Annotated in this window: 48 protein-coding genes and 1 riboswitch; of the genes, 9 read left to right on the top strand and 39 right to left on the bottom strand. The window is 35.1% G+C overall.

Annotation, left to right across the window (positions count from 1 at the left end):
* Nucleotides 1-654: 654 nt before the first annotated feature.
* Complete coding sequence (locus tag BLS90_RS03760) at nt 655-1,890, bottom strand: ABC transporter permease (protein WP_091255440.1); 1,236 nt, start codon at nt 1,888-1,890, stop codon at nt 655-657.
* Nucleotides 1,891-1,895: 5 nt separating this feature from the next.
* Here BLS90_RS03760 and BLS90_RS03765 point away from each other — a divergent pair, with 5 nt between their 5' ends.
* On the top strand, nt 1,896-3,227 hold the full coding sequence (locus BLS90_RS03765) for an exo-beta-N-acetylmuramidase NamZ family protein (RefSeq protein WP_091255442.1): 1,332 nt from the start codon (nt 1,896-1,898) through the stop codon (nt 3,225-3,227).
* A gap of 61 nt (nt 3,228-3,288) precedes the next feature.
* Here the strand turns inward: BLS90_RS03765 and BLS90_RS03770 are convergent, their stop codons facing one another.
* The gene (locus BLS90_RS03770; RefSeq protein WP_091255444.1) at nt 3,289-3,783 is read right to left on the bottom strand and encodes a YkgJ family cysteine cluster protein; all 495 of its coding nucleotides are present in this window, start codon (nt 3,781-3,783) and stop codon (nt 3,289-3,291) included.
* An 84-nt stretch (nt 3,784-3,867) separates the two neighbouring features.
* Between BLS90_RS03770 and BLS90_RS03775 the strand changes: the two genes are divergently transcribed.
* Nucleotides 3,868-4,575, top strand: a complete 708-nt coding sequence (locus BLS90_RS03775; RefSeq protein WP_091256058.1) for a class I SAM-dependent methyltransferase — start codon at nt 3,868-3,870, stop codon at nt 4,573-4,575.
* A 146-nt stretch (nt 4,576-4,721) separates the two neighbouring features.
* Here the strand turns inward: BLS90_RS03775 and BLS90_RS03780 are convergent, their stop codons facing one another.
* The 7 genes from BLS90_RS03780 to BLS90_RS03815 form a co-directional block, all read right to left on the bottom strand.
* On the bottom strand, nt 4,722-5,354 hold the full coding sequence (locus BLS90_RS03780; protein WP_091255446.1) for a 7-carboxy-7-deazaguanine synthase QueE: 633 nt from the start codon (nt 5,352-5,354) through the stop codon (nt 4,722-4,724).
* 224 nt (nt 5,355-5,578) lie between these two features.
* The gene (locus BLS90_RS03785; protein ID WP_317039375.1) at nt 5,579-7,279 is read right to left on the bottom strand and encodes a tetratricopeptide repeat protein; all 1,701 of its coding nucleotides are present in this window, start codon (nt 7,277-7,279) and stop codon (nt 5,579-5,581) included.
* A complete protein-coding gene (locus BLS90_RS03790) occupies nt 7,269-8,195 on the bottom strand; it encodes a PstS family phosphate ABC transporter substrate-binding protein (protein ID WP_091255448.1) in 927 nt (308 codons plus the stop codon). Before BLS90_RS03790 ends, BLS90_RS03785 begins: the two co-directional genes overlap by 11 nt.
* Before the next feature lie 233 nt (nt 8,196-8,428).
* Nucleotides 8,429-9,226, bottom strand: a complete 798-nt coding sequence (locus tag BLS90_RS03800; RefSeq protein ID WP_091255452.1) for an energy transducer TonB — start codon at nt 9,224-9,226, stop codon at nt 8,429-8,431.
* Nucleotides 9,227-9,264: 38 nt separating this feature from the next.
* Nucleotides 9,265-9,813, bottom strand: coding sequence for an ExbD/TolR family protein (locus BLS90_RS03805; RefSeq protein WP_091255454.1), 549 nt, complete (start codon nt 9,811-9,813; stop codon nt 9,265-9,267).
* Nucleotides 9,814-9,832: 19 nt separating this feature from the next.
* Nucleotides 9,833-10,432, bottom strand: a complete 600-nt coding sequence (locus BLS90_RS03810; protein WP_245705041.1) for an ExbD/TolR family protein — start codon at nt 10,430-10,432, stop codon at nt 9,833-9,835.
* Nucleotides 10,433-10,521: 89 nt separating this feature from the next.
* Complete coding sequence (locus BLS90_RS03815; RefSeq protein ID WP_091255460.1) at nt 10,522-11,340, bottom strand: MotA/TolQ/ExbB proton channel family protein; 819 nt, start codon at nt 11,338-11,340, stop codon at nt 10,522-10,524.
* A 372-nt stretch (nt 11,341-11,712) separates the two neighbouring features.
* Here BLS90_RS03815 and BLS90_RS03820 point away from each other — a divergent pair, with 372 nt between their 5' ends.
* Genes BLS90_RS03820 through BLS90_RS03830 form a run of 3 tightly spaced genes read left to right on the top strand, consistent with a single transcriptional unit; the run spans nt 11,713 to nt 14,949 of the window.
* Entirely contained in the window at nt 11,713-13,233 is a 1,521-nt protein-coding gene (locus BLS90_RS03820; protein ID WP_091255463.1) for a helicase HerA-like domain-containing protein, read from the top strand.
* A gap of 49 nt (nt 13,234-13,282) precedes the next feature.
* Nucleotides 13,283-13,645, top strand: coding sequence for a cupin domain-containing protein (locus BLS90_RS03825; protein ID WP_091255465.1), 363 nt, complete (start codon nt 13,283-13,285; stop codon nt 13,643-13,645).
* Nucleotides 13,646-13,689: 44 nt separating this feature from the next.
* Nucleotides 13,690-14,949, top strand: coding sequence for an NAD(P)/FAD-dependent oxidoreductase (locus BLS90_RS03830; RefSeq protein ID WP_091255467.1), 1,260 nt, complete (start codon nt 13,690-13,692; stop codon nt 14,947-14,949).
* Between the two features lie 36 nt (nt 14,950-14,985).
* Here the strand turns inward: BLS90_RS03830 and BLS90_RS03835 are convergent, their stop codons facing one another.
* Together BLS90_RS03835 and BLS90_RS03840 are read right to left on the bottom strand one after the other, a co-directional pair.
* Entirely contained in the window at nt 14,986-16,323 is a 1,338-nt protein-coding gene (locus tag BLS90_RS03835) for an FAD-dependent oxidoreductase (RefSeq protein ID WP_091255469.1), read from the bottom strand.
* A 61-nt stretch (nt 16,324-16,384) separates the two neighbouring features.
* Complete coding sequence (locus tag BLS90_RS03840) at nt 16,385-18,775, bottom strand: penicillin acylase family protein (protein ID WP_091255472.1); 2,391 nt, start codon at nt 18,773-18,775, stop codon at nt 16,385-16,387.
* Between the two features lie 168 nt (nt 18,776-18,943).
* Here BLS90_RS03840 and BLS90_RS03845 point away from each other — a divergent pair, with 168 nt between their 5' ends.
* The gene (locus tag BLS90_RS03845; RefSeq protein WP_091255474.1) at nt 18,944-19,585 is read left to right on the top strand and encodes a flavin reductase family protein; all 642 of its coding nucleotides are present in this window, start codon (nt 18,944-18,946) and stop codon (nt 19,583-19,585) included.
* Between the two features lie 3 nt (nt 19,586-19,588).
* Nucleotides 19,589-21,121, top strand: a complete 1,533-nt coding sequence (locus tag BLS90_RS03850) for a cryptochrome/photolyase family protein (RefSeq protein WP_091255475.1) — start codon at nt 19,589-19,591, stop codon at nt 21,119-21,121.
* A gap of 80 nt (nt 21,122-21,201) precedes the next feature.
* On the opposite strand, the gene BLS90_RS03855 is transcribed toward BLS90_RS03850, so the two are convergent.
* Together BLS90_RS03855 and kynU are read right to left on the bottom strand one after the other, a co-directional pair.
* The gene (locus BLS90_RS03855) at nt 21,202-21,636 is read right to left on the bottom strand and encodes a YMGG-like glycine zipper-containing protein (RefSeq protein WP_091255476.1); all 435 of its coding nucleotides are present in this window, start codon (nt 21,634-21,636) and stop codon (nt 21,202-21,204) included.
* Nucleotides 21,637-21,730: 94 nt separating this feature from the next.
* On the bottom strand, nt 21,731-23,011 hold the full coding sequence (gene kynU, locus BLS90_RS03860; RefSeq protein WP_091255479.1) for a kynureninase: 1,281 nt from the start codon (nt 23,009-23,011) through the stop codon (nt 21,731-21,733).
* A gap of 188 nt (nt 23,012-23,199) precedes the next feature.
* On the opposite strand from kynU, the gene BLS90_RS03865 reads away from it, so the two are divergent.
* Nucleotides 23,200-23,934 (top strand): SIMPL domain-containing protein, encoded by a 735-nt coding sequence (locus BLS90_RS03865; protein WP_091255481.1) that lies wholly within the window; start codon nt 23,200-23,202, stop codon nt 23,932-23,934.
* 74 nt (nt 23,935-24,008) lie between these two features.
* On the opposite strand, the gene queA is transcribed toward BLS90_RS03865, so the two are convergent.
* The 14 genes from queA to BLS90_RS03935 form a co-directional block, all read right to left on the bottom strand.
* Nucleotides 24,009-25,058, bottom strand: coding sequence for a tRNA preQ1(34) S-adenosylmethionine ribosyltransferase-isomerase QueA (gene queA / locus BLS90_RS03870; RefSeq protein ID WP_073354216.1), 1,050 nt, complete (start codon nt 25,056-25,058; stop codon nt 24,009-24,011).
* A 149-nt stretch (nt 25,059-25,207) separates the two neighbouring features.
* Entirely contained in the window at nt 25,208-26,431 is a 1,224-nt protein-coding gene (aroA, locus tag BLS90_RS03875) for a 3-phosphoshikimate 1-carboxyvinyltransferase (protein ID WP_091255484.1), read from the bottom strand.
* A 100-nt stretch (nt 26,432-26,531) separates the two neighbouring features.
* Entirely contained in the window at nt 26,532-26,858 is a 327-nt protein-coding gene (locus tag BLS90_RS03880; RefSeq protein WP_091255486.1) for a nucleotide pyrophosphohydrolase, read from the bottom strand.
* A gap of 2 nt (nt 26,859-26,860) precedes the next feature.
* Nucleotides 26,861-28,873, bottom strand: coding sequence for a DUF3857 domain-containing protein (locus BLS90_RS03885; protein WP_245705042.1), 2,013 nt, complete (start codon nt 28,871-28,873; stop codon nt 26,861-26,863).
* Nucleotide 28,874: 1 nt separating this feature from the next.
* Complete coding sequence (locus tag BLS90_RS03890) at nt 28,875-30,890, bottom strand: DUF3857 domain-containing protein (protein ID WP_091255489.1); 2,016 nt, start codon at nt 30,888-30,890, stop codon at nt 28,875-28,877.
* Between the two features lie 4 nt (nt 30,891-30,894).
* Nucleotides 30,895-32,805 (bottom strand): DUF3857 domain-containing protein, encoded by a 1,911-nt coding sequence (locus BLS90_RS03895; protein ID WP_091255491.1) that lies wholly within the window; start codon nt 32,803-32,805, stop codon nt 30,895-30,897.
* Nucleotides 32,806-32,954: 149 nt separating this feature from the next.
* Nucleotides 32,955-33,407, bottom strand: a complete 453-nt coding sequence (dtd, locus tag BLS90_RS03900) for a D-aminoacyl-tRNA deacylase (protein WP_091255492.1) — start codon at nt 33,405-33,407, stop codon at nt 32,955-32,957.
* A 99-nt stretch (nt 33,408-33,506) separates the two neighbouring features.
* On the bottom strand, nt 33,507-34,484 hold the full coding sequence (gene rsgA / locus BLS90_RS03905; RefSeq protein WP_091255495.1) for a ribosome small subunit-dependent GTPase A: 978 nt from the start codon (nt 34,482-34,484) through the stop codon (nt 33,507-33,509).
* Nucleotides 34,485-34,683: 199 nt separating this feature from the next.
* Entirely contained in the window at nt 34,684-35,334 is a 651-nt protein-coding gene (locus tag BLS90_RS03910) for a hypothetical protein (protein ID WP_091255499.1), read from the bottom strand.
* An 89-nt stretch (nt 35,335-35,423) separates the two neighbouring features.
* The gene (locus BLS90_RS03915) at nt 35,424-36,506 is read right to left on the bottom strand and encodes a bifunctional 3-deoxy-7-phosphoheptulonate synthase/chorismate mutase type II (protein ID WP_091255505.1); all 1,083 of its coding nucleotides are present in this window, start codon (nt 36,504-36,506) and stop codon (nt 35,424-35,426) included.
* A 57-nt stretch (nt 36,507-36,563) separates the two neighbouring features.
* Nucleotides 36,564-37,421 (bottom strand): prephenate dehydrogenase, encoded by an 858-nt coding sequence (locus BLS90_RS03920; RefSeq protein WP_091255507.1) that lies wholly within the window; start codon nt 37,419-37,421, stop codon nt 36,564-36,566.
* Nucleotides 37,422-37,604: 183 nt separating this feature from the next.
* Entirely contained in the window at nt 37,605-38,750 is a 1,146-nt protein-coding gene (locus BLS90_RS03925; RefSeq protein ID WP_091255509.1) for a pyridoxal phosphate-dependent aminotransferase, read from the bottom strand.
* Nucleotides 38,751-38,808: 58 nt separating this feature from the next.
* Complete coding sequence (locus BLS90_RS03930; protein ID WP_091255511.1) at nt 38,809-39,636, bottom strand: prephenate dehydratase; 828 nt, start codon at nt 39,634-39,636, stop codon at nt 38,809-38,811.
* 492 nt (nt 39,637-40,128) lie between these two features.
* Nucleotides 40,129-41,376, bottom strand: coding sequence for a dicarboxylate/amino acid:cation symporter (locus BLS90_RS03935; RefSeq protein WP_091255513.1), 1,248 nt, complete (start codon nt 41,374-41,376; stop codon nt 40,129-40,131).
* A gap of 190 nt (nt 41,377-41,566) precedes the next feature.
* Between BLS90_RS03935 and gldA the strand changes: the two genes are divergently transcribed.
* Nucleotides 41,567-42,466 carry a gliding motility-associated ABC transporter ATP-binding subunit GldA gene (gene gldA, locus BLS90_RS03940; protein WP_091255515.1) on the top strand — a complete coding sequence of 300 codons (900 nt, stop codon included), beginning with the start codon at nt 41,567-41,569 and terminating at the stop codon, nt 42,464-42,466.
* Nucleotides 42,467-42,629: 163 nt separating this feature from the next.
* On the opposite strand, the gene metF is transcribed toward gldA, so the two are convergent.
* From metF to BLS90_RS04000, 12 genes are all read right to left on the bottom strand, one after another.
* Nucleotides 42,630-43,586, bottom strand: a complete 957-nt coding sequence (metF, locus tag BLS90_RS03945; protein WP_091255517.1) for a methylenetetrahydrofolate reductase [NAD(P)H] — start codon at nt 43,584-43,586, stop codon at nt 42,630-42,632.
* Nucleotides 43,587-43,651: 65 nt separating this feature from the next.
* Nucleotides 43,652-46,333, bottom strand: coding sequence for a methionine synthase (gene metH / locus BLS90_RS03950; RefSeq protein ID WP_091255518.1), 2,682 nt, complete (start codon nt 46,331-46,333; stop codon nt 43,652-43,654).
* A 667-nt stretch (nt 46,334-47,000) separates the two neighbouring features.
* Nucleotides 47,001-47,219 carry a hypothetical protein gene (locus tag BLS90_RS03955; RefSeq protein WP_091255520.1) on the bottom strand — a complete coding sequence of 73 codons (219 nt, stop codon included), beginning with the start codon at nt 47,217-47,219 and terminating at the stop codon, nt 47,001-47,003.
* 74 nt (nt 47,220-47,293) lie between these two features.
* Nucleotides 47,294-48,295: a homocysteine S-methyltransferase family protein gene (locus BLS90_RS03960; protein WP_091255522.1), complete on the bottom strand. Its 1,002-nt coding sequence runs from the start codon at nt 48,293-48,295 to the stop codon at nt 47,294-47,296.
* A gap of 317 nt (nt 48,296-48,612) precedes the next feature.
* Nucleotides 48,613-48,731, bottom strand: a riboswitch (SAM riboswitch).
* 167 nt (nt 48,732-48,898) lie between these two features.
* A complete protein-coding gene (locus BLS90_RS03965; protein ID WP_091255524.1) occupies nt 48,899-49,951 on the bottom strand; it encodes an NAD(P)/FAD-dependent oxidoreductase in 1,053 nt (350 codons plus the stop codon).
* Between the two features lie 109 nt (nt 49,952-50,060).
* The gene (locus BLS90_RS03970) at nt 50,061-50,651 is read right to left on the bottom strand and encodes a precorrin-2 dehydrogenase/sirohydrochlorin ferrochelatase family protein (protein ID WP_091255526.1); all 591 of its coding nucleotides are present in this window, start codon (nt 50,649-50,651) and stop codon (nt 50,061-50,063) included.
* Nucleotides 50,638-51,432 carry a uroporphyrinogen-III C-methyltransferase gene (gene cobA, locus BLS90_RS03975; protein ID WP_091255528.1) on the bottom strand — a complete coding sequence of 265 codons (795 nt, stop codon included), beginning with the start codon at nt 51,430-51,432 and terminating at the stop codon, nt 50,638-50,640. Before cobA ends, BLS90_RS03970 begins: the two co-directional genes overlap by 14 nt.
* Nucleotides 51,422-53,515 carry a HEPN domain-containing protein gene (locus tag BLS90_RS03980; RefSeq protein WP_091255529.1) on the bottom strand — a complete coding sequence of 698 codons (2,094 nt, stop codon included), beginning with the start codon at nt 53,513-53,515 and terminating at the stop codon, nt 51,422-51,424. The genes cobA and BLS90_RS03980 overlap by 11 nt, the downstream gene beginning before the upstream one ends.
* Nucleotides 53,516-53,647: 132 nt before the next feature.
* Nucleotides 53,648-54,892 carry a sulfate adenylyltransferase subunit 1 gene (locus BLS90_RS03985; RefSeq protein WP_091255531.1) on the bottom strand — a complete coding sequence of 415 codons (1,245 nt, stop codon included), beginning with the start codon at nt 54,890-54,892 and terminating at the stop codon, nt 53,648-53,650.
* A 96-nt stretch (nt 54,893-54,988) separates the two neighbouring features.
* Nucleotides 54,989-55,888: a sulfate adenylyltransferase subunit CysD gene (gene cysD / locus BLS90_RS03990; RefSeq protein WP_091255533.1), complete on the bottom strand. Its 900-nt coding sequence runs from the start codon at nt 55,886-55,888 to the stop codon at nt 54,989-54,991.
* 81 nt (nt 55,889-55,969) lie between these two features.
* Nucleotides 55,970-56,671 (bottom strand): phosphoadenylyl-sulfate reductase, encoded by a 702-nt coding sequence (locus tag BLS90_RS03995; protein ID WP_091255535.1) that lies wholly within the window; start codon nt 56,669-56,671, stop codon nt 55,970-55,972.
* The gene (locus BLS90_RS04000; protein WP_091255537.1) at nt 56,671-57,573 is read right to left on the bottom strand and encodes a sulfite exporter TauE/SafE family protein; all 903 of its coding nucleotides are present in this window, start codon (nt 57,571-57,573) and stop codon (nt 56,671-56,673) included. Before BLS90_RS04000 ends, BLS90_RS03995 begins: the two co-directional genes overlap by 1 nt.
* Between the last annotated feature and the right edge of the window lie 98 nt (nt 57,574-57,671).

Consider the following 57,671-nt stretch of genomic DNA (forward strand, 5'->3'; position numbering starts at 1 on the left):
ATTTCTACTCTAATTCGTTTTGCTTGCCAGTATTTAAATGAACGTTTGCACTTCTTGCGGGTGCAAAACTAACTCCTTTATACCGTTATTCAAGCTTTTTTAAACACTTTTTTTATCCTTTTCTTAACTTTTACTTTAACTTGCTGAAAATACGCTCCTTGAAAAAAAAGTTTTTTATGATTCACTCAACCTATCCAAAGATAAGCTTGCAAAATGGACCAAAATCTAGTTTTTTTATCATTATATCAATCTAGCATGTCTTGAATTAGCAATGCCTTTAAAACATTTATTGGTTCTCTGAGCCTCTTTATTGACATCACAGACAAGATTAATACTCATTTTAGGTCATTGACTGCAGTATCATCTATGAGAGTTAGGTTTTTTTGACGCCTGGACAGTTGTTCCAGGTTTGTTTCTTACGGTTCTCATTATATAAAGACATTCTATACCTACCTATATATAAGGTACACCGAATTCTAAGTCAATTATACAACTCTCCGCGTTAGGGATAGTAGCGCAAAGCCCGCAGCCAAGTGGAGTGCAACGCAACTTGACGAGGACTTGTAGCGAATAGCCCGGCCCTATATAAAAAAGAGGCTACTACCCATTTAGATAATAGCCTCTTTTTTATAGAGGGAAACGCCAAAATGAAGTTTAATCGAAACGGATGGCTTTTACTGGTGATATTTTAGTTATTATATAGGATGGAATTAGTAACACCAAGAAACAAACAGCAACTGTAAGAGCATTAAGCAAGGCTATATATCCCCAGTTCAAATAAACGGGTGCTTGATTGACATAATAATTTTCTGGATTAAGTTTGATGACACCAAAATGTTGCTGAATCAACAACAACGATATCCCTATGAGGTTTCCCCAAAACAGTCCTCTCACAATAAGGTAAAAGGCATTGTACAGAAATATTTTTCTAACTGACCAATTATTTGCCCCTAAAGCTTTAAGGATTCCTATCATTTGAGTGCGTTCAAGAATGAGCACTAAAAGCGCAACAACCATATTAATGGTGGCGACAAGTATCATAACCGCTAAAATTACAATAATATTAAAATCGAACAATTGGAGCCATTCGAATATATAACTGTATTTTTCGATTATGGTTTTCGTATCTAACGTAGAAGACGTTTGTGCATAAACCTGTTCACCTGTTTCCTGAATAGTATTAAAATCATCTACAAAAACCTCAAAAGCTCCCACTTGATCGGGACTCCATTTATTAATGCGCTGCAAGTGTCGAATGTCTCCTATTAAATAAGTGGCATCAAATTCCTGAAATCCAGAATTAAAAATACCTGTGATTTTAAATCTTCGGATGTTTGGTAGTTTGTTTTGACTTTCTTTAATGAAAAACGTATTAAAAGAATCACCTACTTTTAGATTCAACCTTTTAGCCAAGAATTGAGAAATTAACACCTCTTGATTAAGCTCTTTTGAGAAATCAGGCAATTTACCTGAAACCAGATATTCTTTAATACTATTCCACTGGTAATCCTTACCAACTCCTTTGAGAATTACTCCTTCGAAAGCAGTTTCGGTTCTTATTATTCCTGCTTTGGTTGCGATGGCTTGAATATGACTTATTCCAGAAACTGAAGCGAACTTTGGATAAAAATCTTGTTTTTTAGAAATAGGAATAAGTGTAACATCCGATTGATTATTATCATAATTCGAAATAATAATATGACCATTGAAAGCAGAAACCTTCTCTCTGATTTTTTTTTGCAATCCGATTCCTGTCGCTACCGAAATAATCATCATAATCATACCAATTGCAATTGCCGAGATTGCAATTTTTATAATCGGAGCAGAAATGCTACTTTTATAATCTTTAGCAGTAATGAGACGTTTGGCTATAAAATATTCTAAATTCAATTTATATGGTATCTAATTTTGTTATACTTCGTTTTTTTGCTTTTGCTAGTGTCAAAAATACGTTTTTATTATTGGTTTTGATTGTTTTTTCTACGGCTTGTTCCACATCTTTAAGCAAGAAAAAAGAATCAAATTGGCATTGGTCCCGCGACACCATTGCAACGGCAGTATATTCAAATCAAGAATTATTAAAAAACGAATCAAACTTTACATTGAGCAGCAAAACGGGTGCAGATAATTCTGAAGCCTATTTATCAATATTAAAAGATAAAAAAATTAGTATTGTAACCAATCAAACAGGAGTAGTTATAAATATTCAATATGGTGAAAATATATTTAATTATAAAAAGTCTCAAACGCATATAGTCGATTTTCTATTAGAAAAAAACATAGATATCCAAAAAATATTTGCTCCAGAACACGGTTTTCGGGGAACTGCTGATGCGGGGGAACATGTGGTTGATGGAAAAGACTCTAAAACAGAACTGCCAATTGTTTCCCTTTATGGTGACAATAAAAAACCAAAACCCGAACAACTCTCAGGAATCGACATCATGGTTTTTGATTTGCAAGACGTAGGCGCACGATTTTATACTTATATTTCTTCGTTACATTATATAATGGAAGCCTGTGCCGAAAATAACATTTCGCTTTTACTCCTTGACCGACCAAATCCGAATGGAAGTATTGTTGACGGTCCAATTCTTGAGCCAGCATTTACAAGTTTTGTGGGCATGCATCCAATTCCTTTGCTTCACGGAATGACAATTGGCGAATATGCAAAAATGATCAATGGGGAGAAATGGCTGAAAAATGGCATTCAATGCAAATTGACAGTAATTCCATGTATTTATTACAATCGAAAAATGAATTATAGCGTACCTGTAAAACCATCACCAAATCTTCCAAATGATCAAGCTGTGAATCTATATACCAGTTTATGCCTCTTTGAAGGTACAAATGTAAGTGTGGGGCGAGGAACTGAAAAGCAATTTCAAATTTATGGTTCTCCTTTTTTACCGAAAAGTGATTTTAGTTTTGTTCCAAAACCAAATTTTGGGGCACAAAATCCCGTTTACAATGGGACAACATGTTACGGAGAAGATTTATCTGCAGCTGCAAAGGTAAATCGACTTGAATTAAAATGGTTAATTAAAGCCTATGAAACTACTGCTGACCAATCAAAATTCTTTAATCCTTTTTTTACAAAGCTTGCAGGAACAAAAATTTTACAGCAACAAATTGAAAATGGAATTTCAGAAAAAGAAATCAGAGAAAGCTGGAAGGACGGCTTGCAAAAGTTTAAGAAAATGAGCGAAAAATATTTAATTTATTAAAAATCAATCCTTTACTCAACCGAAAGGATTGGAAATCATAATAGGGAGATATAATTGTAAATTATAATGGCAACTTCTTCTTCATTTCTTCTAATATATTAAAAGCAGCTGGGCAAATTGCGATGTTCTTTAACGTAATATCTGTAATTTGCTGAAACTTCTTCCTGTCCGTATGTGGGAATTCGCGACATGCTTTTGGCCGGACGTCATAAATCATACAAGCATTTTCATGATCTAAAAAAGTACACGGAACACTTTGCAAAACATAATCTTGATCTTCATCAACACGCAGATATTGTTCTATAAATTGCTGTGGCTTTTGCCTCAAATATTTCGACACACGCTCAATATCCGCAGAAGTAAATAATGGCCCTGTTGTCTTGCAACAATTAGCACATTTCAAACAATCCGTTTTTTTGAATTCAGCGTCATGTAAATACTGCATTACATAATCTAAATTTTTAGGGGTCTTTTTTTTCAGCTTATCGAAATACTTTTTGTTTTCGATATGCTTATCTTTGGCTTCTTTAGGAAGTTCGTTTAAAGTAGGTTTCAAATTGCAAGTTTAAATTTTTGCAAAAATAACACTTTTTGAACGAGGATTATAGCTTTATGAATGTTGAATTTAGAATTACAAACAATGAAAGACCTTTTTGGCCAAGCCATACTCGATTATCAAACTAATAATTCTCCAGAGGATTTAATTACTGAGACTACCATCTCTCAAGAAGATGAAATGTCCGTTGCTTATTTATTCCGTTCGCATGCCGAAATGCCCTTATTGGAACAAAAAGCACTAGAACTTGCTAGAGGAAAAGTGCTGGATGTAGGTTGTGGCGCAGGAAGTCACAGTTTGTATTTACAAAACAAAAGAAATTTACAGGTTACCTCAATTGACATTTCTACAAATGCCATTCAAGCCTGCACGCTTCGTGGACTTAAAAATGCAAAAGTTCAAGATGTAATGACGTTAGAAGATGAAAAATATGATACTATTTTATTATTAATGAACGGTGCTGGAATGTGCGGAAAGTTAAAATACATCCCTAATTTTCTTTTAAAATTAAAATCATTACTGAGTCCTGGTGGTCAAATTTTACTAGACAGTTCTGATATCATATATATGTTTGATGATGACGAAGATGGCGGGAAATGGATTCCCACCGCTAATCATTATTACGGTGAAATCGTTTTCAATATCTCGTACAAAGGAGAAAAAGAAAAACCATTTGATTGGATGTTTATAGATTATAATACCCTACAAAATGCTGCTTTGGACAATGACCTCCAGTGCCAATTAATTCTCGAAGGGAAACATTATGATTATTTAGCAAAACTTTCTTTTTAAAGTACTACCATAGAAGGAAACAAGATAAAAATAAATCCTTCAATACTAAAAAAGTGAACAAGCTGGCAATTCAAAAAATCGAAAGTTTCACACAAGGGCCATAACGAAAAACCCCAAAACAGGATAAATGTTTTGGGGTTTAATTTTTAAGGGATATTCAAATATTTATGTGTTTGTAATGATACACGCCATTTGGGATTTTTCATTACATAATCCACAATTAGCGGTGTCATTTCTTCTTTTTTGCTCCATTCTGGTTGAAGAAACAAAATAGCATTTGGATTTACTCTTTCAGCTTGTTCTTCAGCAAAAATAAAATCATGTTTATTGTAAATAATTACTTTCAACTCGTGCGCATTAACATAAACGGTTTCTGTCGGTAATTTGTTTTTCTTTGGCGAAAGACAAATCCAATCCCAAGCTCCGGAGAGCGGATAAGCACCTGAAGTTTCAATATGAACTTTTAATTTTTGTTCTTTTAGTTTTTGAGTAAGCAAAGTCATATCCCACATCAAAGGTTCTCCACCAGTAACTACAACGGTATCTGCATACTTATTTGCATTTTCGACTATCAAATCAATAACCGTTGGCGGGTGCAATGCTGCATTCCAACTTTCTTTTACATCACACCAATGGCAACCAACATCACAACCACCTATTCGAATAAAATATGCTGCTGTTCCTGTATGAAATCCTTCTCCCTGAATGGTATAAAATTCTTCCATCAAGGGTAACATCGCACCTTTGTTAACTTCTAATTGTATTTCTTTTGATAACATTATTAAATTTTATTTTAAAGTGCAAAGATAGTTAATTTGAAAAGGAGTTAATTTGAAATCAGTAGCTAATATTACAAACTTCGAAAATACGTTAGCCATCAGCATTGTAATCCAGAGTAAGAAATGAGAATTTTATCCTTAACTGTTATTCTCTTAAAATATTAAGCACAAAAAAAACCGATAATCAAATGACTATCGGTTTCTATTATCATTAAAAATTTCAACTATTTTAAAATCTTAATCGACTCAGTAGCATAAGTATTTGCTGGATCTAAAGCAAGAGTCTTTTTAAAATACTCAATAGCTTTAGGCTTGTCAGTGTTTGCAAAACTTGCTGCCATATTGTTGTAAGATTCAATAATCTTAGTCTTAACTGCTGGTTTGGCAAGTTCTTCTGCTCCTAGTTCTGTAGTTTTTGCTACATAATCTTCATAATTCTTAACCATAACATCATCTCTTTCAAGTAATCTGTTGGTTCTTGCTTTATAAAGATAAGCTTCTAAATACGTTGGCGAAGCTACTAACACTTTATCAAAAGCTGCCAGAGCCTTTTCCAATCCAACTACATCAACTTTCACCCCTTTTTCTTTGTTAATGTTTGCGTAGTAATTAGCTAAACCAAAATAAACATTGTCATCAAGGAAATTTGAAGAATCATTGGTATTTGCTCCATATTCAAATATTGCAGCAGCTTCGGAATACAGTTTTCCTGCAAATAATTTTTTACCTACTTCACTTAATTCTTGAACTGCTAAAGGTTCCATTTCAATCGCTTTTTTGATATCCACTATACCTGCTTGAAAAGCAATTGGATCAATTGACAATCCATCAGCGCTAGTTCCTTTTTTAATTTTAGTTAAACCCAAATACAAATAATCTAATGCTATAGCTTTATTTCCTGGAGAAGTAATAAAACTGTCCAATGATTTAATAGCTACATCAACATTACCGTTTTTGTATGCAGCATATCCTAAATAACGATAGATTCTAGGGTTAACTTTGTCCAATTCAATCATTTTATTAGCTTCTGCTTCTAGAGCAACATAATCCTCTATCAAAATAAGAAAATCAGCACGACGCATTCTTGAATTTATCGAATAATCCGTCAATGACATGTATTTATCATAGTGACCTAATGCAATTTTATAATTAGCTGCGGCTTGAGATGGCTTATTACGTGCTATTTTATAATACGTTTCAGCTAATTCTCTATATACTGGACCATAATTAGGATTGATAGCAATTACTTCATTGTACGCTTTTAAAGCTTCATCATACGATTTAGCCCCTTTCAACAAAACCCCTAATTGCATTTTTGCTCTAAGCAAACTGTTGTCTGCTTGGAAAGCATTTCTATATGCAACATAAGCTTCATTTTGCTTACCATCACCATAATAGGCGTCTCCTAGGGCCAGTTGCAATTGAGCATCTTGCGCATTATTAATTGCCGCTCTACTTAAAACTGCGATTGCATTTTTGTAATCTGGTTTCACCGCATTCATATAGGCTCTTCCGATATAAATAAATTCTTCGAAATCTTTTCTTCTCATGTCGCTTGTAGCTAAAGCAAATTTAGCTTGAGCACCAACAACATCATTTTTATCTAAATCCATTTGACCTAGACCAATATGATTCAATTTAGCTCCATCAGAAGCGCTTAATCCATTTTGAAAATAAATCTTAGCAGAATCTTGTACATTTTGATTCAGATAAACATTCCCTAAAGTAAAAAATGCAGCTCCATCAGATGGCTTTGCTTTAATGATTGATTTTAAAATTGTTTTTGCGCTTTCAAATTGCTCCGCATCAATCGCTTTTTTAGCTTGATTAATATCCTGTGCTTGCAGCGTAAAAGCTGACGCCAATAAGGCAACACTTAACGTTGTAAATTTATTCATGTTCATTGTAGTTAAATTATTTTTCATCATTTTGGCTTTTAGTTATTGTAAATTTCCTCGCAGGAATACGTATAGGTAATAACCCGGATTTTAAAATTATTCTTTGTCCTACATCTCCACCAACGAATGAAGCGAACCCCATTCCTAGGCCAGAATAACCTTGACAATTGATTATATACAAATCACGTGCCAAAGGGTATTTTTTTTCTGCTATATTATTTTGCGATGGCAAGTAGGATTCATTCCCTACTAGACCCGTTACTCTTAAAGCATTCACATTATCAACATACTTTTGCATCGCTGGCTGTGGCTGAGATAGCCAATTGACACCAACAACACCAATCATATCTGAATTTTCTGAAACATATTTTATCACTTCATCATTCGTTTTGAAGGAGAAAACCCCACTTTTAGGAATACTCTCAATCTCTGCCAGAGATTTCATATAGCGCACCGTGCTTGAATTCAAATTGTCAAAAACCAATCCTTTAATTGATGAAGTAGACTTTCCTTGCATAAAACTTACGACCTCTTTAAGAGAGATTATCGAGTCTTGCATATTCTTATTAGCAATAAACGCAATGGCATCTGTAGCAAATGGCGTTATTTTAGGGCTAATTTTTCTAGATTTAAAAATTTTCAATTCCTCCGTTGTCAAATTTCTAGACAAAATCGCTATCGCTCCTTTTTCATTAAATAAAGAGTTTAGGACTTCAGACTCCGATTTTGAAACAAGCTTTATCTTAGCCTCATAATTATTCTCAAATACAGCTACCTGATCCTCTATTATAGGAGACAACGTTTCATCAACAAAGATCGTTGCAGTACCTTTCAAAATAGTTTCCTCTTCCTTTGACGTATTGGATTGATTACAAGAGTAACCTAACACTAGTACTAGCATTAAGAAAAAAATAAAATATGGAAGTTTAGCAAATTTTTTCATAAACTAATTATTATTATCATTTATAATTCGGAAAAATCTAAATGAAGCATAAGCTATAAGTAAGATTCCGAATGCGATTCTATAAGCTGGAGACATATCTAAAGGAAAATTCTTCATGAAGATAATGAATAAACCTAATACCAGATATATCAGAAAAAACAAAATTCCTAAAACAAGAAGAAATCGCTCTTTAAGCGATTTCTTCCTAATATTACTAAGTATGTTATTCAACATTAATCTGCAGATTGAATAGTGATTGGAAGCGAATAAAGTACTCTTACCTTCTTACCATTTTGTTCACCCGGTGTCCATTTTGGACATTTCTTCAAAACACGAATAGCTTCTTTTCCTGTACCATAACCAATATCTCTAATTACTTTGATATCTGTTAGTGAACCATCTTTTTCAACTACGAAGGTAACGTAAACTTTACCTTTTAATCCATCTTCTTCCGGAGTTTGATAGTTATCACCAACGAATTTATAGAATTTATTGATTCCTCCTGGAAAGTCAGGTTTAACTTCAATACCAGCAGTATTATAAATTTGATTATCTACCTCTTCGACGACCGCAGCAGTTCCTGTGCCTACTGGCTCAACAGTTAAAACTGCATCAGGATCTCCTTTGATCGTAACTGCACCTAACTTTTTATCTTTTATTTCGACAGTTTTAGGTGGTTCCTCTGTAACTTCCTCTGCTTTAGCCACGACAGGTTTTACAAACTTCACTTGATCCACTTTTGGAGGTGGCGGTGGAGGTGGTGGGATATTCTTCTTTATCTCTTCCTTTTTAGGGGGCAATTTAATTGTAACAATTTTATTATCTAAAGTATCATCTGCTTCGGTAGAATCAGGTAGTAAATTTAAAATAAGCGGCATACTGACAGCTAACGCAAAAACAATTGCACCAAAAATAAGCGCTCTAACTGCAGTCTTGTTATTTGATTTTCTCAGTTCGTAAGCGCCATAGGCCTTATTACGTCCCTCGAATACAATATCAAGCCATTGGTTTGTGAATATATCTAATTTCATTTTTCTTAATTATTAGGTTATTGAGTAGTAAGAAAATCTTATTTATCTTCCAACAATTTTAATTCCTCTGGAGAGAAATCATTTACAATTGCATTTGAAGGTACTCCCACAATATTCATCTCATCTAGTATATCTACTAAATTACGGTAGCTTGACTTTTTACTTGGTTTAATAATTACGATTAACCCTTTGTCTTTGTTACCCGTGTATTCAACTACTGATAATTTTCTTTTCAATAATTCTTTACGAATACCCTCTTTACCATAAGATATTTCTTTAGGACCAGCAATTGGAGTTGCCAATAAACCCATATAGTAAACCATTTTGTCATTATCACCTAACATCACCGTCAAAGTACGGTTTTCGTCAACTTTAATAGGCTTTTCTTTGATTTTATCATCTTCCTTATCTGGCAAACCCAAGCTCATAGATTGAGGTTTAGACAGGGTCGTGGTAAGCATAAAGAACGTAATCAATAAGAATGCCAAATCCACCATAGCAGTTAAATCTACTTTAGAATTTGCTTTTTTACTTCTTACTTTTCCACCTTTTTTGCCTCCACCGTCGCCGGTATTTAATTCAGCCATTTTAGTGTATGTGTTTTAATTATTTTTCTGTTGCTCTTAGACCAGTAACTAAACTAAAGTTATTGATTTTTTGATCCTGTAAAATATCCATTACTTGTTTAATAGCAGGATACTCTTCTTTTGCATCTCCTTTAATAGCAATTTGCAATTCTTTGTCGTTAACGTCAATATTTGCTATGCGAGAATTGTAGATCCAATCTTTCAGCTGATTGTCCAATGAATCTTTAGGGATCCCAGGTTGCAGCCCCGCTTTATTGCGTTCCGAGGTTTTCATTCCAATCAACTGCTTTAGATTTGTAATTGGAACTCCTACACCTTCCATTAAAGAAAAGGTTTTAGTTTCCTCCTCTGTAAAGGTAACTCCGTATTTTTGACCCATTAATTCAAGTGCTTTTACCCGAACTTCTCTTCCTTTTAGGTCAAAGAATACTTTCCCTTTTCCAATAGTTATTGTAGCCAAATCAGTATCTGGCAGCTTGGTTTGAGTAACTGAAGCGGGCGTATCTACTGGCAATGCTTCCGGTATCTTTGCTGTAGCTGTCATTACAAAGAACGACAACAAAAGGAAAGCGACATCACACATTGCAGTCATATCAGTAGACCCTGCTTTCTTTTTCATTTTTATAGCCATTAATATATTTTTTAATATTTACAAGAAAATAGATTCCGTTTTCCAACTATCTATTTTCTTGTAAATTAAATTATTAATTATTTTTGTGTACTTCTGTAGTGTCTGTAAGTATTTACAATTGTGTTACCTGCCTCATCAATAGAGTAAGTCAAATCATCAATTTTAGAAGTAAAAAAGTTGTAAGCTACAATTGCTAAAGCAGAAGTAGAAATACCTGTTGCAGTGTTGATAAGTGCTTCAGAAATACCATTTGCAAGAGCTGCTTGATCTGGTGTACCAGCAGCAGATAATGCACTAAATGCTTTAATCATACCTGTTACTGTACCTAACAAACCTGCAAGTGTACCCAATGAAACCATTGTAGAAAGCACAGTCATGTGTTTCTCTAACATTGGCATCTCTAATGAAGTAACCTCTTCAATTTCTTTGTGAATAGTTTCTGCAGCAGCTTCGCTATCAAAACCTTCTTTTTTAACTTCTTGATATTTCAATAAAGCTGATTTTATTGGATTTGCAACAGAACCTTTTTGTTTGTCACATGCAGCAATAGCCGCTTCAATATTACCACTTTTAATATCGTTTTGTACATTTTTCATAAAAAGATCAAGATTTCCTGTACCTGCCGCTTTTGATATTACAGCATAACGTTCAAATGAGAACACAACAACCATTAACAACAAACCTAATAATACTGGTACAATAGGACCTCCTTTGTATACCATTGCTAACATATTACCTGGTAGTGGATGACCTGTATTAACGCCGCCTTCAAAATTAGCACCATTACCCATTATAAAATTCCAAATTACCCATCCCACAAAAATACATGCTACAATAATGATTCCTGAGATCATTCCTCCTCCGTTTGCACCTTTTTCTTTTTTAACGTTTGCCATTTTTTTTTAATTTTAATAGTTTTAAATAAATTATCTTAGTTATATTAAACTTGTAGTGGAGCAAATTTATATTTTTAGTTCAAATAAAAAAACTTTTTTTTATTTTATTATAATTAAATTTATTTCAAAAACATATTTTCAGATTTTCACACTACATTTATATTAATATACGCAAACAAATAGGCTGTTTTATAAAAAATAATATATTTTTTTATGATTAATTAACATAATATTTCAATAAGAAGCCATTTCGCGGGAAAACTATTATTTTACGGTATTAACAATAAAAAAGCAGGAAAACAGCAGTATACATCAAAATTGTTAGTTTTAGAAAAATATAATATCTTGCATCTGATATTAAAACTACCTATTATGAACAGAAAGGAAAAATTTATTCAACATATATCGCATGGATATAATTCTAAAGGTGAAAGCATTATTCTTGGCGGTGCGATTTTAGACGGAGAGGCTCTACCTAATACATTTGTAAAAGTGCCTTTAAAGACCCTAAACCGACATGGTCTAATTGCGGGAGCTACCGGAACTGGAAAAACTAAAACCATACAAGTTTTTTCAGAACAATTATCAACCTTTGGAATACCTGTTTTAATGATGGACATCAAAGGTGATTTTAGCGGAATCGCAAAGGTAGGAGAAGAAAAACCTTTTATAATGGAACGCCATGCTAAAATTAACATTCCTTATTCCAATGCAAGCTTTCCTGTTGAATTATTAACTTTGTCCGAACAAAATGGTGTACGACTTCGTGCCACTATTTCTGAGTTTGGACCCGTGTTATTTTCCAGAATTCTAAATTTAAATGATACACAGGCTGGTGTGGTTTCTGTCATCTTCAAATATTGTGATGACCACAAAATGCCTTTATTGGATTTAAAAGATATCAAAAAAGTAATTAATTACATCACCGAGGAAGGGAAAGATGAAATTGAGGAACAATATGGCAAAATTTCCACATCGACGACCGGAACTATTCTTAGAAAAATAATTGAACTTGAACAACAAGGAGCAGACTTATTTTTTGGAGAAATGTCTTTTGACATAGAGGATTTGATGCGTATTGACGAAAACGGTAAAGGATACATCAATATTTTGAGACTAACTGATATTCAAGATAGACCAAAATTATTCTCCACATTTATGTTGAGCTTATTAGCCGAAATTTATCAACAAATGCCGGAGCAAGGAGATTCAGACCAACCAGAATTAGTTATTTTCATTGACGAAGCCCATCTGATTTTTAATGAAGCTAGCAAAACTTTATTAGAGCAAATAGAGACCATTGTAAAATTAATTCGTTCTAAAGGCATTGGAATTTATTTTATCACACAAAATCCTATGGACATTCCAAGTGGTATTTTGGCCCAGCTAGGTTTAAAAATTCAGCACGCTTTACGAGCATTTACAGCCAATGATCGAAAAGCAATCAAACAAACCGCCGATAATTATCCAACATCCGAATATTACAAGACTGATGAAATTCTAACTAGTTTAGGAATTGGCGAAGCACTAGTTACCGCTTTAGACGAAAAAGGAATCCCAACGCCACTCGCAGCCACCATGATGCGTGCTCCAATGAGCAGAATGGACATTTTGACAGAAAGCGAAATTCAAGAAATCAATAGCAAATCAAAATTAGTAAAAAAATACAGCGAACTCCTAGATCGCGAAAGTGCTTATGAAATGTTGAATAAAAAAATTGCTGTTGTCGAAGAGAAAACAAACATACAAAAGCAAACACAAGAAGATCAACAACGACAAAATCAAAATTCTGATACAGCAAGTGCTGTTGGAAAGTCTGTTTTAAAAGTACTAACTAGTGCCACTTTTATCAGAGGTGCTTTTGGAATCTTGACAAAAATGTTTAAAAAATAAATCAACCTGACCCCATTGTAAAGTTGATTCTAAAAAATGCAGCACAATTATGAAAAAATATTTTATCCAAAACACGCCTTTTATTGTCCCAACCACTGATGGGAAATTAATCGAAGAGCATCATGGAAAGGCATCAACAGATAATAATGACATCTCTATTGCTCACATGGTTGCTCCACCCAATTGGAGTGAACCATTTCAAACTCCTGATTTTGAAGAATACACGTATATTATTAAAGGTAAAAAGCAATTTATCATTGAAGATGATATAATCATCCTAGAAGCAGGACAATCTATCAAAATCGAAAGAAACACCCGTGTACAATACTCCAATCCTTTTGATGAATCCTGCGAATACATCGCCATTTGTAAACCCGCATTTTCTATAGAAAACGTTAACAGAGAAGACTAATCCTGCAATAAATTGTATCTTTAGAATTCAAAAATAAATTTAATATGGGAATTCAAAAGAAAATTGTAATTATTGGTGCTGGTTTTGCCGGTTTGCGCTTGGCACAAGATTTAGAAAACACAGATTTTGACGTTTTATTAATCGATAGAAACAATTACCATCAATTCCAACCTTTAATGTATCAAGTGGCAACAGCAAGACTTGAGCCAGCAAGTATTTCATTCCCTCTAAGAAAAGTATTTCAGCATTCAAAAAATGTGCGAATTCGGATTGCAGACGTCATAAGTGTTGATTCACAAAATAAAATTTTAAAAACTTCCATTGCTGATTTTGATTACGATCATCTTGTAGTCGCTTTTGGCTGCACAACTAATTATTTTGGAAATGCTGAAATTGAAAAATTTGCATTTCCAATGAAATCCGTTCCTGAGGCTATTCAACTTCGAAATCAAATTCTACAAACTTTCGAAGATGCTTTAATTGCTCCACCGGAAGAACTTCAAGCCTTAATGAACTTTGTAGTTGTAGGTGGTGGTCCTACCGGAGTTGAACTTGCTGGTGCTTTGGCAGAAATGAAAAAAAACATTCTCCCAAAAGATTATCCTGATAAAGACTTTTCAAGATTGACTATTTTTCTTCTCGAAGGATCTTCCAACGTCTTGAACCCCATGAGCGTCGATTCACAAAAAACATCTCGCAAATATTTAGAAGAATTAGGTGTAATTGTAAAAACAAGCACCATCGTAAACCATTATGATGGTAAAAATGTAAGCTTACAGAACGGTGATATCATCAAATCAACTAATGTTATTTGGGCAGCGGGAATCATTGGAAACACCCTTGAGGGTATTCCTAAAGAAAGTATAACTAGAGGCAACCGATTTCTCGTAAACCGCTACAATACCATCGTAAATCTGGAAAATGTTTATGCACTTGGCGATATTGCTTTTATGGCTACTCCTAAATATCCTAACGCACATCCACAAGTGGCTAGTGTAGCTATCGAACAAGCCAAAGTTCTAGCGAATAACTTCAAACTTAGCTTGAAAAATAAACCGAAAATTGAATATGAATACCACGACAAAGGCTCTATGGCAACGGTAGGAAAGCGAAAAGCAGTTGTTGATTTACCTAAATTTAGTTTTCAAGGCAGACTGGCTTGGTTTACTTGGATGTTCATCCATTTAATGTTAATTTTAAGTGTCAAAAACAAACTCTCAATATTCATCACTTGGATGTTCAGCTATTTTAATAATGACAGTACTTTACGAGTCTTATTAAAACCGGCTACAAAAAATAAATAGATAAATCTAAAAAGGACTCCTAAAAGAGTCCTTTTTTTATTTTAACAGTTCTAATATTTTATTTTCAACAGTTATAGAGTCCCATATTTCTGCAATATTTTCTATTTTTAAAATTTCATCCATAATTGAATTTTGATAGTCGCCAATAGCTAACGCCTCGGTATAAGGGCGATCACTAAAAGTAACTCTGCTATAAAGTGGAATCCATTTTTCTGGATGTTTATCTGAGAATGATTTTTCGATTTTCTTTTGCAGAAGAAAGTTTTCATCTGCAGTCTTGGAGCTCATTTCTAAAAAATTACGATACGAAAGTTCCGCAATAGCATCTGCGTTTGGTTTACGTGATTTTTGGTATTCCGAGAAAACTGTTTTCCAATCGTCTCCATACTTTTCCATCATTTCATAAAGCACCGTAATATCCTCAAAACCGGCATTCATTCCTTGTCCGTAAAAAGGAACGATTGCATGACTGGCATCACCAATAAGTGCAATTTTATCGTCATAAGTCCATGGATAACATTTCATTGTCACTAACGTACTAGTAGGGTTCTTAAAGAAATCCTCGGCAAGTTTTGGAATTACATCTATTGTGTCAGGTAGATTTTTTTCGAAAAATGCTTCCACTAATTTTATGTCTTTTAAAGATTCAAAAGAATTTTCTCCTTCAAATGGCATAAATAAAGTACAAGTAAAACTACCATCTAAATTAGGCAAGGCGATCAACATATACTCGCCACGAGGCCAAATATGAAAGGAATTTTTATCTAATTTATGTGTTCCGTCAGCATTTGCAGGAATGTTTAATTCCTTGTAACCAATGGGTAAAAATTCTTGCGAATAATCAAACATACTTTGGCGCTGCATGCGGTGACGAATTCTAGAAAAAGCACCGTCCGCACCAAAAACCATATCATACTTTTTATCTTCCCAGGCGCCACGCTCCGTTTCTCCAATATGTAGCGTTGCATCATCTAGCGAAACGTCCCATATTTTATGTTCAAAAAAGAATTCAGCTCCTGCCGCTTCGGCTAAATCGATCATTTTCCTATTCAAAATTCCTCTTGAAATAGAATAAATCGATTCTCCTTCTTGACCGTAATTTTGAAAATTAAGCTTATCCACTAGGTGAATCGCGCGTTTTTCCATAGGAATTGCAATCTCACGTACGGCATTCCCTATTCCTACTCCATCCAAAGCTTTCCAACCTCGATTGGACATCGCTAAATTGATGGAACGACCAGAAAACTGTATTTTTCGGATATCAGGACTTCGATCGTAAACATGTACCGTGTGACCCGCTTTACGAAGATAAATAGCTACTAAAGATCCTACTAATCCAGAACCTACAACTGCTATTTTTATGGGAGTTTGCATTATTTATTTATAAAAAGTTAAGCAAAATTACTCATTTATTATTTTAGCTCCTTTATAAAAATCATTTTTTACCAGGAATAAGAATCAATTTAGTCGAAGTCCTAACAATCTCCTTCTTATTCAGCATCATCCTTCTGAATTTACCCATGTTATACAACTCAGCCTGATCGCTGTAATGCGCACTTAATGGATTACCAGACTGTCCTGTTGGCAAGATACTCCAGCTATTTTCTATATCTGAAAAGTCTATGATTCGTCTTGTGGATGGACCCCCTTTGACGAAGTAATTGCCGTCTTCCGTAAAATCAAAAAAGAGATTATTAATTACTTCAGTTGAACCTGAAACTTCAAAAGGCCCCACATTGAAAATACTTCGCAAAGCGGCTATCTTTCCTAGTGGGTGCTGATGCTCTACAGTATGTACTTTATTCCAGGTCCAATCCGAAACGGTATTTCCCAATTGGTTTTCTAAAGCTACAACAGATTCTTTGAATGATTTGGAGACAATCTGACTTCTTGTTTCTTTCTGATTTTTAGTATTAACATTATCCCACCAAAGTGATTTTTCATTCTTAATTTGTCTCGCTATAATTTGCTTCATGACGTGCGTTCCTAAAAACATCTTGAAATTTTCAGCGCCAAGTTCGTCCTCAAAAGTATTTTTTAAGTAATTAAAAATCCATTTATTATAGATTGTAGGAGCCACATCATTAAGATTATTAGTTCCTTTCCAATTTTTTAAAACACTCAGGGCTTCTTTTTCATTTTCAGAAAGTGATTCCTGATTTACATTGGAGATTAAATCCCTCACAACTTTTGGAGCTACAGAAGAGGTATTATCAAAAATCATTTTCCCAACCGAAACCATATCCCAATCTGATTTTGGATTCAATAATTGCGTAATTCGTTTTGCTCGATCTTCAGGAAGATAATAACCAGGATACAAAAATCCAGCAATTGGTTCCGGTTGATTGTTAGCAGAATATACATAATTCCATCTAGGATTCACCGCCGAAGGATTTTTGGAGAAATCCAGATATTGGTCTATATCATCCTTTCCACTAGCACCATCCAAAATAAAATTTGGATTTACACCTTCCTTATGCTTATACAATTTTCCTGTTGCCCACCAAGCCACATTTCCTTTGGCATCTCCATACATAACATTCAATCCTGGCGCGGCGACTAGTGAAACCCCTTTCTGAAAATCTGATTTATTTTTAGCGTGTGAAAGCGCATACACCGCATCGAGAATTTGAATGGGTTGTTGTGTATAAATCCAAGACATTGCCACAGGTTTGTCTTGCTGTAAACCATCAATTAAATCGTTCATAACAGGACCGTGGCGCGTCACTTTTACGTTCAAAACCACATCAGCTGAATCTTTTACTTTGATTGTTTTTTTTCGAATTTCGTAGGTATTAAAACCAGTTGGTGTCTTATATTCATTGGCATTAGCCTGATTATTTTGCTCTTGGTACAAATCAATATCATCATTTTCAAACATGGTCAAACCATACGCATAATCTCTGTTGTGTCCCAATAACGGATACGGAGTCCCTGCTAAATAACACCCGTACAATTCAAAATCCGGAGTAACAATATGCGCTTCGTACCAAGTTCCCGGTTGTGAAAACCCAATATGAGGATCATTAGCAAAAATAACTTTTCCGTTCTTTGTTTTCTTTGGAGCTATAACCCAACTGTTACTTCCAACAAAAGGAGCAATAGGGGACTGATCCAAAAGTAGCGCTACTGACTTTGAAATAGCAGCGTATTCTTGAGGCCTGTCTTTTGCATTTTTAATTTTCGTAGTATTGAAGGAACCATCAATTCCAAAATCCTTCAAATACTCCATTCCATATTTGTTTCGAATATCCGTCAACAACGGATCTGATTTTTGAGCCATCGCAAAACTAAAAGACATGTATCCAAAAATATTATAAACGTCTTTAATGGTAAATTTCTCTTTTTTGACGCCAATTAAACTGAACTCTATTGGTGTACTGCCTTCCTCCATGTATTGATTAATACCTTCCAAATAAGCAATCGTCAATTGATAACTGGGACTGTTTTTATCCAAAACTGCAATCGCTTTGGCGGAAGCTTCTTCGATTCCTAATCCAGCGAAGAATTTATCATTTTTTAGGGCAACCGCACCAAAAATTTCTGATAATCGACCTGGAGCAATACGACGCATCAATTCCATCTGCCAAAGCCTATCTTGAGCATGAACATAGCCCAAAGCAACCATTGCATCTTTTGAATTAGTGGCATAAATATGAGGAACCCCAAATTCATCAAAATAAACTGTAGTTTCCTTTTGAATATTTTTCAACCGTACTTTACCTTCATATTTTGGTTGCAGATAAAAACCATAGAAAAGGACTGCTACCACCAAAACAAATAGTAAAGCAAGTAAAAAAACAAAGGATTTTTTAAGTAATTTCATCATTGGATAAATTGAAAAACAAATATATAGGATTTGACAGATAATTAAAACTATTTATTTCAATGTATGCTATCGAAACAGACAGCACCAAATTATTAAATTATTTTTGTTTAATTAATTTCGTAATCAATTAAACAAAAAGTATATTTGTTACAAATAAAAGTAAATATGAAAAACATTTCAAGAGACGCTATTGATCAGATGGAAAAAATCGAAAGATTAAATTTAATCAATTCCTGCACTGGTTACAAATCAGCTAATCTACTAGCTACAAAATCCGTTGATGGCAAATCAAATGTTGCCATTTTTAGCAGTATCACTCATCTAGGCAGCAGCCCAGCGCTGATTGGATTCATTATGCGCCCAACAACGGTGCCAAGAGACACGTACAAGAATATTAAAGAAACAGGATATTTCACAGTGAACCATATTACTGTTGACATGATTGCAGATGCGCATCATACGTCAGCAAATTATGAATTGGGAATTTCTGAGTTTGATAAAACTAATTTAGAAGAAGAATATAAAAATGGTATTGAAATCCCATTTGTAAAAGGGAGTCCTGTTCAATTGTATTGCAAGTACGTTAATGAATATTACATTAAAGAAAACGACACCATTCACCTAATCGCTTCTATCGAAAATTTATTTTTTGAAGAAGAACTAGCACATAAAGACGGTTGGTTGCAAATTGACAGAGGGAACGTTGTGGCAATAAATGGCCTAGATGGGTATTGTTTACCCAAGTTAGTAGATCGCTTCCAATATGCGAGAAAAGAAATTCCAAGCACCTCCTTTTCCAAAAAATAAGAAATGAAAAAACTGCGGCTAATCCTTGGTGATCAATTAGATTTACAGCATTCTTGGTTCCAAGAAACTGATGAAAACACGATTTATGTTATGGCCGAAATGCGGCAGGAAACAGATTATGTAAAACATCATATTCAAAAAGTTGTGGCCTTTTTTCTGTCAATGAGGAATTTTTATACAACTATAAAAAACTTGGGGCATCAAGCAATCTATTTTCAAATTACCTATGGTACCAATCCACAGGATTTAGAAAAAATAATTGCTCTTTGCATAGAAAAATATAAAATCGAAAAATTCGAATACCAATTCCCTGACGAATACCGACTGGATGAACAACTAAAAAAGATTTGTTCCAAATTAAAAATTGCATCTGAAGCTTTTGATTCTGAGCATTTTTACACCACACGCAACGAACTTTCTACTTTTTTTGAAGGCAAAAAATTGTTATTGATGGAGAATTTCTATCGTAACATGCGCAAAAAACATCATGTTTTAATGGATGGTTCTACTCCTGTTGGAAACCAATGGAATTTTGACGCCAACAATCGCAAAAAATACAAAGGCGAAGTTCCAGTACCTTCAGAAAAAAATTTCCATACCAATGTTTCTGAAGTTGTTGCCCAAATCAAAGAAGCCGGAATTACAACTTTTGGAAATATCGACACAAAAGATTTCAGTTGGCCTACTTCACGTGAACAATCACTAGCCATTTTAGATTATTTCTGTAAAAATCTGCTAAAGCATTTTGGTGATTATGAAGATGCAATGCATACCGATGAAAAATTCCTTTTTCATTCTCGTTTATCTTTTGCTATGAATAGTAAAATGCTGTCACCAAGAGAAGTTATAGAGACCGTCATCGCTTTTTATCATGACAATGAAACTGAGATTTCTATATCACAAGTAGAAGGATTTGTAAGGCAAATTCTGGGTTGGCGCGAATACATTCGAGGAATATATTGGAAAGAAATGCCAAACTATGCCCAACTGAATGTCTTGAAAAACACAAATAAACTACCCGATTTTTTCTGGACCGGTAAAACCAAAATGAATTGCATGAGCCACGCCATTAATCAAAGTTTAGACGAGGCTTACGCGCATCACATTCAGCGTCTAATGATAATTGGCAATTTTACGTTATTAACGCAAATTCATCCCGACGAAGTAGACGCTTGGTATTTAGGCGTTTATATTGACGCAATCGAATGGGTCGAAATGCCCAATACTCGCGGCATGTCACAATATGCCGATGGTGGAATTATTGCTACAAAACCGTATGTATCTTCTGGAAGTTACATTAATAAAATGAGTAATAATTGTGCCAAGTGCCATTATAAAGTAAAGGAGAAATTTGGAGAGAACGCCTGTCCTTTTAATACTTTATACTGGAATTTCCTTGATGAGAAAAAAGAATACTTCAAAGGAAATCAACGTATGGGAATGATGCTGAATTTATTAAACAAAATAAATCCAGAAGAACTCTATAAAATCAAAGTAAAAGCGAATGAAATTATAGCCAACATGGATGCGTATTAAACCCAAATTTCTATCACAAAAAAAGAGTGTTTAAATTCAACATGAACTTAAACACTCTTACTTATATATAAAAAGCAATACTATTCCTTGTTACTTCCATCTATAATTGCTCCAGTACCCGCACCTATTCCAGCACCCGCAACACCACCAATAATAGCACCCTGTACTTTTTTCTTACTAATAATAGCCCCGGTAGCAGCACCTACCCCAGCTCCAATAACAGCACCTTTCGCAGTACTACTCCAGCCTTTCTTTCTTGTTGTCGTTGAATTTGTAGTAGTGGTAGTTGTTCCAGGTACCTGTTGATTAACTACAACAACTTCCTTTTGAGTTTCAATTTTGGCTTCTTCGATCTTAACCATTTCAACTTGCATAGAATCAATAACCCTTTGTTTCTCCATTTCAACTTTCATGGAATCTACAGTAGCTAGTTTTGCTTTTTCAATTTCCATTTTTCCTTGATTTTGACAAGAAACAACTACTAAAGACAACAATATAAAATATACAATTTTCATAATTTGATTTTTATTAATTTCTAATCTACAAAGGAATGTTTAAGGTCCTAAAAAACAGTTATACAATTAAAAATATTTCTTATACAATTCAAAGCTATGCTTTATTTAGAATTCCTGCTTTCAGAATCTGACCAAACTCATACATATCCGTGTAGGATGTATATAACGGAACTGGTGCTAAACGAATAACATTAGGTTCGCGCCAATCAGTGATGACACCGTTTTTCATTAAATAGTCAAATAAACTTCGCCCTTCACCATGAAGCAATACTGATAATTGGGAGCCTCTTTCCAATGGATTTAATGGTGTAATGATTTCGAAACTACTATCAACTTCTTTATCAATCTCTTGTAAAATAAACTCTAAATACGAAGTGATCTTATCTCTTTTTTGCAGTATTACATCCATTCCAATTTCATCAAACATGTCCACTGATGCTAAATAAGGTGCTAATGACAGAATAGGTAAATTGCTAATTTGCCAACCGTCGGCTCCATGAATAGGATCGAAATTTTGTTCCATTTTAAATCGGCGTTCTTTATTATGTCCCCACCATCCTGCGAATCTTGGCAACTCTGAATTGTTGTGATGGTTTTCATGTATAAAACATCCTGAAGCATTTCCAGGTCCTGAATTCATGTATTTATAACTGCACCATGCTGCAAAATCCACATTCCAATCGTGTAATTCCAGTTTCACATTTCCAGCAGCATGCGCTAAATCCCATCCTACATAAGCACCCGCTTTATGACCTGCGGCGGTTATGGTTTTCATATCGAAAACTTGTCCAGTATAATAATTGACGCCACCAATTAAAACCAAAGCCAACTCGTCACCAACTTCTTCAATCTTTGCCAAAACATCTTCTAGGCGAATGTTGTGTTCGCCTTCGCGACGCTTGATTTCTACAAGCGCATCTTCTGGTTTATAGCCATGAAAATGAACCTGACTTTGAAACATATATTGATCCGAAGGAAATGCTTTTTCCTCACAAATAATTTTATATCTAGTTTTTGTAGGTCGGTAAAAAGAGACCATCAACAAATGAAGATTCACGGTCAAGGTGTTCATTACCGTAACTTCGCTTGGAAGTGCACCCACAATTTTACTCAGTGGTTGTGCAAAGCGCTCATGATAATCCCACCATGGTTTTTGACTATAAAAATGACCTTCAACAGCTAAATTTGCCCAATCATTCATTACCTCATCGACATAAGATTTAGTTCTTTTGGGCTGTAGTCCCAGCGAATTTCCTGTGAAATAAATCACTTTTTTACCATTTACCTTTGGAAAAATAAACTCTTCTTGGTACTTATGTAATAGATCTTGCGAATCTAACTGTCGTGCAAATTCAAGGGTATTTTCGAAAATCATAATTTGTTTTTTGTTTTGTAAAAGTACTAAAAAAAGACCTATCGATAAAAGACTTTAAAAGGATTGAATGTACAACAATAGTTAAAAAAATTAGCCTTTCACGAACTAAAATAACAAATCTGTAAGTAGTAAAAATAACATCACACTCCTAAACTGACTATATTTGATTGACTATAAAAAATTCAACAATGCTTAAAAACAGTTTAAACGTAATTATTATTGCCATAGCTTTAGTAATTTCATCCTATCTCTTTTCGAGTGCTTTTCAGAATCGCAATAAAAGTAACGACACGATAAGCGTGACTGGTTCCGGAAAAAAGGATTTTGTCTCCGATTTAATAGTTTGGAGTGGTTCCTTTTCTAAAAAGAGTATGACTTTAAAAGAAGCTTACGCGGCTTTAGATGCTGACCGAGAGAAAATTAAAACCTATTTATCAAGTAAAGGAATTGCTCCCAATGAAATGGTTTTCTCAGCAGTAAGTTTCAATAAAGATTTCGAAACTATATTCAACGAAAACGGAACTACCAGACAACAAACATTTACCGGTTTTACCTTAACGCAAAGTGTCAGTATCCAATCTAAGGAAGTCAATAAAATTGAAGAGCTATCGAGACAATCGAGTGAGTTGATCAACTCAGGTGTAGAATTTTACTCCTCTCCTCCTGAATATTATTACACCAAACTTGCCGAGTTAAAAATAACAATGATTGCTGAAGCCACGAAGGATGCCAGTATTAGAGCCAAAAGTATCGCTGAAAATGCAGATGCTAGTTTAGGTAATTTGAAAAAATCAGACATGGGTGTTTTTCAAATAACCGGTCAAAACTCATCGGAAGATTTTTCTTATGGAGGATCTTTTAATACCCAATCTAAAAATAAAACTGCTAACATCACGGTTCGATTAGTGTACCAAGTAGATTAATTGATTTTTTATTTTTAAGCAAAAAAAAACTCGTCATCACTGACGAGTTTTTTTTTAAACAGCAATAAATGCCGCTAGATGATTAACATTGCATCGCCATAAGAATAGAATTTATATCCTTCTTCAATTGCTTCTGCGTATGCTTTTTTCATTAAATCATGACCACAAAATGCGGATACCATCATTAATAACGTTGATTTTGGCGTGTGGAAATTAGTGATCATACACGTTGGGATAGCAAAGTCATGCGGCGGAAAAACAAATTTGTTAGTCCATCCATCAAAAGGATTCAAAGTGTTTTGAGAAGAAACAGAACTTTCAACAGCACGCATGGAGGTTGTTCCTACAGTACAGATACGTTTCTTTTTGGCTTTAGCCCCATTCACAATATCACATGCTTCCTGACTTATTTTTAATTCCTCAGAGTCCATTTTATGTTTAGATAAATCCTCAACTTCAACTGGATTGAAAGTTCCTAAACCTACGTGAAGCGTTACTTCAGCAAATTTGATTCCTTTAATTTCTAGTTTTTTCAGTAAATGTTTAGAGAAGTGCAATCCTGCAGTAGGTGCTGCAACGGAACCTTCCTCTTTAGCATAAATAGTTTGGTAACGCTCCGCATCTTCTGGAGTTACGTCTCTAGAAATGTATTTTGGGATTGGAGTTTCTCCAAGTTCTGTTAATTTATTTCTGAATTCTTCATACGAACCGTCGTAAAGGAAACGCAATGTTCTTCCACGAGAAGTTGTATTGTCGATAACCTCAGCCACTAATGAATCGTCGTCGCCAAAATATAATTTGTTACCAATTCTGATTTTACGTGCCGGATCAACTAAAACATCCCAAAGTCTTTGCTCAGAATTCAATTCTCTAAGTAAAAAAACTTCGATTCTAGCGCCTGTTTTTTCCTTATTTCCGTACAAACGAGCTGGAAAAACTTTAGTATTATTCAGAATCAAAACATCACCTTCGTCAAAATAATCGATAACATCTTTGAACATTTTGTGTTCTATAGTTCCTTTCTTACGATCAATAACCATTAGACGCGCTTCGTCTCTGTTTTCAGCTGGATATTCGGCAAGAAGTTCTTTTGGCAAATCGAATTGAAAATGTGATAATTTCATTTGATAAATTTATGAGTTATGGATTATAAGTTAGGAGTTAAGCCTCAACAAATTATAATCGTGTGCAAATATACGATTGTGAGATAGGCGTTGTCAAGTGTTTTGCTGTTTATTTTCAAAAGCCGTTGATTCACTAGTCTTTAAACCGATTATTTTTCTGAAATATCAAAATCTAAACTTTTTAAATCATTCCAAAAATCAGGATAGGACTTAGAAACTACTTCTGCATTTTCTATGATAATTGGAACTTTTAAAGCTAATGGTGCAAATGCCATCGCCATCCTGTGATCGTTATAAGTGGCAATTTTGACATTGTGATTGATTTCGTTTGAAGCCTCAAGTGTCAAGCTATCATTGGTAACTGCGATTTTTGCACCTAGTTTTGTTAGTTCAATTCGAAGTGCTTCCAGCCGGTCCGTTTCTTTAATTTTTAAAGTATGAAGCCCCGTCAAATGGCAGCCAATCCCTAACCCTAGACAAGTGACCACAATGGTTTGGGCGATATCAGGCGTGTTATTTAGTTCTAAGTTTAATGTTTCCGGTTTAAAGTCAGGCTGTTTAACTAAAATCATTTTGTTTCCTTCAAAATGCGTTTCAACGCCCATTTGTTTGTAAATTTCAACCAAAGCCGAATCGCCTTGCAAACTACTTTCTTTATAGCTAGTCAATGAAACAGTTGCCTTTTCAGCTAATGCAACCAAACTAAAAAAGTAAGAAGCAGAACTCCAATCGGATTCTACAGTCATAACTTTTGATACTACTTCTTGCTTTGGATAAACGGTAATGACATTTCCTTCAAAACTGGTTTTGATGTCCAAATCATTCAACAAAGACAAAGTCATTTTGATATAAGGAACTGAAGTAATTTCTCCCACCAAAGTGATTTCAATACCATTTCCCAATTTTGGCGCCACTAATAATAATGCCGATATGTATTGACTACTGACATTGGCAGGAATATTCACTTTAGAATCCGTGATTTTTTGTCCTTTAATTCGGATAGGCGGATAACCAACTTCTTTCTCATAGGAGATTTTCGCACCCAATTGTTCCAAGGCTTCTACCAAAACTTTTATGGGGCGCTCTGTCATTCGTTGAGAGCCGGTTAACAACACGTCACGACCTTCATTTACAGCAAAATAAGCCGTCAAGAAACGCATCGCTGTTCCCGCATGATGAATATCAACTACTTCCTCATTTCCGATCAATGCCTTTTGCATCACTTCGCTGTCATCAGAATTGGAAGTATTGGCTAAAGTAATATTTGGAAATAAAGCTTGTAATAATAACAATCGGTTGGTTTCACTTTTTGAGCCAGTAACTGCAATTTCGGCTTGTAAATTAGAATGGGAAGTTTGTAACAGTAAATTCATGTTTGTAATTATGAGTTATGAATTATGAATTATCAGTGGTCTAATTCAAGTTCGCAATTTACCACTCCGTATTTATAATTCATAATTTATACTTCACAAATTATTTGAGTTTTTCGTTGTTTTTGTGACGGTCTTTGTCTCTAACGGATTTCAAATCCATTTTTTTGTCGAATGCCTCCTGCAGATTAATCCCAGTTTGGTTTGCCAGACACAAAACCACAAAAACCACATCGGCTAATTCTTCCCCTAAATCTTTATTTTTATCACTTTCTTTTTCGGATTGTTCTCCGTAACGGCGAGCAATGATTCGGGCTACTTCCCCTACTTCTTCGGTAAGTTGAGCCATATTAGTCAATTCGTTGAAGTAACGAACACCGTGTTCTTTGATCCAAGTATCAACGTCAAGTTGTGCATTTTTTATATCCATGATTATATTCTTTTTAATACAATTTTTTCATTTTGTTTTTCAATTATTTTCTGATAAAACTCCTTTAATTCACCATAAAATTCGGCATAAAATATTGCTCCATTGATTTCCTCACTAATTACAAACTGAATCTTATTCCCTACATTTAGCGTATTAATATTAAAGGTAGCCTCTTTCCCTGCCGTGCTAATTCGCATTACTTTTGGAAGGGATTCTACCACATATCCGGCAGGAATTTCTACACTAATATTATATTTATTTTGCCTAGCATATCCAAAATATAAGGGCATTTGCCTATTCTCCCGAACAAACGGGTTTTTACTAAGCGCAAAAAACAGCATTGGATTTATAAACATCTTTCCAGCAATTATTTCACAGTGGTTTGTAGTTGCAAAAGTAAATATTTCCGTTACGGGCTTACTTAAGTCCATGTTTTCATTTTCTATTGCGTGATCACTAATTTCGATTCCATTTAAATCATTCTCCAACTTTTCCAGGTAACTTTCCTTATTTACACCTGAAAATTTTTCTCTAAATATAAGCGCTTCAGAATTGGTGTTCTGAACCCTAAATTTTCCATCGATTTTTCCGTTTGCATCTACAGCGATTAGTAAAGTATAATTCTTTTTAGATGGGATCTCTGGCACAAGATTAATTTCGTCCGACGTCCCATCTTTTCGAATAAGTCTACCCCTCCAATTTAAGGCATTTAGAGGCAGAACATCAGGGGCCGTAAATTTACTTGTTGCGTCTAGTAAAATTTGTTTTCCTCCAATATTTGCTGCGGCAATTACATAATTAAAAACGGTGTGGTTTGGATAAACGGGAATTCCATGATCTTTGGTACTTACTAAAACAGGATTAGCATTAATTCCCGCGATTTTCAGCATATTAATCAGAATAAAATTTATTTCTGCACTATTTCCAATTTTATTAGCGTATGCTTCTTTTACTCCTTTGTCCGTATAATAGCTATTCTCTTTATTCCAATTCATTTTTTGCTGGACAAATTTAAAAATGATCAGGAGCTTTTCCAATTCCGTTACTGTAGTACTCTCCTCCTTTTTTAAAATTATTTTTAAATCATCTAGAAAATACACTCCCTGTTCCAACTCTTTACCAAAATCCTTATTTTCAAAAATTGTTTTAGCAACCCCTTCCCAGGTAGTCGCATAATCCTTTACCTGCTCTTGATAGAATTGTGTTTTTTCTAATTCATGCTGGATAGAGAATCGATAGTTTTCCAGATTGTCAACATAAGGTTCGTATTTTAAAGCCGGAATATTTGAAGCACTGTACGTACTAATTAGCTGCTTAAAATTTACAGAATCACTTCTGGTGAAATCATTTTTATTTGCATAATGTAAAGTCCCAGAACTTACTCTTTGCTCTGTTTTTGCTTGCAAAAAGCCGTTCACAATCGCTTTATAAACAAAGAAACCGGGGATTTCAGTACCATATTCTGCATAATTAACTGGGATTTCATACTGAAAATTAAAATGTGGAAACTTAACAATATTGTCTGACTTTAAAATATACCTAAACTCAATAACAGAGCCTACTTTTACGTTTGGCAATGTGATAGAGGCCACATTCCAATATTTGTTTGCGTTAGTCATAAAACTACCTTCACTATTTAATTTTGTTTTAACGACAACTCCATTTTCTAAATTGTAAGTGACTGCATCTGAAAACCTAACCGAATCATCTATACTATTTTCGTAACCCACATAATAGGGGACTTCAAAATTTGCCCAACTCAATCCTTCTTTTTTGTAAATTTTGATCCTAATCTGAAATTCAGTATGGATAGAAAAACCTGATTTTTCGTTATATTTAAAGGATGTTTTAGCCTTGTTAGAAAGTACCGCCGCCACCGCGCTAGTGTCAATAGAATGCATCTTTTCCTGTAGTTCAGCAACTGATACCTTTCCCAATTCAAGATTTTGTGAATTTAAATTGACAAAAGAAATCAGAAAAACAAAACCTAAAAACCATTTGTTAAGATGCATCATTTTAAATTTTACTCAATACAATTTTTTCATTTTCCTTTTCCATCATTTTTTGATAAAACTCTTTTAACATGGGATAATAATCCGCTACGATTATCGGACTATTTATTTGATGCGTAATTACTAACTGAATCACATTGCCCGTTGCACTGATCATAAATTTAAAACCTCCCAAATTATCTTCCATGTTTAAAAGTATAGAAGTTGGCAAAGACTCCACTTTATAACCCTCCGGTATTTTAATTGTTATGTTGTATTTATCTACAAAAGGGAATCCATAATCTACAGGATACTCTCTGTTTTCTTGTTTGAAAGGATTTTGTGTTACGGTAAAAAACAGCATTGGATTTACATAAATTGACCCTCCAATAATCTCGCTAAAATTCGAACCTGAAAACGCAAAATTTTCCAGGATTGGCAACTTTAAGTCTTTTTCGTTTGTTCTCGAATAGTCACTTATTTCAATTTTATCATTTTCGTTTTCTAATTTCTCCAGATAAACATCTTCTTTAACATTCCTTATATTTCCTCTAAAAATAATGGCATTGTAATCTGTTCTTTGACGCTTCAATTTCCCTGACACCACACCGTTTGCACTAATTTCATAGTTCATCATCACTGCGTCGTTAGAAGCTGCTTTAGGCATTAAATCCACCTCTGTCGATGTACCATCTTTACGAATCAATCTTCCTACCCAGTTCAAAGCCCTCAAAGGCAAAACATTTGGAGTAGAAAATGGATCCGTCGCATCTAGTAAAACAAGACCACTAGAAGTTTCTACCGCAGCAATAACATAATTGAAAGCAGTTCGATTTGGAAAAAATGCAATCCCGTTAGAACGGGTACTCACAAGAACAGGATTAGCAGTTAAGCCTACATGACGCAGCATAGCGGTAAGCATCAGATTGATTTCAGCCACATTACCTGTTTTATCCTTGTACGCTTTTTTTACACCATCATTACAAGAATATCCATAATAATCATTCCATTTTACTGATTCTTTTACATAATTAAAAATTGCCAATATCTTTTCTTCAGCAGAAGAAAGCCCATCAATAACAACTTTTAAATCTTCCTCAAAGTATCCAGTTTTATTTAATTCAGGTCCAAAATCGTCATAGTCATAAATTGTTTTAGTGACGGATGGCCAATCAGTAGATAATGTCTGGTATGGTTGATTTGGAAATTTTACAACTGAAAGTTCGTGAGAAACACTTGTTGTGTAGTTTGCAATGTTATTCACATACGCTTCCTCTTTCATCGCCGGAAGATTTTCTGCAATATAAACCGTTCTAGTTTCTGTAAATTCTAACTTTTCTTGAGAAGTAGATTTATGCAAGTTCTCTCCCGGTATTACCTTCGGTTTGTATAAGTAACTTAAAGATTTACCACTTTTCTCCTTGGTTATGTTTGGCAAGACAGAGCCTTTTATATTTGGATTGTAAACAAAGTACTCTGGAATGAAAGTTTTAAACTCCGAGTAATTTACTGGAATACTCGATTGAAAACTCCAATCTGTTAATTCGCTAAAACGCGATGAACGCACTACATACTTGAATTCAACAACAGACCCTACTGATACATTAGGTAAAGTTACTTTTTTTTGTCCCCAATATTTATTTACTTTTTCATCAAACTCACCATCATTTTTTAGCTTAGTTTTCTCAATCTTGCCATTTATCAAATTATAAGTAACAACGTCAGAGAAAGACAACGATTCTTTCGCATTTGAGCCTATGTAGTAGCTAACTGCTTTATTTGCCCATTCATATCCTTCTTTTTTATAAATTTTGATACGAGTTGTAACTTCTGTAATCATCATGAAACCATCATCTTGAGTATATTCAAAATCAACTATGCCTTTTTCAAAGAGAATAGCGGCAACTGCAGTAGAATCCATCGGATGACTTTTCTCCTGAAGTTCTCCAACTGAAACTTTCCCTAATTTAAATTCTTGCGCATTGGCTTTAAAGAAAAATAAAGTAAAAAATAGCATAGTGAAGAGTTTGTTGTAATTCATGGTTTTATTGGTTTTTGGTTAAAATTATTTTGGCGTTATCGATTTTCGAAATCTGTTCCATAAAAAGACGATATTCATCATATTCCTTATTAGAATACACTCCTTTTTTAATAAATAAAGTTCGTTTGTAAATTAAAGTAGCGCCGTCTTTTTTAACTATTTCTGATTTGTATTCACCAAACTTAGTTGTACTCTCAAAATCGGAGGGAATAAATTCAACTGCAAATCCTGCCGGCAGTGCAACTTCGATTTCATCCGTATCAATAAATCCTCTTTGTATTTCAAACGGATTCTTACGATTTCTGATTCGTTTGACACTTCCAGTAAATTGATTAAAAGCATTTATAGCAAACATCATTTTGCTACCAGAAATAGTACCATAATTTATGGCATTAATAATTCCATTTTCAGTAAAACGAACCTTCTCTTTATCATTGGAAAAAGTTGTTTTTTCTATTTTAAGATTATTAATAGTACTCCAATACCCTTTATAATGCGCTTCTTTGGCGGTAGGTTGCATATTTTCTATCGCAGCTTTTCTTGCATATTGAGATCCTTCAGAAACTATAGTGATCTTCCCTGAAAAATTCCCATTGGCATCAATTGCATAATTACCTTTACTAATTTGTGCATTGTCTTTGTTGTGGTACGTTTTAGTATGAATAATTTCGCCACCTTCAGGTTTCATAACAACAACGTCTCTATCGTCTGTAAAGTTAGCCTGATACCCAAAAGGATCATCTTGACTAGTGCATTCTAAAAAAACAGTATCCTCTCCGTTGGGAACGCATAAAATAACGTGATTTCCTTGTATAGAGAAGAAATCAGCTTCAATGTTTCGTATATCTTGATCACCAAACAATTCAGTGTAATAAGACGGAACGCCAACCACATCCAATAGTGCTCTTGTGTAATTGGACAATGCCTTACAATCTCCATAGCCTAGCCGATCAACATCACTAGCAAGCATGGGTTTAAACCCACCTATACCAACCTGCACACTTACATACCTTGATTTTTCTTGCATATATTGATACACGATTCTGGCTTTTTTAATAGGATCTGTTTCAATACCAACTAGTGATTTAATTTTGACTTTAGTTTCCTCATTCAAAATGGCTGTCCCCATCAAAATATTTTCAGAGAACCATTTCCCGTATTCTTTCCAATTTTTGGCAGTACCATCAACTCCTTCAAGATTGAAGCTTTCTAACCCCATCATGACCTTTGGAAAAACTTTCGAAACTGGAGTAAAATCCTCAAATTTTTGAGCTAAAACAGTAGCAACTGAATACGATAATTGGGTTGCAGTATCGGTATCTTTTTTAATTTTGAAATTGGAAAAATTAAACTCCTTCTTTTTAAAACCGAGAGTAGCAGGAAAATTCACATTCAAGACGCTTTTCTCTATACTGACATAAAAATCCGAAAGTATAGACCAAGTTGGAATAAACGCCGTATTTGAAGTTTCTATTTCACTCTCATACACTACTGTAAATGGATATTGTGTGGGTGTATACTCCATATAAATATAGCGACCGTCAGAAAAAATGGTACTTCCACCAGACGCACTTTGATCTTTAAAATCTTTTCGTTTTATTTTTTTGATTTCATTTCCCAGAGCATCATAAATGATTGCTTCAATTGCTTTAACCGTTCTTCTTTTATCGTAACTCTCGATTGCGTCAATGGCATTAATTCCTTTTTCGTTCAAAACGGTAACGACTCTCTTTGTTTTGATATTCATACTCCTTTGAGATGAAATAACAATGTCAATTTGATTTAAACGCACGACGGCATTAGCATTTTCCGTCAGACTATCTGAAATGTTAAGCGATTGATATTCATTTTTTTGAGCATGAACTGTAAAAGCTACAGTTGTAAAAAAAAGCAAAAATAGCGAAGTGATTTTCATTGTAATAATTGAAATTGTGAATAATAAACCAAAAACTCATAAGAGTGCCAGTACTTATTTTTATAATAAGTATGGGAATTTTTTTATTTTGGAATTTCTATTATTCGTGGTATTCAAAAATATACTAAATCTTACAATAAACAAGTATTTTACTCTTTATTTTTGCTATCAATAGTGATGGTGACAGGCCCGTCATTTAACAGAAGTACTTTCATATCGGCACCAAAAATACCTGTTTGCACTTTTTTACCCAGTTCTTTTTGCAAATGGCTTACAAAATTTTCATACATAGGAATAGCAATTTCTGGTTTCGAAGCCTTTATGTAGGAGGGCCGATTTCCTTTTTTGGTCAAGGCATGCAATGTAAATTGTGACACTACAAGTACTTCGCCGTCGATATCTTTGACGGATAAATTCATCACATCGTCTTCATCACCAAAGATGCGGATGCTAGTGATTTTATTCACCAACCAATTAATATCTTCTTGATTATCGGCATCTTCAATACCAACTAAAACCAATAAACCTTTTTGAATATCCGCTACGATTTTGTTATCTATTGTTACGGAAGCTGAGGAAACTCTTTGGATTACTACTTTCATTTATTAGTATTAAAGTTTTAAAGTCAGATGTCAAAAAACTATTCTAGATATTTCATTACTGCTGACTTTAGACTTTTGAAATAGAGACTTTAGATATCTTTATTCCCTCGTTTTATCACTAATGATTCGATCTTCGTTATGAATATCCGTGCGATAATTTTCATCGTCCCCTTCAAGGATTTTTAAGTAGCTTTTATAACGAGACCAAGCGATTTCATCTTTTTCCAAAGCTGCTTTTATGGCACAATGCGGTTCTTCCTTATGCAAGCAATTGTTGAATTTGCATTGCTCTTTCAATTTGAAAAACTCAGGAAAATAACCACTGATTTCTTCTTTTTCCATATCCACAATTCCAAAACCTTTGATGCCTGGCGTATCGATAATTCTGGCATCAAAAGACAAATCATACATTTCGGCAAAAGTAGTTGTGTGCTGTCCTTGTTTGCTAGCTTCAGAAATTGTTTTTGTTTTTAAATGCAATGACGGTTCCATAGCATTCACCAAAGTTGATTTTCCAACTCCAGAATGTCCAGAGAACATGCTCACTTTACCAATCATCATTTCCTTTAATTGTTCAATTCCTTTCATTTCAGTAGAAGAAACCCGCAAGCATTTGTATCCAATTTCTTGATACACATGTTGCATGTACAGCTGTTCGTCCAGCGTAACGTCATCAAAAGTATCTATTTTGTTAAAAACAAGAACAGTTTCAATTCCATACGCTTCCGCAGTGACTAGAAAACGGTCGATAAAATTAAAAGTCGTTGGCGGATTGTTGATGGTAACCAACAAGAAAACGCGATCAATATTAGACGCAATAATATGCATCTGATGGGATAAATTCACTGATTTCCGTACGATATAGTTCTTCCTGTCATGAATTTTATGAATGGTTCCCGTAACGGTATCGGATGATTCTTCTAGTTCATAATCCACTACATCGCCTACAGCAATAGGATTGGTACTTTTGATTCCTTTAATTCGGAATTTCCCTTTCATACGGCATTCTATAAAATCACCTTGTTCGGATTTTACGGTGTACCAACTACCTGTAGATTTGTATACGAGTCCTGTCATTTAGGATTATTTGATTGAAGATTAACGATTTTAGATTTCTGATTTAAAATCTAATACTTTGCAAAGATAATTCTTTGTTTTAGGTTTAAAGTTTAAAGTTTAAAGTTTTTATCAATCTGTAAAAATCAAAAAATCCCCACGACTTTGATTATAAAGTTGCGGGGATAAGTTTCAAAATATACTTTTAAAAATAAAATATTTATTTTTTTATTTCATACGGAAAATTGCGACCTACTTTTCGCATCATTCTTTCCATTACAGCATTGGCAGAACTCATTACGTCTTCGTTCATTTCTTTGTAAAATCTCCAAAGCAAATCTCCATCTGCACCATTGTAGACATTCATCGTCATTTCTCCACTGGCAACTTTTCCAGTTCCAAAACCAATTAGTAACGTTTTAGCAATCGCTAAACCTTCACTACTGGTTTTTTCATAAGCATAAGCACATTTGATTACTGCGTCAACACCTAGAATTTTAGCAAGCGCATCGGGAGTCATTTCATCGATTTTATCGAAGACTTCGTTTTGTTTCAATAAAACATTTGTTCTTTCCACATCCTGAACTGTCACTGTATAATCATCCGATTTTCTCAAAAGATACGTATACATACCTGATTGTAAGCTAGAACCCAATTTTCTTTCCTCGTCTCTATTTGTTTGTGCATCAAAATTTTTAGGCAATCTTTTATAAGAAATAGATGCTTTAAAAGGCAAAATTGCGACTGTCTTGTGTCCAGTAGTTAACTGAACTAATTTAGGGGATTCAAAAATTTGTTTTGAGCCTTCAAATTGTGCCAGCATTAACGTTGTCGTGAACAAACAGGTAAGCAATAAAGTAATTTTTTTCATGATAATTAATTGGTTTAAGGTTACCGCAATACTACAAAAAAACCTACAAAGATTTGTAGGTTTTAATAAAAAAATATTTACTTCAATTATTAAGCATTCAACACTTTGTCTTGGTGACTGATACTCTCTTGGTGAATTGCTTTGAACATTCTTAGTACAAACTCTTCCGAAAGTCCTTTGGTCTCCCCGTCCAAAATCATTTTACCTAATATTTCATTCCAACGATTGTTTTGTAATACTGCTACGTTTGCTGCTTTTTTCACCAAACCAATTTCATCCGCTACTTTCATACGCTTGCCTAAAAGTTCTAGCAAAGTGGCATCTAAAACATCAATATTTGCTCTTAATTTTTTCATTTTCTGCGTAAACTCATCCGATACATCATCTAACTTTCTAACTTTTAAGTCAATAAAAATTTGTTTCAATGCATCAGGAGTCACTTGTTGTGCAGCATCACTCCAAGCGTTATCAGGATCAGTATGTGTTTCGATAATCATACCGTCATAATTCAAATCTAAAGCTTCCTGCGTTACTTCAAGAATCATTTTGCGATCTCCAGTAATATGAGAAGGGTCAATGATTAAAGGTAAATCAGGGAATTTATTTTGCAATTCAATAGCAATTTGCCATTCTGGAATGTTTCTGTATTTAGTTTTTTCGTAAGTAGAAAAACCTCTGTGAATCACCCCTAATTTCTCGATTCCAGCATTGTACAAACGCTCTACACCGCCTAACCACAATGACAAATCTGGATTTACTGGGTTTTTCACTAATACAATTTTCTTGGTTCCTGCCAAAGCATCTGCAATTTCTTGTACCGCAAAAGGATTTACGGTTGTTCTCGCTCCTATCCACAATACATCGATATCATATTCCAAAGCTAATTTTACGTGTGCAGCATTCGCCACTTCCGTTCCCATTAGCAATCCAGTTTGTTCTTTTGCTTTTTTCAACCATTTCAATCCAATTTCTCCAACACCTTCAAATCCTCCCGGACGCGTTCTTGGTTTCCAAATTCCTGCTCTAAAAATACTTACATCTGAATCTTTCAATTCATGTGCAATTTTCAAAACTTGTTCTTCGGTTTCAGCACTACAAGGTCCTGCTATCACTAATGGATGATTCAAATTAAATTCATTCAACCAATTTCTCATTTCTTTCTTGTTTTCCATCTTTTCTAAATTTTATTTTTTTTTTAGTTTTTAGTTATTTTTGAACAACAGAGCGCGTTATTTCTTAACGTTCATTCCGTTTAATATTTCCTTTATTTTATTCACACTTTGCATTTCATTGTAAATCGCATCGTAATCTTCCTTTTCTAATAATTCTTTGAATTTTGATAAATTCGAAATGTATTCATCCAATGTTTTCACAACCTGTTTCCTGTTTTGTTTAAAAATTGGCGTCCACATCGCTGGCGAACTTTTAGCCAGACGAACCGTACTTTCAAAACCAGAACCCGCCATATCAAAAATATCTTGTTCGTGTTTCTCTTTGTCAATTACCGTTTTTCCTAACATAAAAGCACTTATGTGAGACAAATGAGACACATAAGCAATGTGTTTATCATGTGATTTAGGATCCATATAACGGATTCTCATTCCCATTTCCTTAAACAAATCCAACGCTTTTTCCTGCAATTTGAAAGTCGTTTTCTCTACCTCACAAATGATATTCGTCTTCCCTTGAAACAATCCTTTTATCGCTGCCGAAGGTCCTGAAAACTCCGTCCCTGCTATAGGATGTGTTGCTATAAAATTCCTCCTTTTAGGATGATTCGCAACAGCTTCACAAACAGGCATTTTAGTAGAACCCACTTCAAAAACTATCGTTTGATCACCAATTACATCCAAAACTTGCGGCAAAACAGTCAATGCGACATCCACAGGAACCGAAACAATCACGAAATCCGCATCAGCTAAATCCGCAAATGTGGCAGCTTCATCAACAACCCCTAAAGTTATGGCTTCCGCCAAATGACTTTCGTTGTTATCGATCCCATAAATTTTGGCTTCCGGATGCAGCGTTTTAATGTCCAATACCATCGAACCGCCTATCAATCCTATTCCTATAACAAATACTTTCATTTTTTATTTTTTTGAGCTAATCCTGCTATTCGTTTCAATCTTTTACTTTTAAAGAAAAAGTAAAAGGATTTCCACTGCTATCAGGGCTAGGGCATTTCGTTTTTTTAGAATTTTTATTTATTAGTTACAAGGTTCTGAAAACCTTGCAAGAAAATCTGAAATCTAAAATCGTTAATTAGCAATCTAAAATCTATTTATCGCTTCCTGTACTTTTTCTTCTTTTACACACAATGCAAATCGTATGTATCCTTCGCCATTGCTCCCAAAAATAGTTCCTGGCGCGATAAATATAGATTTCTCATACAATATTGTATCAATAAACTGTTCTGCAGAGGTTATTCCGTCAGGCAATTTAGCCCAAACAAATAACCCAACACCCTCTTTGTACACTTTACATCCCAATTTCTCAGCCAACAGCTCCGTTAGAACGCGCCTCCTTTTATAAATTTCGTTCATCGCATCAAACCAAATCGTATCGCTTTTCAACGCTTTTATTGCTCCTTTTTGAATCCCAAAGAACATCCCGCTATCCATGTTGCTTTTTACTTTCAGAACTGCATCAATACAAGCTGCATTTCCTAACAGCATTCCCACTCGCCAACCCGCCATGTTAAAAGTCTTACTCAAAGAATTCAATTCTAAAGCCACCTCTTTTGCTCCTGCCACTTGCAACAAACTCATCGGATTGTCATTTAAAACAAAGCTATACGGATTGTCATTGATTAATAAAATGTTATGTTTTTTGGCGAAAGCCACTAATTTTGCAAACAAATCCAAACTTCCTCTCGCTCCTGTTGGCATATGCGGATAACCAATCCACATGATTTTTACTTTCGATAAATCCAGTTGTTCCAAAGTCTCAAAATCAGGTTCCCAGTTGTTGCCTTCTTTTAAATCATAGTATACTGGAACCGCTCCCACTAAATTAGTCACCGAAGTATATGTTGGGTAGCCTGGATTTGGTATCAAAACATGGTCTCCTTCATTCAAAAAAGCCAGTGAAACATGCATAATTCCTTCTTTAGACCCCATCAGGGGCAAAATTTCATTAGCTGGATTCAATGCCACTTGGAAATTCTTCTGATAAAAATCAGCCATTCCTTGTCGCAATTCCGGCAATCCTTGATAACTCTGGTATTGATGCGCATTTTCATCTTGCATTGCCAGAACCACTGCATCAATTACAGCTTGTGACGGTTGTAAATCAGGACTTCCAATTCCCATATTGATTATGGGTTTTCCTTCGGAAGCCAGTTGTCTTACTTCTCTCAATTTTGAGGAGAAATAGTATTCTTCAATTATATCGAGACGTTTAGCTGTTTTGATCATGATTGTACATTTATATTACTACTCTAATCTTACTCCTTATTGCGAGTGGGCTAGGTAGCTATTGTTTTGTGTTTTTATATTCCCCTAATACTTTGAAATATTCCGCCATAATGACCAATAATAATTTTGCTTTAGCATAATCTTCATATTTCTCAAAAGTAACATCTACAAAAAAAGAATATTTCCAAGGCATCTCTATTTTTGGTAACGATTGGATTTTGGTTAAATTCAGTTTACAATCGCTCATCACATTCAAAACCGCAGCCAAACTGCCGCGCTTGTGATCCAACTCAAATTTGATAGACGCTCTATTAATTTCGTCTTCTGGTACAAATGAATTTTCTTTTTTGACAATTACAAAACGAGTCATATTATTTTTAATCGTTTGAATTTCAGGTGCTAAAATTTCTAAATCATACATTTCGGAAGCTGTTTTACTGGCAATTGCAGCAATTCCTTTCAACTGTTTTTCCTGAATTCTACGTGCGGTTTCAGCAGTATCTTTGTCTTCCACTAATTTTATGTTTGGATATTTTTTAAGGAATTCCATACATTGTAAAATAGCCATAGGATGCGAATGGACTTCCAGAATATCTTCCATTTTCTGCCCTTTTAAAGCCATTAAATTTTGATGAATTCTCAAATAATGTTCTCCTATTATGTGCAAATTATTTTTGTCAATCAAAGCGTAATTTGGAATAATTGGTCCCGCAATTGAATTCTCAATCGCCATAACTGCCTGATCTGATTTGCCTGAGAGAAGGTTATCCACTAACTCTTCAAAGGATAAACATTCGTCAAGAGCAATATTTTGATCGAAATATTCCTGCGCCACCTGATGATGAAAAGAACCTGTTATGCCCTGTATTCCAATTATTTTATTCATTTTACACACTTTTAAGCAAAAAAAAATCCCGACTTACATCGGGATTGTATATTTATAGTATCAATTTAATTTTTCTAATTAAATAACCATACAACAATCCCTTTCTACCTTCCAGAAGAAATAATAAGAGTTGCTAAAATAAAATCGGTTACTCAACATGTTGTTGTTTTTTTGTATTACTTACACTGCGAATGTATACATAATTTCCAGCTAACCCAAAAAAAAGGAGGCTTTTATTGCACTAAAAAAGGATTCACTAAAAAACTAGTTATAAATTATGTAATAATTAAAAAAAGGCTTTAAAAATCTCATTTAGTTAGTGAGTATTTTCAATTTATATCCCTCACTTCTTTTCTGAGCTCCATTTTATGCCAATTATCGTCAAGATAAACTCGTACCAATGCCTATCAGAGTTATTATAATGCCAAGAAAATATAAAATGATCTACTTTATAGAGGATTAAATCAGTTCTACTTTTAAATAAATATCACATTAGGCTGCTATTTCTTCCGAAAGCCATTTTTTTCCTTCTGCAATTCGGGTCACCAACATCGCTGATACTAGATCACCATTGGCATTTAGCAAAGTTGCCATTGGATCTACTAAAGTTCCTATAATCATAGCTGCGGGTAAAGCCTGCTCCATAGGAAATCCATAAACAGTTATTGCGAGAATTTCGCCAATATAACCCCCATTGGGAATTCCTCCTTCAACAACAGATACAATTACTGTAATTCCAATTGCCATGAGTAAAGTACTGGGATCCGTGAAATCCTTACCAAACATTGCAAAAATAACTGCAATTTTAATAATCGAAGACATGCTCGAACCATCCTTATGCAAAGGAGCGCCAAGCGGAATTACCACATTTCTGATATGTGCAGGAATATTTATTTGTTCTGCACCCTCCAAATTAGCGGGAATCGTTGCAATACTGCTGCAAGTTCCTAAAGCCGTTAAAGAGGGCGTGATATTGTTTTTCCAAAACACTTTAAAACCTACTTTTCCTCCAGCAATAAAAGCGTACAAACTGAAAAATACAACAAAGTAAAAAGCACAGACTCCGTAATAAAGACTTAAAGGTTTTGCGTAAGCACCAAATAATTGTGGACCAAAAATCCCCACTTGATACGCAAAATAAGCACCCAAACCTATTGGAGCTGTCTTCATGATCATGTGCAACAATTGTTTCATCACTTCGTTCCCTGAATTTAAAAATCGGCTAAAATCTTTGCCTTTCTCACCTGAATGTAAACTGGCAAACCCTATTAAAAATGAAAAGATAATTAGCGCCAGCATATTTTTTCGAGACAATAATTCAAAGAAATCACTTGCAGTTAGCAGTTGGGTAATTTGCGTCCCTGCAGAGCCAGTTTTTACCATTTCTAAAGGGATTTTGGAAATGATAATATCTTGTTGAATTGGGAAAAGCAAAACTCCCACGATCATCAAAATAGCAGAAATAAGTACCGTAGTTAAAAACACTCCAATTACTATTCCAAAAAGTTTTCCCAGTTTTTCTGTTTTTTCTAAATTAGCAATCGAAGATGCGATCGTAAAAAAAATCAACGGAATAATTGCTGTAAATAACAAATTCAGAAATATATCACCCAAAGGTTTAATCACTTCTACTCCCTTTCCAAAAACTAAACCCAATATACTTCCTGCCAAAATTCCGCCAAGAAGCAATAATATACTTTTGTAATTCTTCAAGAAATTGCCAATTTGTATGGTTGCCATAATATTCTATTTTATTGTAAATATATAAATCTATACCACTATTTATAATCTATTTTTTGACTTTAAAAAGTGGAATTTATAGCCATTTAAAAATTTGAATTAAAAAAATCTCAAAAATCCTTTGAATCAGTGGCAAAAGAAACAACAAATCAATACTTTTTCTGTTTACTTTTGTACCAAATAAAATTCCATGTCAATAGAAGTTAGTAATATATCCAAAAGTTACGGTGCCCAAAAAGCACTGGATAACATTTCATTTTCTGTCAAAAAAGGAGAAATTGTTGGTTTTTTAGGTCCAAATGGTGCTGGAAAATCGACCTTAATGAAAATATTGACTACCTATATCAATGCTGATGAAGGGACAGCAATCGTAAATGGAAACGATGTAAACACCCAACAAAAAGCGGTGCAGCTTTCTATTGGTTATCTTCCAGAACACAATCCCTTGTATTTAGATTTGTATGTGAGAGAGTATTTGGCTTTCAATGCTGATGTGTATAAAGTAGCCAAATCCCGTATTGAGGAAGTGATTCAATTGACGGGTTTAACAACTGAAAGTCATAAAAAAATTGGACAACTTTCTAAAGGATTTCGCCAACGTGTGGGTCTTGCCAACGCCTTATTGCACAATCCAGATGTTTTGATTCTTGACGAACCTACCACCGGCTTGGATCCAAACCAATTAATCGAAATCCGTAATGTGATTAAGAACGCAGGTAAAGACAAAACTGTTTTCCTTTCTACACACATCATGCAGGAAGTAGAGGCGATTTGCGACCGTGTTATCATCATTAATAACGGGAAAATTGTAGCTGATAAAAAACTGGACAACTTAATCTCTGCCGATAAAGAACAGATCATAGAGGTAGAATTTGATTATAAAATCGAAGAGCAAGCTATTGCAAAAATCCCCCATTTAAAATCTTTCAAAAATATACATGATTGCTCTTGGGAACTGACTTTTATATCCGATAAAGACATGCGTCCAGCTGTTTTTGATTTTGCACATGATAACGGTTTGAAAACCCTTCAACTTAATCAGAAGAATAAAAATTTGGAGGCCGTTTTTAGAGAGATAACCAAGGAGTAAACTGTTTTCAGCATAGTTTTAAGAAAAATAAATTCGGTCTTGTCATTCCGACGAAGGAGGAATTTCATCAAATGGAATTCCTCCTTCATCGGAATGACAAGACAATAAAAAAAGCTTCCAGCTTTTTGAAGGCTGGAAGCTTTGGATATAATAGCATGAATTTCTAAAAAACCTTGCTCGCTATTTGTTTAATATTCTCTGATTTTCCCATGGAATAATAGTGCAATACAGGAACTCCAGCTGCTTTCAATTCTAATGATTGTTGAATTGCCCACTCGATTCCTACTTGTCTGATATCCGCATTATTTTTACACTGATAAACGGCATGAATTAAATCTTCCGGCAAATCGATTCGGAAAATTTGTGGCAAAACCTGTAAGTGTCTTTGCACTGCGATTGGTTTGATTCCCGGAATAATAGGAACAGTAATTCCCATTTCTCTGGCTTTAGCAACAAATTCAAAGTATTTAGCATTATCAAAAAACATTTGCGTCACCACATAATCAGCACCGGCATCTACTTTTTCTTTCAGTCTTTTTAAATCTGAAATTAAAGACGGAGATTCCAAGTGTTTCTCTGGATATCCAGCAACACCAATACAAAAATTGGCTTTATTATCAACATCCATAACCTCATGCAAGTATTTTCCACAATTCAGCTGGTCAATTTGTTTGACTAAATCCACGGCAAAATCATTTCCCCCTATTTTAGGAACAAAAGACTGCTCGTCTTTCATAGCATCGCCACGAAGCGCCATCACATTATCAATTCCTAAATAATGACAATCGACCAATAAATACTCGGTTTCTTCTTTCGTAAAACCACCGCAAAGCACATGAGGAACGGTATCTACGTTATATTTATGCTTGATTGAAGCACAAATCCCAAGCGTTCCGGGACGCATTCTGGTTAGTTTTTTTTCCAATAAACCACTGCCTTTATCCACATAAATAAATTCTTCGCGGGAAGTTGTTACGTCTATAAATGGTGGTTTGAACTCCATCAACGGATCAATATTGTCGTATAATTCCTGAATGCTTTTTCCTTTTTGAGGCGGAATAATTTCAAATGAGAATAACGTTTCTCCTTTTGCTGCTTCTATATGTTGTGTTACTTTCATTCTTTTTTAGTTTGAAGTTTAAGGTTTAAGCTTCTCTAGAACAACTTTAAACTTTAAACATTTTTTTAATCCGCAATATTCGGGTTCAACCATTTCATCGCTACTTCGGTAGAAACACTTCTACGTTTGGCGTAATCAATAACCTGATCTTCTTTTATTTTTCCAAGTCCAAAATACTTGCTTTCCGGATTCCCAAAATAATATCCTGAAACCGATGAAGCCGGCCACATTGCCATACTTTCCGTCAAAGTCACTCCTATTTCTTGCTCTACATTTAGTAATTTCCAGATCGTAGGTTTTTCTAAATGGTCTGGACATGCCGGATATCCAGGTGCAGGACGAATCCCTTTGTACTCTTCGGCGATCATTGCTTCGGCACTGATATTTTCATCTGATGCATACCCCCAAATTTCTTTACGGATTTTTTCGTGCAAATATTCTGCAAAAGCTTCTGCAAAGCGATCTGCTAATGCTTTTACCATTATCGAATTGTAATCGTCTAAATCTTTTTCGAATTCAGCAGCCCATTCATCCACACCAAAACCTGTCGTCACACAAAATGCTCCCATATAATCCGTTTTACCACTGTCTTTCGGAGCAATAAAATCAGACAATGCGATATTTGGAGCCCCTTTTGTTTTTTGTGATTGCTGACGCAAAGTCAAAAAGGTTTGCAATGGCTTTCCGTTCTCGTCACTTAATTCGATATCATCATCATTGACTTGATTCGCCGGGAAAATTCCGTAAATTCCCTTAGCTGTTAATTTCTTTTCCTTCAGTATAATTTTCAACATTTCTTGCGCATCCTCAAAAACGGCAGTCGCTTGTTCCCCAACTACCTCATCGGTTAAAATCGCTGGGTATTTTCCGAACAATTCCCAGGTTCTAAAAAATGGTGTCCAATCAATATAGGGAACCAAAACATCTAGGTCCACCTCGATCACTTGTTCGCCTATTATCCTTGGCTTTACAGGAGTAAAATTCCCCCAATCCAACTGCAATTTATTTTTGCGTGCTTGCTCAATAGTCAGGAAATTCTTGTCTCGTGAACGATTCAAAAATGTCTCCCTAAAGGCATCATATTCCGCTCTTATGTCGCTTGCGTAGAGTTTTTTATCCTTGTTCAATAAACTTCCAGCTACCGTTACAGCTCTTGAAGCATCATTTACATGAATAACCGTTTCTCTGTATTGTGGTGCAATTTTCACAGCTGTATGCGCTCGCGAAGTGGTTGCTCCACCAATCATTATTGGAATTTTAAGTCCTCTTTTATCTAATTCTTTAGCAAGAAAAACCATTTCGTCCAGTGACGGTGTTATTAATCCGCTTAGTCCAATAATATCTACATTATGTTCAATCGCCGCTGCAATAATTTTTTCAGGAGGTACCATTACCCCTAAATCCACGATCTCATAATTATTGCACGCCAATACCACACTTACTATATTTTTCCCAATATCGTGTACATCGCCTTTTACGGTTGCCATCAGGATTTTTCCGTTCCCTTGCTTGTCTCCGGCTTGCTTCGATGCTTCGATGTAAGGTAGAAGGTATGCCACCGCTTTTTTCATCACCCGCGCCGATTTTACCACCTGAGGCAAAAACATTTTACCCGAACCAAATAAGTCACCCACCACATTCATTCCTGTCATTAAGTTGATTTCGATAACTTCGATGGGTTTTGTAGCTGCCAGTCGCGCTTCCTCAATATCCAGAAGAATAAATTCATCCACTCCCTTTACTAGGGAATGTGTCAATCGCTCCTGAATAGTTCCCGAGCGCCATTCCTGAATCGCTTTCTCATTGCTCTTTACATCTCCTTTTACATTCTCGGCAAAGTCCAGTAATCTCTCGGTGGCATCCTCTCGTCTGTTCAGAATTACATCTTCAACACGCTCCAAAAGATCTTTTGAAATTTCATCGTAAATTGAAAGCATTTCCGGATTCACAATTCCCATTGTCATTCCGTGTTGGATGGCATGATATAAAAACACGGAGTGCATCGCCTCCCGAACGGTATCATTTCCTCTAAACGAAAACGAAACATTACTCACGCCGCCACTAATATGTGCATGAGGTAAATTTTCTCGAACCCATTTGGTTCCTCTAAAGAAATCCAAAGCATTCAGTCGATGTTCTTCCATCCCAGTTGCTACCGGAAATATATTTAAATCGAAAATGATGTCTTGCGGAGGAAAACCAACTTTGTTCACCAAAATATCATACGACCGTTGGCAAATTTCTACTCGACGATCGTAATTATCCGCTTGCCCTACCTCGTCAAAAGCCATGATGATGGCCGCAGCTCCGTAGCGCTTAATCAATTTAGCATGATGAACAAATTGTTCTTCCCCTTCCTTTAAAGAAATAGAATTCACTACACTCTTTCCTTGAACTACTTTTAATCCCGCTTCGATTATATCCCATTTTGAGCTGTCAATCATGATTGGCACTCTAGAAATATCTGGTTCAGCAGCAATTAAATTCAGGAATTTTGTCATGGCATATTCGCCATCGAGCATTCCTTCATCCATATTAATATCGATGATTTGTGCGCCACCTTCCACTTGCTCTTTAGCAATGCTAAGTGCCTCTTCGTATTTTTCTTCCTTGATTAATCGAAGGAATTTTCTAGAACCTGTTACATTCGTACGTTCCCCAATATTCACAAAAACGCTGTTCGGCGTAATAATCAAAGGCTCTAATCCCGACAATACAAGGTTTCTTCTAGTTTCTGCGTGTGCCATTTTTTATCTTTATTTGATCCCGCAAGGTTTCAAAAACCGTATCGGAATGACTTATTGTTTCTTATTATTTTGGGCGTGACCCAAAAGGGTCGGGCTATTCGCTTCAAGTCCTCGACTAATTTCGCTATCGCTTCATTAGTCTGTGGGCTTTTCACTGCTATCCCTCACGCGGGTTTTATACCTTTTATGTCATTAAGAGACACCAAGCAATCTCATCCAGTAAGTTCTTAAACATCGTCCACATTTTTGTCATTCCGAACAAGGAGGAATCTCATTATATTATTCCTCCTTGTTCGGAATGACAAAACATCCCATTCTGTTTTTATTCTCTTTACGGCCACGGATTGCAAATCCGCGCTATCGGGGCTATTCTAAATTATAATTCTATTGTTCAACCTTTTTATCTTTCCTTTGTTTGCGGGCACAATTGGGATGCTTACGCTATAGAGAATCAAACCTCAATATAAACAGAACCTAGACCCCCCAGTTTGTCATTCCGACGAAGGAGGAATCTCATCAAACTATATCCGTAATGTGATTCCTCCTTCGTCGGAATGACAAAATCACACTTTATGTTTTTATTCTCTTTATGAGTACGGATTACAAATCCGCGCTATCTAGTACGATTACATATCCGTACTTTTTCGTTAAATAAGTATTATTAAATTTAAAATAGATCAAAAAAATAACTAACAAATCCAAACATCCCTGTCATAATAAATAATAAACCTGATAAAAATATTTTTAGTTTAGCTGTAAAAATCATGTCATCTGTATCCAGCTTATAAAATTTATTTTTTAAACATATAACAACTCCAACTAAACAGCAAAACATTCCAGTAATTAATTTTAATATTGGATATATCGAAAAGATATCTTCTTTCATTTTTAATTTTCAATCCGTTTCTTCTCTTAAAAATCAATTTTCAACTAGATAGTAATTTCATTCCTTACAAAAACCTACATTACCGCCGTCGAAACTCTCGGTTTATAATCCTTTGCTATATCAGCAATCAACTTGATGTGTTCTGGCGTTGTTCCGCAACAACCACCTATGATATTGACTAAATTATCGTCTAAATATTCTTTGATAAAGGCTTGCATTTCTTGCGGTGTTTCATCGTATTCTCCAAAAGCATTTGGCAATCCTGCATTAGGATGTGCCGATACATTGAACGAAGTATTTTGTGACAAAGTTTGCAAATAAGGCTTCAGCAAATCAGCTCCTAAAGCACAATTGAAACCTACACTCAATAATGGAATGTGCGAAACAGAAACTAAAAAAGCTTCTACGGTTTGACCCGAAAGTGTTCTTCCTGATGCATCCGTAATGGTTCCCGAAACCATGATTGGAATATCAATGTTGCGCTCGTCTTTAACTTCTTCGATAGCGAAAAGTGCCGCTTTTGCATTTAAAGTGTCGAAAATGGTTTCAACTAGCAATAAATCACTTCCACCATCAATTAAGGCTTCGACTTGTTGTTTATAAGCAATACGTAAATCATCGAAAGTTACGGCTCTGTAACCGGGATCATTTACATCTGGTGACATGCTGGCCGTACGGTTTGTTGGTCCTATGGAACCCGCTACAAAACGGGGTTTTTCTGGATTTTTGGATGTGAATTCATCAGCTACTTCACGGGCAATTCGTGCCGATTCGTAGTTCAATTCATAAACCAAATCTTCTAGATGATAATCAGCCATCCCAATAGTGGTTCCTGAGAACGTATTGGTTTCAACGATATCTGCTCCTGCTTCAAAATAGGCTGCGTGAACGGCTTTTATGGCTTGTGGCTGTGTGAGTGATAATAAATCATTGTTTCCTTTCAAGGAATGTGGAAAATCTTTGAAACGTTCGCCACGAAAATCCTCTTCGGAAAAATTGTAGCGTTGCAACATGGTTCCCATTGCTCCATCTAAAACAAGGATTCTTTCTTTTATAGCCTTTTGAATGTTTGACATAACTCTTTATTTCTTGCAAATCTCGATACGTATTGAGATTCGTTCTTTTGATTAATGATTACAAAAGTTCTCTATATTGGCTCTTTAGCCCCGATTGCAGTGAAAATCCTTTTACTTTTTTCTTTAAAAAGTAAAAGAGTACTTCACTAAACTTTCATTTTAATCGGAGTTCAGTGAACTTCGTTTGCAATGGAAAGCGGGAAAATCATCGGCAAAAAGGCCTGATAATTCGCTCCTGATACTGAAATTAATTCAGTAGGCTATAAAATCGATAGGTTGTCAAGAAAAGGTTTGAGAAATACTAGTTGAGTATTCGTGTGTTATCTATCTTAAATACTGAAAATGTTCAGTACAAAGTAGAATGTAGCACCTTCTTTAAAGATAAAGGGTTGCTAAGGTTTCATCGGGTCTTTCCCTCCGCCTTTCGTGATAACTTTCAATAAATATAGGAACAGTGCAAAGTAAAGACAAAGCGCTAACAATTGCAAGTTTTTTTTAAAAGTTTCTAAGGCAGTTTGTTGCAAAACTAAAAAAAAAGGTTCTGAATTGCATGGATGTAAACCAACCTTAGCAACTCAGAACCTTTGTAACTCAGCATCTTTTTTAAACTATCGCTTTTACCACGGCTTTTGGAGCTTCTTTACGGGTTCCATCAAATCCGTCAACACCTGAAACTGTTGTGTATTTTAACACATACTTTTTTCCCGGATTGATAATTTGATAGGCTGCCTGGCACATTAATGTAGCTTCGTGGAAACCACAAAGAATCAATTTCAGTTTGCCCGGATAGGTATTTACATCTCCTATTGCGAAAATTCCTGGAATATTTGTTTGATAATCCAATGAATTATTTACTTTGATCGCATTTTTTTCAATGTCTAATCCCCAGTTTCCTATTGGACCAAGCTTTGGCGTAAGACCAAAAAGCGGGATAAAATAATCAGTTTCTATCGTTCTTCTTGCACCATTTTCATCAAGTACAATTGATTCGATATGCTCTGCTCCATTTAGACCTACTACTTCAGCGGGTGTAATTAACCGTATTTTTCCAGCATCTTTTAATTCCTGTACCTTTTCAACAGAATCTAATGCTCCTCTAAACTCATTTCTTCTATGAATCAAAGTCACTTCAGAGGCAACGTTAGAAAGGAATATACTCCAGTCTAAAGCAGAATCTCCTCCACCTGAAATAACGACTCTTTTATTTCTAAATTTTTCTGGGTTTTTGATAAAATACTTAATCCCTTTCCCTTCATAAAAATTGATACCATCAATAAGTGGTTTTCTAGGTTCAAAACTTCCTAGTCCTCCAGCAATAGCCACTACCGAAGCCTGAATTTTTGTTCCTTTATTAGAAGTAACAATGAAGCTCCCATCCTCTTGCTTGTCAATCGTTTCTGCACGTTCTCCAAGAGTAAATCCGGGCTCAAATTGCTTGATTTGCTCCATCAGATTATTTACTAAATCACCTGCCAAAACTTCAGGAAATCCCGGAATATCATAAATTGGCTTTTTAGGATACAATTCTGATAATTGACCACCCACTTGCGGAAGTGCATCTAATATGTGACATTTTAGTTTCAATAATCCTGCTTCAAAAACGGCAAATAAACCTGTTGGTCCAGCTCCTATTATAAGTATATCTGTTTTAATCATTTTTTTTTCTTTATGTAATGTAATTGTCCTAAACTATTTAATTGCAAATGAACGAATGATTCTCTCAAAAATAAATGATAAATATCAGTCGAATTCTTTGCACTTTGTTCTATTCTCTTGGCTCTTTATTCTTTAATGCTTCGGTGATTTCGTTCATCTTCTGTACTTTTTCTTCAAAATTTCCTTTTAGCGTCTTGCGATATTCATTCAGGTTTTCGACCATTTTATTGATATCATTCGGAATTATTTCTTCAAAAAACTCGCGTAATCTTTTTGCGGTTGTCGGTGATTTTCCGTTAGTCGAAATAGCGATTTTTACATTTCCTTTGGTTACAATTCCACCCAAATAATAATCACATAATGGCGGCGTATCAGCAATGTTGCAAATCAAATATCTTTTTCTGGACAAATCATAAATCCTTTTGTTCACTTTTAAATCATCAGTACATGCAATAACCATGTGGCGTTTGCGCAACATCCAACGATTGAATTTTTTATACGTCAGCTTTACTGTTGAATGGCTTGCCGCCAACGTTTCTAGTTCAGGTAAAAATCGCGGCGCTACTACCTCAACATTTGCGTTTGGACTGGATTTTAATAAAAAGGACAACTTTTCTAATCCCACATTTCCACCACCCACAATTAGAGTGCTAAGATTGTGCAATTTTAAAAAGATGGGATATAATTCATTCCTTTCCATAGACCAAGACCTTATTGTGATGCGATTTCAATTCGTTATAAAAAGCTACGTTTTTCTTGCCATCACCTACTACTTCTCCTATTACAATAATTGCGGGAGAACTTAAATTTTTCTCTGCAACAATTTTTTGAATGGTATCAACAGTTCCAATTCCTACTTTCTCCTGTGGAGTAGTTCCGTTTTGAATAATCGCAACGGGCATTTCTCCTTTAGATTCCTTTTGGAACAAAGCTACAATTTGATCCAATTTACTCATTCCCATCAAAATCACAACGGTTGCCGTTGATTGAGCTGCCAAAGCCACATCTGAAGACAATTTTCGTGCTGAAGTCGTCCCTGTAATCACCCAAAAACTCTCCGAAACTCCTCTTTTTGTCAACGAAATTCCTTGCGAGGCTGGAACTGCAATCGATGAGGAAATACCTGGAATTACAAAGGTAGGAATTCCAAAACTCTCTACGAATTCTATTTCTTCACTGCCACGACCAAAAATAAACGGATCGCCACCTTTTAGTCGCACCACATTTCCGTATGTAAGTGCATTGTCAACTATCAATTGATTGATCTCGTCTTGCGTATATTCATGACAACCTTTTCGTTTTCCCACAAATATTCTCAAAGCTTTCTTAGGAGCATAGGACAATAATTCTTCATTTGCCAGGGCATCATACAAAACTACATTGGCTTCCGCCAATGCTTTTGCCCCTTTGATGGTAAGTAAATCCGGATCTCCAGGACCAGCACCTACTAAAGTAACTTGAGGTTCTATTTTATTTTTCATCTTGAAGGTCTTTAGCTCTAAATGTTTCGATGGTATCAAAAAATGTAATTGCTTCTTGAATGTATTTTGTAGCGAATTCTTGAGAGGGTTCCTGATCTTTAATTTGAAACACTAAAGCTTTTAAAGTCGATTGCAATGGGATTTTATTTGTTTCAACAAAAACAGTATCAAATAAGTCTATTATTCCAGCTTGATGATTTGTTTTTTGGTTTTCCGAAAGCAACAAGGCTTTTGCACCATTTACAAAACCGGCATACGCGTGATAAATCGCATCAGACCATTTTCCTTCTTCGAAAGCTTCTTTTGCAAAAGTTAATTTATCTTTAGCTTCTAATAATAATGTAGCCACTAAATCAATTACAACTCCGGCGCATTCTCCAACTCCAACTGCTTTTACGTAGTTATCCGCATTTCCCCAATCTACAAAATCAGCTTCGGTAAGATTAGTCAAATCAGCTAATGGTTTCAAAAATTCGTAGAAGTATTTCTCACCTTTGGCATCATAATAATTCAAGAATGATTGTCCGTTTCCATTCGCTTCAAAATCATTTAAAATGAAACGCAACGCATCAGGTCCTCTTCTACTTGGAATTTTGATTACTTTATCCGAAAATCTTCCGTTTCCGTTTCCTAAATTTCCACCGCCTAATAAAACTTGTAACGCTGGCGCCACTAATTTCCCTGAATTGATTGACATTCCCTGGAAACCTATTTCGGCCATATTGTGTTGTCCGCAAGCATTCATACAACCACTGATTTTGATCGTGATTTCGCGATTATTACTGTATTGTGGATATTCTGCTGCTAATACTCGCTCTAGTTCTACTGCAATTCCCGTGCTACTTGCAATCCCTAGATTACAGGTATCCGTTCCTGGACAGGCTGTGATGTCTGAAATTGTATTATATCCCAAGTTTACAAAATCTAATTTGGCTAATTCTTGGTAGAAAAAAGGCAAATTTTCTTCTTTTACGTGACGAATTAAAATATCCTGTCTCAATGTAAAACGCAATTCATTAGCCGCATAATTTTTAATCAAATCCGCTAATAATCTTGCTTTATCAGTATAAAAATCACCTAATAAAACTTTGATTCCAATCGCTACATAACCGGCTTGTTTTTGCGCAATTACATTTGATTTTTTCCAAGCTTCGAAAGCTATTGTGTCTTCGATTGCTACTTTTGGTGCTTCTAATAAAGGAGCTGGAATTGCTCCTTCAAAAGCTATTGTATCAATCTCAACGATTTGATTTGATAATGCTAATTTTTCCTCGTCCACTAATTTTAAAAATTCATCGCGGCCAATATCTTTAATTAAGAATTTCATTCGTGCTTTCAAACGTTTTGCTCTTTCACCAAAGCGGTCAAAAATTCTCAACACGCCCTCAGTTGTTGGGATAATTTGGTTTACCGGAATAAATTCTGATAATAATTCGGCGTGGCTTGGTTGAGAACCTAATCCTCCACCTAACATTACTTTAAATCCTCTTTCGCCATTTACAATTCTTGGAATAAATCCTAAATCATGTAAGTAGCTTAGTGCCGTATCTTTATCTGAAGACGAAAATGAAATTTTAAATTTACGTCCCATTTCCTGACAAACCGGATTTCTCAAGAAAAACTGAAACATAGCGTGCGCATAAGGCGACACATCAAAAAGTTCTTCAGTATCAATTCCTGCTGTTTCGCTCGCCGTAATATTACGAACGGTGTTTCCACAAGCTTCACGAAGTGTAACATCATCTTTTTCTAATTCAGCCCAAAGTTGTGGCGTTCTGTCCAAACTTACATAGTGAATCTGGATATCCTGACGCGTTGTAATGTGTAAACGTCCTGTTGAATATTCATCAGACACTTTTGTAATACGCAACAATTGTTCGCTGGTTACTTTCCCAAAAGGCAACTTAATCCGAATCATCTGGACGCCTTCCTGACGCTGACCGTACACTCCTCTCGCCAAACGAAGGCTTCGGAAACGCTCATCATCAATTTTTCCGTCACGGAATAAAGCAATTTTTCTCTCTAAATCGATGATGTCTTTTTGGACAATCGGATCTTCTATTTCAGTTCTAAAACTTTCCATACATTATTGTTTTTCCCCTCCCCAACCCTCCCCGAAGGGGAGGGAGCAGAAACTGGGAATGTTATATTATAATTTAATCAATTCTATTTTCTATTCTGGCACCCTTCACTTCGGAGAGGGCTGGGGTGGGGACTAATTTATAAACCCTACTCCTGCCGTTGTGTTGGTTGCTGCATCGATTAAGACAAAAGCACCATTTGATTTATTATCATTGTAAGCATCGAAATAAATGGCTTTGCTTAGCTTGATATTTACTTCTCCTATTTCGTTTATCGCTAATTGAGATGCTTCTTTGGTACCTGAAAAGTCAGTTGCGATGACATTTTTCACACTATCAATTTTAGCTAAAACACGATTAGTGTTATGTTGTACAAAATATTTTGAACCAGCAACTAGCTTTTTACTATCCATCCAGCATACGGTGGTATTGATATCTTTTTCTACTTTTGGCAGTTCAGATGACTTTACAATCATGTCGCCTCTTGTTACATTGATATCATTTTCCAGTTCCAAAGTAATCGAAGAACCCACTGAAGCTTCATCAAATTGCTTATCGAAAAAATGAATTTTAGTGACAACAGACTCTGTCAAAGAAGGCAGAACGGTTACCGCATCACCCACTTTGATATTGTTCCCGTACAATTTCCCAGCATATCCCCTAAAATCATGGTACTCTTCCGTTTTTGGACGAATAACCGTTTGCACTGGGAAACGTGTTTTTCCTTTTTCATAAACATCCGCTGGTTCTAAAGCTTCCAGATGCTCTAATACCGTCTGTCCTTCATACCAAGCCATATTAACCGATTTATCAACCACATTTCCGCCGTTGATTGCGCTTAATGGAATATAGCTTACTCTTTGTTCTTGAAAAGTACTTTTAGCATTTAAAGCTTGAAAATCAGCTTTGATCTTATTAAAGACTTCCTCAGAATAATCCACTAAGTCCATTTTATTAATCGCCACTATTACTTCTTTCACTCGCAACAAATTATTGATAAAAAAGTGACGATAGGTTTGCTCAATAACTCCTTTTCGAGCATCAATCAATATGATAGAAACCTGCGAAGTTGATGCTCCAGTAACCATGTTACGGGTATACTCAACATGTCCGGGAGTATCAGCGATGATATAACTTTTCTTAGCTGTCGAAAAATAAATATGCGCCACATCAATCGTGATTCCTTGCTCTCTCTCGGCTACTAATCCATCGGTTGCCAATGAGAAATCAAGGTAATCATATCCTTTTTGCTTGCTGCTCTTTTCTATTGCTTCGATTTTATCGGTAGTCAACGATTTTGTATCATACAATAACCGTCCAATTAGGGTACTCTTTCCATCATCTACACTTCCTGCTGTTGCTATTTTTAAAACTTCCATTTTATATTTGGTTTAAAGTTTAAGGTTCAAAGTTGTTTAACTTCGTTACTTAAATCTTTTAATTTTTAAATCCTTAAATCTTTCAATCGCTATTTTCTAAAAGTATCCTTGTTGTTTTCTTTTCTCCATCGCAGCCTCAGATCGTTTATCATCAATTCTGGCTCCTCTTTCAGAAATTGTTGACGTTCTAATTTCGCCAACCACCTCGGCAATTGTAGCAGCATACGAATCAACTGCAGCAGTGCAACTCATATCTCCAACCGTTCTAAAACGAACGATACGCTCTTCAATTTCTTCATTTTCTTCTTGATATACAAAAGGAGAATGAGACCAAATCATGCCGTCTCTCAAGAAAACTTTACGTCTATGCGAAAAGTAAATGGATGGGATTTCAATTTGCTCCTGCTCAATATAACTCCAAACATCCAATTCGGTCCAGTTCGAAATAGGAAAAACACGAACGTTTTGACCGTTTTCTATTTTGCCGTTTAACAAATCAAACAGTTCTGGACGTTGATTTTTTTCATCCCATTGCCCAAAATCATCCCGTACCGAGAAAATACGTTCTTTAGCTCTTGCTTTTTCTTCATCACGACGCGCACCACCTATACACGCATCAAATTTAAATTCTTCGATTGCATCCAAAAGTGTTGTGGTTTGCAAACTATTCCTGCTGGAGTATTTACCTGATTCTTCAACTACTTTCCCTTCGTCAATAGCGTCTTGTACGTTACGAACAATTAACTCCAATCCTAATTCTTTTACCAATCGGTCTCGGAATTCAATTGTTTCTGGGAAATTATGTCCCGTATCCACATGTAATAATGGAAAAGGAATTTTAGCTGGAAAAAATGCTTTTTGAGCTAAACGAACTAAAGTAATTGAATCTTTTCCTCCAGAAAAAAGCAATACTGGTTTGTCAAATTGAGAAATGACTTCTCTAAAAATGTATATTGCTTCGCTTTCTAAAGCATTTGTTTTTAAAATGGTACTCATTTTTTTAATTTAAAGATTTAAATGATTGAAAAATTTAAAGATTCCAACAATCATTTATAATTTATAATTCATAATTTAAAATTACTTTTGGTGTAAACCACATTCTTTATGACTGGATTCCCACCACCATCTTCCCGCTCGGATATCTTCATCCGCAGTAATGGCTCTGGTGCATGGCGCACAACCGATACTCACGAAACCTTGTTTGTGCAAGGCATTTTGTGGCACATTGTTATCGTCTATATATTTCTGAACCTCTTCTAAGGTCCACTTTAACAAAGGGTTGAATTTAATTATTTCAAACTTACTATCGTATTCAAAAAGATCTAAATCATTTCTGTTTTCGGATTGTTCGGCTCTTAAACCTGTGATCCAAATCGAATTTCCTTTCAAGGCTTTAGTCAATGGAGCTACTTTTCGAATGAAGCAACATTCTTTTCTATTCTCCACGGATTCATAAAAACTGTTTGGACCTTTTTGGTTTAATAATTCTTCTACTGCAGTTGCTGCTGGAAAATAGGTTTTAATATCTATTTTATACTTGGTCATTGTTTTGTGAAAAACATCATACGTTTCTTGAAACAACCTTCCTGTATCTAATGTAAAGATGGTGATTGGCAAATTTTGCTTCGCAATTATAGCCGTAATCACCTGATCTTCTTGCCCAAATGAAGTGGAAAAAACTACTTTATCCTCATATTCACTCGCTAAAAAAGCAAGGGTTTCTTCTAGTGAAAAAGTTACAGTTCTATTTAACAAAGTCTTTATACTTGCTATACTCATTATAATAATTTAGATAATGTTCTTAAACTCAAAATAATAATTAAAATTCCAACCAAAATCATCATCGGTTGTCTTTTGATTTTGTTGACTAATAAAGCTGCTATTGGCGCCGCTATCACTCCCCCTAAAATCAATCCTATTATCACTTGCCATCCTTCAATCCCCCCAAAAATCATGAAAGTTATTCCGCTAGCGAATGAAACTGCAAATTCAGCGGCATTCACAGATCCAATAGTGTATCTCGGATTTCTGCCGCGTCCTAATAAGGTTGAAGTCACAATTGGACCCCAACCGCCTCCGCCCACAGCATCCATAAATCCTCCAAAAGAGGCCAAAATACCCAAACGTTTGGTTTTCTTTTTTATAATGTTTTTTTGCATTGCTTTTCTAATAATGATGCAAGCCAATGCAATCATGTAAACAGCAATAAATGGCTTTATCACATCCCCATCAATCACATCTGACAATAAATAAGCTCCAGTGACTGATCCTAAAACACCCGGTATCAGCAAGTGTCTTACCAATTTTTTATTGATATTTCCAAATTTATGATGCGAAATTGCAGATACTCCCGTAGTAAACATTTCGGCAACATGAACTCCCGTGCTGCTTACCACAGGCGGAACGCCGTACGCCAATAAAAAAGAAGTGGAAGTCGCTCCATAACCCATTCCTAATGTCCCATCCACTAATTGTGCAAAAACACCAATACAAAAAAAGATTAAAAATTCTGTATCGAATCCAGCAACAAATCCATTCCAAGAAAATTCAGCATGATGATTATAAACCAGTGTAGCAATTAATCCAACTAATAAAACTACCGGAATCACAACCCACAGACGCTCTTTGAAGGATGTTTCGATTTTTACGGCAACAGTATTCTCTTTATTTTCTTTGCTCATGCTACTTAAATTCAACTATTTTTTATTATTCAAATCTATTGCCCCATCGGAATAGTAGATTATATTGCAAAAGTAAAGATTTAAACTTAACTACAAAA

This window comes from Flavobacterium omnivorum, from assembly GCF_900099915.1.
Lineage (GTDB): Bacteria > Bacteroidota > Bacteroidia > Flavobacteriales > Flavobacteriaceae > Flavobacterium > Flavobacterium omnivorum.

Excerpts from the sequence above, each read along its gene's own strand:
- BLS90_RS03765 (WP_091255442.1), top strand. The coding sequence starts at position 1,896 with ATGGTATCTAATTTTGTTATACTTCGTTTTTTTGCTTTTGCTAGTGTC.
- BLS90_RS03775 (WP_091256058.1), top strand. The coding sequence starts at position 3,868 with ATGAAAGACCTTTTTGGCCAAGCCATACTCGATTATCAAACTAATAAT.
- BLS90_RS03780 (WP_091255446.1), bottom strand. The coding sequence starts at position 5,354 with ATGTTATCAAAAGAAATACAATTAGAAGTTAACAAAGGTGCGATGTTA.
- BLS90_RS03785 (WP_317039375.1), bottom strand. The coding sequence starts at position 7,279 with ATGAAAAATAATTTAACTACAATGAACATGAATAAATTTACAACGTTA.
- BLS90_RS03790 (WP_091255448.1), bottom strand. The coding sequence starts at position 8,195 with ATGAAAAAATTTGCTAAACTTCCATATTTTATTTTTTTCTTAATGCTA.
- BLS90_RS03800 (WP_091255452.1), bottom strand. The coding sequence starts at position 9,226 with ATGAAATTAGATATATTCACAAACCAATGGCTTGATATTGTATTCGAG.
- BLS90_RS03805 (WP_091255454.1), bottom strand. The coding sequence starts at position 9,813 with ATGGCTGAATTAAATACCGGCGACGGTGGAGGCAAAAAAGGTGGAAAA.
- BLS90_RS03810 (WP_245705041.1), bottom strand. The coding sequence starts at position 10,432 with ATGAAAAAGAAAGCAGGGTCTACTGATATGACTGCAATGTGTGATGTC.
- BLS90_RS03815 (WP_091255460.1), bottom strand. The coding sequence starts at position 11,340 with ATGGCAAACGTTAAAAAAGAAAAAGGTGCAAACGGAGGAGGAATGATC.
- BLS90_RS03820 (WP_091255463.1), top strand. The coding sequence starts at position 11,713 with ATGAACAGAAAGGAAAAATTTATTCAACATATATCGCATGGATATAAT.
- BLS90_RS03825 (WP_091255465.1), top strand. The coding sequence starts at position 13,283 with ATGAAAAAATATTTTATCCAAAACACGCCTTTTATTGTCCCAACCACT.
- BLS90_RS03830 (WP_091255467.1), top strand. The coding sequence starts at position 13,690 with ATGGGAATTCAAAAGAAAATTGTAATTATTGGTGCTGGTTTTGCCGGT.
- BLS90_RS03835 (WP_091255469.1), bottom strand. The coding sequence starts at position 16,323 with ATGCAAACTCCCATAAAAATAGCAGTTGTAGGTTCTGGATTAGTAGGA.
- BLS90_RS03840 (WP_091255472.1), bottom strand. The coding sequence starts at position 18,775 with ATGAAATTACTTAAAAAATCCTTTGTTTTTTTACTTGCTTTACTATTT.
- BLS90_RS03845 (WP_091255474.1), top strand. The coding sequence starts at position 18,944 with ATGAAAAACATTTCAAGAGACGCTATTGATCAGATGGAAAAAATCGAA.
- BLS90_RS03850 (WP_091255475.1), top strand. The coding sequence starts at position 19,589 with ATGAAAAAACTGCGGCTAATCCTTGGTGATCAATTAGATTTACAGCAT.
- BLS90_RS03855 (WP_091255476.1), bottom strand. The coding sequence starts at position 21,636 with ATGAAAATTGTATATTTTATATTGTTGTCTTTAGTAGTTGTTTCTTGT.
- kynU (WP_091255479.1), bottom strand. The coding sequence starts at position 23,011 with ATGATTTTCGAAAATACCCTTGAATTTGCACGACAGTTAGATTCGCAA.
- BLS90_RS03865 (WP_091255481.1), top strand. The coding sequence starts at position 23,200 with ATGCTTAAAAACAGTTTAAACGTAATTATTATTGCCATAGCTTTAGTA.
- queA (WP_073354216.1), bottom strand. The coding sequence starts at position 25,058 with ATGAAATTATCACATTTTCAATTCGATTTGCCAAAAGAACTTCTTGCC.
- aroA (WP_091255484.1), bottom strand. The coding sequence starts at position 26,431 with ATGAATTTACTGTTACAAACTTCCCATTCTAATTTACAAGCCGAAATT.
- BLS90_RS03880 (WP_091255486.1), bottom strand. The coding sequence starts at position 26,858 with ATGGATATAAAAAATGCACAACTTGACGTTGATACTTGGATCAAAGAA.
- BLS90_RS03885 (WP_245705042.1), bottom strand. The coding sequence starts at position 28,873 with ATGATGCATCTTAACAAATGGTTTTTAGGTTTTGTTTTTCTGATTTCT.
- BLS90_RS03890 (WP_091255489.1), bottom strand. The coding sequence starts at position 30,890 with ATGAATTACAACAAACTCTTCACTATGCTATTTTTTACTTTATTTTTC.
- BLS90_RS03895 (WP_091255491.1), bottom strand. The coding sequence starts at position 32,805 with ATGAAAATCACTTCGCTATTTTTGCTTTTTTTTACAACTGTAGCTTTT.
- dtd (WP_091255492.1), bottom strand. The coding sequence starts at position 33,407 with ATGAAAGTAGTAATCCAAAGAGTTTCCTCAGCTTCCGTAACAATAGAT.
- rsgA (WP_091255495.1), bottom strand. The coding sequence starts at position 34,484 with ATGACAGGACTCGTATACAAATCTACAGGTAGTTGGTACACCGTAAAA.
- BLS90_RS03910 (WP_091255499.1), bottom strand. The coding sequence starts at position 35,334 with ATGAAAAAAATTACTTTATTGCTTACCTGTTTGTTCACGACAACGTTA.
- BLS90_RS03915 (WP_091255505.1), bottom strand. The coding sequence starts at position 36,506 with ATGGAAAACAAGAAAGAAATGAGAAATTGGTTGAATGAATTTAATTTG.
- BLS90_RS03920 (WP_091255507.1), bottom strand. The coding sequence starts at position 37,421 with ATGAAAGTATTTGTTATAGGAATAGGATTGATAGGCGGTTCGATGGTA.
- BLS90_RS03925 (WP_091255509.1), bottom strand. The coding sequence starts at position 38,750 with ATGATCAAAACAGCTAAACGTCTCGATATAATTGAAGAATACTATTTC.
- BLS90_RS03930 (WP_091255511.1), bottom strand. The coding sequence starts at position 39,636 with ATGAATAAAATAATTGGAATACAGGGCATAACAGGTTCTTTTCATCAT.
- BLS90_RS03935 (WP_091255513.1), bottom strand. The coding sequence starts at position 41,376 with ATGGCAACCATACAAATTGGCAATTTCTTGAAGAATTACAAAAGTATA.
- gldA (WP_091255515.1), top strand. The coding sequence starts at position 41,567 with ATGTCAATAGAAGTTAGTAATATATCCAAAAGTTACGGTGCCCAAAAA.
- metF (WP_091255517.1), bottom strand. The coding sequence starts at position 43,586 with ATGAAAGTAACACAACATATAGAAGCAGCAAAAGGAGAAACGTTATTC.
- metH (WP_091255518.1), bottom strand. The coding sequence starts at position 46,333 with ATGGCACACGCAGAAACTAGAAGAAACCTTGTATTGTCGGGATTAGAG.
- BLS90_RS03955 (WP_091255520.1), bottom strand. The coding sequence starts at position 47,219 with ATGAAAGAAGATATCTTTTCGATATATCCAATATTAAAATTAATTACT.
- BLS90_RS03960 (WP_091255522.1), bottom strand. The coding sequence starts at position 48,295 with ATGTCAAACATTCAAAAGGCTATAAAAGAAAGAATCCTTGTTTTAGAT.
- BLS90_RS03965 (WP_091255524.1), bottom strand. The coding sequence starts at position 49,951 with ATGATTAAAACAGATATACTTATAATAGGAGCTGGACCAACAGGTTTA.
- BLS90_RS03970 (WP_091255526.1), bottom strand. The coding sequence starts at position 50,651 with ATGGAAAGGAATGAATTATATCCCATCTTTTTAAAATTGCACAATCTT.
- cobA (WP_091255528.1), bottom strand. The coding sequence starts at position 51,432 with ATGAAAAATAAAATAGAACCTCAAGTTACTTTAGTAGGTGCTGGTCCT.
- BLS90_RS03980 (WP_091255529.1), bottom strand. The coding sequence starts at position 53,515 with ATGGAAAGTTTTAGAACTGAAATAGAAGATCCGATTGTCCAAAAAGAC.
- BLS90_RS03985 (WP_091255531.1), bottom strand. The coding sequence starts at position 54,892 with ATGGAAGTTTTAAAAATAGCAACAGCAGGAAGTGTAGATGATGGAAAG.
- cysD (WP_091255533.1), bottom strand. The coding sequence starts at position 55,888 with ATGAGTACCATTTTAAAAACAAATGCTTTAGAAAGCGAAGCAATATAC.
- BLS90_RS03995 (WP_091255535.1), bottom strand. The coding sequence starts at position 56,671 with ATGAGTATAGCAAGTATAAAGACTTTGTTAAATAGAACTGTAACTTTT.
- BLS90_RS04000 (WP_091255537.1), bottom strand. The coding sequence starts at position 57,573 with ATGAGCAAAGAAAATAAAGAGAATACTGTTGCCGTAAAAATCGAAACA.